Origin of the sequence: Kribbella sp. NPDC050124, from assembly GCF_044460355.1 — a bacterium.
Lineage (GTDB): Bacteria > Actinomycetota > Actinomycetes > Propionibacteriales > Kribbellaceae > Kribbella.
On sequence record NZ_JBITJU010000004.1, the window covers coordinates 115,178 to 170,413 of the forward strand.

The window sequence follows — 55,236 nt, forward strand, 5'->3', positions numbered from 1 at the left end:
TTCGCCTGCCGGGTGCGGATCATCAGGTCGTGGTTGGCCGGGTCGTAGGAGATGTTGCCGGTCTTGTCCTCCTTCTCCAGACCGCCGATCCGGTGGTCCAGGCCCGCCGTCCCCGGAATCGCCCAGGCGCGGGCCAGGGTCTCCGGGTCACGCAGGTAGGGGAGGTACGACGGCTGGCCCATGTCGTCGGTCGCGTTCGGCTCGAGCGTGAAGTTCGGGTCGATCGTCGGCAGGTCCTCGATCACCGGGATCTGCCACGGCTCGGAACCGTTGGCCAGGTACCCGTCGGACAGCACGATCACCGGCGTCCGGTAGGTGACCGCGATCCGGGTGGCCTCGATCGCGATCGCGAAGCAGTCCGCGGGGGACTGGGCCGCCAGCACCGGCAGCGGCGCCTCGCCGTTGCGGCCGAACATGGTCTGCAGCAGGTCGGCCTGCTCGGTCTTGGTCGGCATGCCGGTCGAAGGGCCGGCGCGCTGAATGTCGCAGACCACCAGGGGCAGCTCGAGCATCACGCCGAGGCCGATCGTCTCCGACTTGAGGCTGATACCGGGACCGGACGACGTGGTGACGCCGAGCGCACCGCCGAAGGAGGCGCCGAGCGCGGCACCGACACCGGCGATCTCGTCCTCGGCCTGGATCGTGGTGACGTTGAACCGCTTGAGCTTCGACAGCTCGTGCAGCACGTCGGAGGCCGGGGTGATCGGGTACGCGCCGAGGACCAGCGGCAGGCCGGCCCGCTGGGCGCCCGCCACCAGGCCGTACGCCAGCGCCAGGTTGCCGGAGATGTTCCGGTAGGTGCCGGTCGCCATGCTGGCCGGCTTCACCTCGTACCGGACCGAGAACTCCTCGGCGGTCTCGCCGAAGTTGTAGCCGGCCCGGAACGCCGCGATGTTCGCGTCGCGGATGGCCGGCTTGGAGGCGAACTTGGTCTCCAGGAACGTGATCGTCGACTCGACCGGCCGCTGGAACAGCCAGGACACCAGGCCGAGGGCGTACATGTTCTTCGCCCGGGACGCGTCCTTGCGGGTCAGCCCGAACTCCTTGACCGACTCGACCGTCATGCCGGTCAGGTTCAGCGGGACCACGTGGTACGCCTCGAGCTCGCCGGTCTCCAGCGGGTTCTCGTCGTACCCGATCCGCTTCAGGTTGCGGGCGGTGAAGTCGGCGGTGTCGATGATCAGGGTGGCGCCGCGCGGCACGTCGCGCAGGTTCGCCTTGAGCGCGGCGGGGTTCATCGCGATCAGCACATCGGGCGCATCACCCGGCGTCAGGATGTCGTGGTCGGCGAAGTGCAGCTGGAACGACGACACCCCAGGCAGGGTTCCGGCTGGTGCCCGGATCTCTGCTGGGAAGTTGGGCAATGTCGACAGGTCATTGCCGAACGATGCCGTTTCCGCTGTGAACCTGTCCCCCGTGAGCTGCATCCCGTCGCCGGAGTCGCCGGCGAAGCGGATCACCACGCGGTCGAGCTGCTTGACCTCGATGGTCACTGTTCTGTTCATCTCCAAGTCGAAGCTTGGGTCGGCCGGCCGTTTCGTGGACGACAGGTCGATCCCCCCAGTCAGGGCGATAACCCCAATATTAGTTCGCCCTTAGAACAGAACCATGCGGAAGCCCCGGTGGTCCACAGCCTGGGACGTGGTGTTACCGGCCCGGTCTCGTCCGGTACGGCGAAACCCTCCAGTGTCACACTCCGCAGCGACTCGCTTGCGATCCGAAGTGAGAACCGGCAGGGTGTCGTCATCAAGTTGTGATCCAGCCGAGTTGGAGTTCCCCATGGGCCGTCGCCCTGTGCGAGTCGTTGTCGGACTGTTGGCCCTCGCGCTCACCGGATGCGCCGCTCCGGTGGCGCCGGCCGACAGTGCGCTGAGTCTGGGCAGTACGGCGACAGCGGCAGCAGCACCGGCTTCGGTCAAGGCCTCGACCCGGACGGTGAAGATCTACAGCATCCGGACCACCGACGCGACCAAGGGCGTGATCACGGTGATCGGCACGCTCTCGCCGGCGCCGAAGGCGGGGACCCGGGTGCCGCTGCACCAGTGGATCCCGTCCGAGCGCCGCTGGCAGGAGATCGCGCACGGGTACTCGACCGGGACCAGCGTGACGATCAAGACCGTGCAGCCGGGATCGGTGCGGACCTACCGGATCGCGGTCGGGCCGCAGGCGCCGTACGCGACCGCGATCTCGCCGATGATCAGCTTCAAGCACTACGTCTGGCGCGGGATCTTCAAGAAGGGCCTGCTCGCGGCGGGCGGTGCCCGGAGCCCGCAGTTCAACGTCGTCCCGCCGAACGAGGGGCCTCGCCGGGCCGAGGCGGACCTGATGGCCGACAAGGGCGGGTACGTCTGGGGCGACGTCAACTCGACCGGCTGCAGTTACGTGCGCAACTGGCTCGGCAACCTGACCGACGGGACCGTGCGGACGTCGCTGCACAACTGGACCACGGCGATGACCTCGGTGCTGCAGAAGCAGGAGACCGAGACGTGGCTCAACTACAAGATCCTCGGCGTCACCCGGCTGCGGCTGCAGGTCGCGGACGTGGCGTCCGGCTACGGCCCGTACGTCGCAATCGACTCGATCATGCTGTGTACGAACTAGGGCACGAACTAAGCTGAGGTCCGTGTCGGAGAGCTATGGCGTCATCGCGGCGGTCGTCGTCCTCGGCCTCGCCGGGCTGATCGGCGCGTTCGCGCTGAACAAGGCGCTCACCGTCACCTACCCGACCGAGGGCAAGCTCAAGACGTACGAGTCCGGTGTCGACCCGGTCGGCGAGGGCTGGGCGCAGGTCCACATCCGGTACTACCTGTTCGCGTACCTCTACGTGATCTTCGCCGTCGACGCGATCTACCTGTTCCCCTGGGCGACCGTGTTCGCCACCCTCGGCTTCGCGACCCTCGTCGAGATGTTCATCTTCCTCGCCTTCGTCGCCGTCGGCCTCCTCTACGCCTACCGCAAGGGCGTCCTCCGCTGGACTTAGTGCCTCGGGATTAGGCCCGGGCGAGGGCGGCGGCGATGGCCCAGTCCTGGGGGCCGATGCCGACGGACTTGAAGACTGTGCGGCCGGTGGGGTTCAGCGTTTGTGAGAGGGCGGGGCCCAGTTCTACGAGGTCGGTGATGGTGCCTGAGGTGATGGCGTCGATGATTTCGCCGGACTCTTCCAGGGCGGCCTCGCGTTGGTCGACCATGACGATCGAAGCGTCGGCGAGCAGGTCGCGGGGGAGTTCGCGCATGGTGGGGCGGAAGGCGCCGATCGCGTTCACGTGGACGCGGTCCGGCAGCGCGTCGGCGGCGAACAGCGGGGTCGACGACGAGGTGGCGCAGCAGACGATGTCCGCGTCGGCGAGCGCGTCGTCGATCGACGTGCTGGGCGTGAACTTCACGTCCGGGAACTCGTCGGCCAGCGCCGTACTCAGCGCCGCGGCCCGATCCGCCGAGCGTCCGGTGACGGTCACTGCGGCAATCCGCCGTACGGCGAGAACCGCGCGGACCTGATCCGGAGCCTGAGCGCCCGTCCCGATCAGCGTGAGCCGGGACGCGTCAGCCGGCGCGAGCAGATCGGTGGCGACCCCGACGACGGCGCCCGTCCGCAAGGTCGTGATCGACGTGCCGTCGGCCACGAGCTGGTCGCCACCGCCGGTCCAGATCAAGGTCGCGCGGATCGCCGGCACCTGGTCGAGCGCGATGCCGATCTTCTTCACTACCGCGGTCCCGGTCGGCGAGTGGTACGCCGACATCACGAGCACCGCCCCGTCCCCGAAGATCTGCCGGGCCGGCAACACGAAGTTCCCCGCCGCCAGCTCCCTGAACGCATCCCGTACGGCGTCGATCGCCACCCTCATCGGGACGAGCCGACGGACATCCTCACCGGTCAGAACTCTCACCGCCCCGAGGCTACTCTGGGTCCGCCGAGCGAAGGGGGATCGATGACCGACCTGCACCGGGATGCGGTGGTGGCGGATGCGCACAACGACCTGCTGATGCTGGTGGCGCGGAGGCCGAAGGCAGTGTGGGCGGAGTACTTCCGGGAGCGGTGGATCCCGCAGTTGCGCGAGGGCGGGATCGACGTCCAGGTGCTGCCGGTGTTCATCGACGACGAGTTCCGGCCAGAAGGCGCGCTGCGCGAGACGCTGCGGATGATCGAGGCCGCGCACCGCGTCGCCGAGGCGAACGCTGACGAGGTCGTCCTGTGTACGGCGCCCGGCGACCTCGCCAACCGGGGCAACCGGATCGCGCTGGTGCTCGCGCTCGAAGGCTGCCCGCAGATCGACAACGACCTCGAGCTGCTGCAGACCCTGCACCGGCTCGGCGTGCGGATGGTCTCGTTCACCCACTTCGGCCGCAGCGCGCTCGGCGACGGATCGGGTGAGGACGCCACCGGCAGCCGGCTCACCCACGCCGGGGTCGAGGCGGTCGGTCTGCTCGAGGAGCTCGGCGTACTGATCGACGTCTCGCACGTCGGCCGTGGCGGGGTGGAGCACATCCTCGAGCTGGCGACCAAGCCGGTCGTCGCCTCGCACTCCAGCGCGTTCGCCCTCCGCGAGCACCACCGCAACCTGACCGACGAGCAGCTCCGCGGGGTCGCCGCGACCGGCGGCGTCGTCTGCGTGAACTTCTTCGCCGGCTTCCTCACCGACGCCGAGAAGCCGACCGTCGAGCACCTGGCCGACCACCTCGAGTACGTCGTCGACGTCGCCGGCGAGGACCACGTCGGACTGGGCAGCGACTTCGTCGCCGAGGTGTTCGCGGAGAAGATCCCGGCCTGCGACCGGCCGGTGGTCATCCAGGGCCTGGACGCCGAGGTGTACGTGCCCGGCCTGGAAGGACCGGCCGGGATGCCGCTGGTCACCGAGGCCCTGCTCCGCCGCGGGATGCCGGAGACGACTATCCGCAAGGTCCTCGGCGCCAACCTGATCCGCGTCCTGTCGAAGGAGTGAGTCCGTGCAGACCTGGCTCGACGAGAATCTCGCCCGCCTGATCGGCAAGTACGACGTCCCGGCCGCATCGATCGCGGTCCTCGCCGACGGGGTGGTGAGCGAGGCGGCGGCCGGCGTGCTCAACCAGAACACCGGCGTCGAGGCGACCACCGACGCGATCTTCCAGGTCGGCTCGATCACCAAGCTGTGGACGACCACGCTGATCATGCAGCTGGTTGCCGAGGGCAAAGTCGAACTCGACCGGCCGGTGCGCGACTACCTGCCGGAGTTCAAGCTGGCCGACGAGGTCGCGTCCGCCGCCGTCACGCCGCGGCACCTGCTGACCCACACCGGCGGGTTCTCCGGTGACGCGTTCACGCCGACGTCGCGCGGCGACGACGGCGTCGAGCTGTACGTGCGCGACGTCGTACCCGGGCTCGTTCAGGAGGTCCCGCTCGGGGCCGGGTTCTCGTACAACAACGCCGGGTTCGTCATCCTCGGCCGGATCGCGGAGGTGCTGCGCGGAAAGCCGTACCACGAGCTGCTGCGGGAGCAGATCGCCGCACCGCTGGAGCTCACGCACGTGGCGACGATCCCGGACGAGGCGCTGCTGCACCGGGTCGCGCTCGGGCACATCTCGCCGACGCCTGGGGCGCCGCTGCAGGCGGCTCCGCAGTGGAGCCTCGTGCACGCGATGGCGCCGGCGGGGTCGTTGCTCGCGATGTCCGCCCGCGACCTGATCGCGTTCGGCCGGGGCTACCTGGATGCGACGCTGCTCGACCGGGCCGCCGTCGACAGCCTGTGGGAGCCGCAGGTCGACGTACCGCGGATCGGTGGGATGGCCGAGCAGTGGGGACTCGGCTGGGTGATTTTCGACGGCTCGCTCTACGGCCACGACGGCGGCACGATCGGTCAGTCCGCGTACTTCCGGCTGGTCCCGGACAAGGGCGTCGCGGTCGCGCTGCTCACCAACGGCGGCGACACCCCGGCCCTGTACGACGAGCTCGTCGGGCACGTGCTCCGTGAGACGACCGGCGTGGAGCTCCCGAAGCGGCCTGTCCCGCCGTCGGAGCCGGTCGAGATCTCGCCGGACCTCGTCACCGGCCGGTACGACGGAGTCCTGCTGCGCGTCACGGTCTCGGTCGAGGACGGCGAGCTCTGGGTGCTGGACGAGGCCGCGAGCGACGAGGCGAAGGTGCTGCTGCCCGAGCCGCGACGGACCCGGTTCGTGGCGCTCGACGAGTCCCGGCTGATCGCGGCCGAGCCGGAGCACGGAGTCCATGACGTGATCGCGTTCCGGGAACCGGTCGACGGCCGGGCGACGTACCTGTTCCGAGGCGGACGACTCACGCCCGTGGTGACTGACCGTAGTTACCGTCAGCTCGCCAAGGTCGTTGCCTAATCACCCTTTGTGATTGCGCTGCGCAACGAAAGTCACGGGTCGGAGTGGCCGCTATAACAGAATGCGTACGCGCGGTCGCCAATCGCTGAGACCGCAGCTATGGTGATTACGCGGGGGAACGGGGTAAGTACAGGGCGGTGAGGCTATGTCGTGGCAACTCTGGGTGGTGATCGCGCTGATCGCGGCCGGAGTCGTAATACTGGCCGTGACCAGGATGCGGCACGCGCAGCACGTGTTCGACGACATCACGCGGCCGGACAGCCCGACGGAGCGTAGCCGATCAGGTCCTTCCGGTGACGAGATCGCCCGCGCCCGGATCCGCTCGATGGACCGCCGGACCGAGCCGGAAGCGAGTCCCAGCCGCGGCCACGGCTGACCCCAGGCGACCCGCAGGCAGCCGATCAGTCCAGCAGGCCGTCGCGGCGGGCGACCGCCGCGGCCTCCGTCCGGGAGCGGACGCCGAGCTTGGCCAGGATGTTGGAGACGTGCACGCTGACCGTCTTCTCGCTGATGTACAACTCCCGCGCCAACTGGCGGTTGGTCCGCCCCTCGGCCAACAGCGCCAGCACCTCGGTCTCCCGCGACGTCAGGCTGCCCGCGCCGCCGCCGGACTCCACCCCGCCGATCTCGTCGAGCAGCGGCTTCGACCCCAGTTCCCGCCCGACCTCGGCGGCCAGCGCTGCCTGCTCGTTCGCCTCGGCCACCCGACCGGCCGCCCGCAGCGCGGCGGACAACCGCACCCGCGACCACGCCTGCTCGAAGGTGTAGCCGTACCCGAACGCGTCCACCGTCCGCTCCCAGACCGACACGTGTTCCTCCGGCGTCGGCGGGTCGATGCCGGCCAGCCACCGCAGCCGCTCCCACTCCGCCTCCAGCCGTGCCAGCCACGCCAGGCCTTCGGTGCCCATCAACCGCCCGGGCGGCAGCCCCTTCTCGGCCGTCGCATGCCCCGCCTCGAGCAGCGCCGCGCCCTTGGCCACCAACTCCTTCGCCGCGGACGGTTCACCGACGGCCCGATCGCACAACACCTGCAACCCGAGCGTCGAGAACCGGATCCGCGCCATGAACCACTCGGTCTGGAACACGTCAGCCAACAGCGCGGACACGTCGGCGATCAGCTTCTCCGCCTCGGCGTACTGGGCCAGCTGCCGGTAGGCGTCCACGGCCGGCTGCATGCCGATGATCGGCAGCATCACGTCGAGCCCCCACCACTTGCGCAGCCCCTCCATCTCCTCCGCGACCGAGGTGTCACCGCGTCCGCTCCGGACGGAGAACTCCAGCGACCGCATCGCCGCCGCCGATGCCTTCGGCGTCATCGAGTCGGTCCGGGCGGTCGCGGCCGCCTCGTCCCACTCGCCGAGGATGAACTGGGTCAGCCCGAGCAACCGCCGCGCGTCGAACCCGTACGCGGCCCACTGCCGGCCGAGCTCGGCAGCCCGCTTCATCGCGAAGGCCAGCGCCGACTTCGCGCTCTGCAGGTCGCCCTGCTCGTAGTGCGTCGACCCGAGCAGGAACCGGCTCCGGATCTCCGCCGCGGCGTCGCCCGCCAACTGCGCCCGTACGGCGGCCTCCTCCAGTTGACGTACGGCGCCGATCGGGTCACCGGCCCGCCGACGCAGCACGGCCAGGGTGATCCCGGCGTCGCCCATCGCGGACTCCTGACCGGCCTCACGGGCGATCTCCAGCGCCCGCAGCGCCCAGCGCTCGGCCTCCATCGGCCGCCCCAACGCGTCGGAGACCCGGGCGTAGAGCGAGGCGACGTGCGCCTTGAACACGCTGGCCGGCTCGTCGTTGACCAGCTTCAGCGCCTGCGAGATCGCCTCGTTGGCTTCCTGGTCCTGGTCGATGATCAATGCGATGTCGGCCAGCGGCAGAAGCAGCTGGGCGCGCTGCAGCTTCGGCGCGTCCGGGGGCAGCTCGGCGAGCGCCTTGCGGAGGAGCTTCACGGCCCGCAGGTGCTGCGAGGACAGGGTCGCGGCGGTCGCGGTCTGCACGATCAGCCAGATCTTGTCGACGGTGCTCTCGGGCGCCCGGTTCGGGAACAGCTCCAGGGCGAGCTCGTAGTGCTTCAGCGCTTCCTGCGGCGCGGCGACCGAGATGGCCTCCTCGCCGGCCCGGACCCGCGCGTCGAACGCCTCGGGCAGGTTGTGCGACCGCGTGGCGTGCCCGGCGAGCTCCGCCGCCGTCCCGGACACGGTCTGGTCCTTCAGCGCCTGCACGTACGCCGCGTGCTGCCGGACTCGCTCGCCTGGCAGCAGGTCGTCGTACACGGCCTCGGCCAGCAGGGCGTGGCGGAAGTAGTAGCGGTCGTTGGCCGGTACGTCGATGATGTGCGCGTCGATGAGCTCACGCAGCGCGAGGTCGAGCTCGCGCTCGGGCAGCCCGGCGACCGCGGTGAGCAGATCGTGGGGGACACGCCGACCGGCCACGGCGATCACCCGGGCCACTTGGCGGGCGTCGTCCGACAGTGGGTCGAGCCGGACCAGGAGGAGGTCGGCCAGGTCGGGTGGTACGGCCTCGCCGTCACCCATCGAGGCGGCGGCGACCAGCTCTTCGGTGAAGAACGCGTTCCCGCCGGCGCGGTCGAGGATGCGCCGTACTTCGGACTCCGGCAGCGGCTGAGTGAGCAGCGAGTTCAGCAGGGTGCGGGACTCGTCGGCGTCCAAGGGGAGCAGGTTGACCCGGCGAACGCGGGGGTTGCGGGACCACTCGGCGATCGGGCGGCGCAACGGGTGCCGCCGGTGCAGATCGTCGCTGCGGTACGAGACGACCAGGGTCAGCCGTTGCGCGGTCAGCCGGGTGATCAGGAAACCGATCAGGTCCCGGGTCGAGTCGTCGGCCCAGTGCGCGTCCTCGATGATCACCAGCAGCGGCTCGCTGGTCGACAGCGCCGTGAACGCACCCAGTACGGCGTCGAACAGGGCGGCCCGGTCCAACTGGCCCTCCTGCGGCACCGGCTGGGCGCCGAGCAGGCGGTGCGTGGGCAGCAGCCGGCCGATCGCCGGGAAGTTGGTGAGCACGCTCTCGACCAGGTCGGGCCGGTCGCCGGCCAGCCGGCCGAAGATCTCCGTGAAGGGCAGGTACGGCAGGCCGGCGTCGCCGAAGTCGGTGCAGTGCCCGACCAGGACGCCGAAACCGCGCTCGTGGGCGCCGGTGGCCACCTCGTCGAGCAGCCGGGTCTTGCCGACGCCGGCGTCACCGGACAGCAGGACGGCGCCGGCGCGACGCGTCCTGGCGTCGTCGACGGCGCTGAGCAGGGCGGCCATCTCGGCAGAGCGGCCGACGAGAGGTGTCGAAGTCCAGGGCACGTCGTCCATCTTCGCCCCTGGAGCCGACACAAATCGACGGCATCCCTGCCGATGCTCGCCACCGGCAACGAAAACGCCGTCCCTGACCGGTGATTTCAAGTCAGGAACGGCGGTCTCGGCGGTCATGCCGCGGTGGTGGGTCGGAGGGCCCGGCGAGCCTGCCGCGACTCAGAGCGCTGCGGCTGCTCGGTGCGCTCCCGGCGGGTGCTCTGCCGGAACTCGCGGGTGATCCGCTCCTGCCGGTAGGCGGTCTCCGCCTGAGCTGATTCCGGTGTCATGAACATGGACATGGTGTGCCTCCTCTCAAGCCTTCTTGCCGAACAGGTGCCGGCGGGTGCGGGTGGTCCGGGTCTTGCTGAAGTCGCGGCTCAGGCGCTCCCTGCGGTAGTCGACCTCTGCCTTGACCGAGTCGTTCGTGAACATTGGTTCCTCCTGGTTGTCACCGGCTCTCTGCCGATGCCCTAAATCTGCTCGTCTGAGGTGGTCCGGCACATCGGAACTCCTCCCTATCCGGGAGACCTGAGTGGCCTTAGGAGGTCCTAGGGGTGCCTAGTAGGTGCCTAGGGACTGGATTCCGGCTACATCGCGGGGCGGGCGCGGAGCTCGGGAGCGCAGGGCTCGGGAGCCTGCTGCTTCGGCTTGCGGCGGAACCAGAGCGGGCGCTGGAAGTCGCGCTTGACGCGGTCCTGGCGGTACTTGATCTCGGCCTGGATCGAGTCGGCGGAATACAGATACATGGTGTCCTCCGGGAGCTTGTCGATGGCATGACAGTGCTCCTGTGAGGTAGGCCGCCACATCGGCACAACTCCCTAGTGCGGCAGGCCCGAACGCCCTAGATGCCGAAGCTCAGGCTTAGCTCGAAGTGTGCGGGGTCCAGCAGGCTGTCGGCGTACTCGGCGAACCGGTCGTCGGCGGTCCAACTGGTCCGCTCGGAGTGCAGGAACCAGGTCCCCTCCGGGCGACTCAGGAGGCCGGCTTCGACGGGGTCCAGCGGGCGGCCGCGGAGTCGTTGCTCACAGTGGTCGAGGTGCAACCCGGCGCTGTGCAGCGTGGCCGCGATCGAGTCGTTCTCGAGCCCGCGTTCGGGCAGGTCGCGCAGCGTGTCCAGCGCGGGCAGGCGGCTGCGTTCGATCGAGATCGCCGCGCCGTCCACGAGCTGCCGTAGCCGCTCGATCACAATCACGTACGGCGACGGCAGTGCGAGCCGGCCGGCGAGTTCTGGGTCCTGCTCGAGCGCGATCTTCAGCGTTCGCATCCGGGTCTCGACGCCCTGCTCGGCGAGCGCGTGCGTCCACCCGAGCCGGCCGTCCAGCGGCCGCCCGTCGAACAGCACGAACGACCCCTTGCCGATCCGGGTCGTGATCAGCCCGTCCTCGGCCAGTACGGCGAGCGCCGAGCGGACCGTGTTCCGGCTGACCGCGAAGCGCCTGGCCAGCTCGACCTCACCGGGCAGTTGCGCGCCCCGCCGTACCAGGCCCGACCGGATCTCCCGGGCCAGCACGGCGGCGATGCGCTCGTGCTTCAGCGAGATCCCGGCCATCGGCGGCTCATCGGTTCAGGGCGCGGACTTGGTCGACGGTGACGATCTCCAGCATCGGCGAGTACAGCCGCATGATGTCGATCGCGTTCCGGTGGCTCACCTCGCCGGCGCCGGCACACGCGTCCTCGACCACCTGGACGTACACCCCGGCGTCGACCGCGGCCAGCGCCGTGGTCAGCACGCAGCAGTCGGTGGTCACCCCGGCCAGGACCAGGTGCCCACCTGGGCCGACCCGTTCGGCCAGCTCGGGTCCCCACGCGCCGAAGGTGGCCTTGTCCAGCGTCGGCGCACCCTTGAACTCGTCGACCAGTTGGTAGTCGTCCGCGTCGGGCGGCTGCAGCGCGAACGGGTAGAGCTCGTAGTACGTCACCCAGGAACCGACTGGTTTCTCGGGCGCGACGAACCGGGTGAAGACCACATTCGGCGACAGGGCCTCGACCAGCCGCTTGGTGGGCTTCAGCACCCGCTGGAAGTCCGGCGCGGCCCACGCCGACGCCGGGTCGGCGAAGATCTTCTGCAGGTCGATCAGCGCGAGCGCCGGCGCCATCAGACCGTGCTCTCCTGCTTACGTACGGCGGACATCCCGCCGGCCAGCTGGACCACGAAGCCGGCCACCAGGGCGAACAGCACACCCAGGTTCGCGAACGCCCAATCGCCTTCCTTGCCACCCAGGCCGAACGGCTCGAGCAGGTATCCCTGCCAGGTCAGCCAGGACGCCAGCGTGTTCGTGACCAGGCCCCAGCCGATGCCGGTGGCAACGACCATGGTGATCACGGGCAGCCAGCGCACGTCGCCGTACCGGCCGCGGCGGTCGAACAGGTCGGCCTCGGCGTAGTCGCGGCGGCGGGACGCGATGTCGGCGAGCATGATCCCGCACCAGGCCGCGACCGGGACGCCGAGCGTGATCAGGAAGCCCTGGAACTCGCCGAGGAACTCGTCGCCGTAGAAGACCACGTAGATGGTGCCGGCGATCATCACCACGCCGTCGATGAACGCGGCGACGTACCTGGGTGCGGGCAGGCCGATCGACAGCAGGGCCAGGCCGGACGAGTAGATGTCGAGGACAGCGCCGCCGACCAGCCCGAGGACGGCGACGATCACGAACGGCACCAGGAACCAGGTCGGCAACGCCTCGGCGAGCGCACCGATCGGGTCGGCGGCGATCGCCTCGCTCAGGTCCGCCGACGAGCCGGCCAGCAGCAGACCGAAGCCGAACAGGATCAGCGGCGCGACCGAGGCTCCGAACGTGGTCCAGCCGACCACGCCGGCGCCGGACGAGTCGCGCGGCAGGTAGCGGGAGTAGTCCGCGGCCAGGTTCACCCAGCCGAGGCCGAAGCCGGTCATCAGGAACACCAGCGCGCCGATCAGTTGCTGGCTCGAGCCGCTCGGCAGGTCGGACACCGTGGTCCAGCTGATCTGGTCGGCGACCAGGATGATGTAGACGATCGTGAGAACGCCGGTGACGACGGTGATCAGAGTCTGGGCCCGCATGATCAGGTCGAACCCGAGCACCCCGCAGGCGACGATCAGGACGCCGACCACGATCAGCGCGACCACCTTCGTCACGGTGCCGCCGCCCCAGCCGAGGCGCTCGAACACCGTCGCGGTGGCGAGTGTCGCGAGGATGGTCAGCACGGTCTCCCAGCCGACGGTCAGCAGCCACGACACCAGCGACGGCAGTTTGTTGCCCCGGACCCCGAATGCGGCCCGGCTGAGCACCATCGTCGGGGCCGAACCGCGCTTGCCGGCCAGCGAGACCAGCCCGCAGAGCAGGAACGAGAACACGATGCCGACAACGCCGGCCACCAGCGCCTGCCAGAACGAGATGCCGAAGCCGAGCGCGAACGCGCCGTAGCTCAGCCCGAGCACCGAGACGTTCGCCCCGAACCAGGGCCAGAACAGCTGGCTGGGCCGGCCCTTGCGCTCCTCGTCCGCGATCACGTTCAGCCCGTTGCTCTCCACCGCGAGCGCCCGCGACTCCGGTCCCCGCACCTCAAGCTGGTCGGCCATGCCGTCTCCCACTCGAAACGAACCTGTTCAGTCCTGTTCAATCACGGTAGGACCGCGCTTGCCGACCGGTCAACGGGGTTTGCGGGCGATCCGCGCCCGGGCGCACTAGGCTGTCGGCATGGCCCAGACCGACCTGCCGTTGCCGACCGTGCGGCCGGACGTGGGTGCGCTGGCCAAGCTCGCGCCCGAGCCGGTCCGGTACCTGCTGAACTGGGGCCGCAAGTACTCCCTCTGGGTGTTCAACTTCGGCCTCGCCTGCTGCGCGATCGAGTTCATCGCCGCGTCGATGGGCCGGCACGACTTCATCCGGCTCGGCGTGATCCCGTTCGCGCCCGGGCCGCGGCAGGCGGACCTGATGGTGGTCTCCGGCACCGTCACGGACAAGATGGCGCCGGCCATCAAGCGGCTCTACGACCAGATGCCGGAGCCGAAGTACGTGATCTCGTTCGGTTCCTGCTCGAACTCCGGCGGCCCGTACTGGGACTCGTACTGCGTGACCAAGGGCGTCGACCAGATCATCCCGGTCGACGTGTACGTGCCCGGCTGCCCGCCGCGGCCGGAGGCATTGCTGCAGGGCATCCTCAAGCTGCAGGAGAAGATCGCCGGCGAGAGCATGCCGAGCCGGTACGACGAGCCGTCCGCGGCGGCGCTGACCCGCGGCCTGGTGACGCCTTGAGTGCCGATGCCTTGGACTCGCTGACCGGCGCCGGGATCGCCGCGACCCAGGCGGACAGCTTCGGCCCGACGGCGATCGACGTACCGGCGGAGTCGTGGGTGGCGGCGCACGAGGTGTTGCGGGACGCGGTCGGGCTGACGTTCTTCGACTTCCTGACCGCGAGCGACGAGCTCACCGACGGCTTCCGGGTCGTGTCGCACCTGGCCGACTTCTGGGGCGGGGCGCACGTCGACCACGTGCTGGTGCGGACCCTGGTCCCGCGGGACAACCCGACCCTCGCCTCCTTGTCCGACCTGTACGCCGGGGCCAACTGGCACGAGCGTGAGACGCACGAGATGTTCGGCATCACGTTCACCGACCACCCGAACCTGGTCCCGCTCCTGCTGCCTGACGGCTTCGAGGGCAACCCGCTCCGCAAGGAGTTCGTCCTCGCCTCCCGCGTCGCCAAGCCGTGGCCCGGCGCGAAGGAACCCGGCGAGTCCGACCACGCCCCAGCCCACGGCGCCCCGAGCCGCCGTCGCACCTTGCCCCCCGGCGTCCCCGACCCCGACACCTGGGGCCCCCGCCCACCCGGCTCCCCCGACCCCGATCCACTGGCCCCGGCCCAAGCAGCGTCCACCCCAGCGCGCCCACGCCGAGCCGGCGGCGAGCGCCGTACTCGCAAACAGGCTGAAGCACCGCCGCCGGCCGATCAACCGGCCACCGACCCCGAGGCGTGATCGCAGGTCAGCAGAGGACGTCAGGCCTGAGCGAGTCGCTCAGTTGGCTGTCCGGTGAGGTTGGCGATGAGTTCGAAATCCTTGTCCACGTGAAGTAGGACCAAGCCGGTATGCTCCGCCGTGGCGGCGATCAGCAGGTCCGCCAGTGACGGTGCTCGATGCTGGCCGGCGGACGCGAGTTGCGACTGTACGACGACAGCGCGCCGCTCGATCGCGGGCGTCGCGTTCTCGACCCGCATCGCGGCGATGGACGGCTGATGCAGGAGCGATCGGTGCTCGTCCGCGGATCGCGCAGAGAAGCCGAGCTCAAGCAAGGTCACGGTGGTGATATGGACCAGGCCCCGGTTGATTCGATTGGCCCAGTCGTCTCGGTCCGGGGCCGTGTTGAGGCGCACCACGGCCGACTTGTCGATCAGCCAGCGGCGGGAGTCAGCGGTCGGTGTCACGACCAGGCCTGAGCCATGACGTCCGGGTCCTCCACATCGCGGGCCAGTTCCGCCAAGCGGTCCAGATCGGCGACGGTCACGACAACCGCTGAGCGAGCGGCCTCTTGGCTGAGCTGCCGGCGCAGATACTCGCTCCTGGACAAACCCTGACTGGCCGCTCGATGGTCGATCACCGCGAGCACGTCGTCAGGTACGTCGCGAATCAGTACGTCGCTCATACGCAACTCCTCTCGCTCGATATCCGATGATATCACCGCCGAAACTCGGCTGCGTGCTCCTCGGTCCACTGCGCGAAGGTGAGGGCGGGGCGGCCGGTGAGCTGGGCGACTGTGGTTGTCGCGGGCTCGGGGTTGTCGACGAGGGACGCCCAGTAGCTGATGGCGGAGTCGGCTAGGGCTGGGTCGGCGCCTTGGTCGAGCATGGCTTGGCGGGCGGCTGCGGCGGAGAGCTCCTCGACTCGCATGTCCTTGCCGATGGCTCGTGCGATGGTTTGGACCTGTTCGGCTTGGGTGAGGACCTCGGGGCCGGTGATTTCGTAGGTCTGCCCGATGTGGTGGTCGCTGAGCAGGCTGAGTACGGCGACCGCGGCGATGTCCCGCTCGTGGATCAGGGAACGACCGGCAAGCGGCGACGGCAGTCGTACGACGTCGCCGTTCCGGAACTCGTCCGCCCACGTCTGCGCGTTCACCGCGAACCCGCCCGGCCGGACGAACGTCCAGTCCTTGCCCGCCTTGCGCAGCAGCCCCTCGACGTCGCCCCACATGCCACCGAACGCCGCGTTCAACGACGACAGGAACGCCACGCGCTGCGGGAGTTCGGCGACGATCGGCTCGGCTCCGTCGGCGCTGTACGACGGCCACAGCAGGAAGGCAGCGTCCGCGCCGGCCGCGGCACGCCGTACTGCTTCTGGCTCGTAGATGTCGCCTTGGATGAGTTCGACGTCCGGCGGGAGGTTTGCGGCTTCCGGCGTACGGACGAGGGCTCGGACGGTCGCGCCGGCAGCGAGCAGGCCGGCGACGACATGGCGGCCGACGCGGCCGGTGGCTCCTGTGACGAGAGTGTTGGTCATGTGCACAGCCTTTGACCTGAACGTTGGTTGAGGTCAAGCCGGACTCGGTAGGGTGCCGTCATGGTCGAGTTCGTGGTGCGGGTGGTCGGCGTCGTCGTCGCCTTCCTGGTGGCGCCCTTGCTGGTCGGTCAGGCCGAGCACAAGGTGATGGCGCACATGCAGTCGCGGCTCGGCCCGATGTACGCGGGCGCCTTCCACGGCTGGGCGCAGCTGGTCGCGGACGGCGTGAAGTTCGTGCAGAAGGAGAGCGTGGTCCCGGCCGCCGCGGACCGGCGGGTGTTCGAGTGGGCCCCGATCGTCGCGATCCTGCCGTACCTGGCCGCGATCGCCGCCATCCCGCTGGCGCCCGGCATCGTCGGCGCGGACCTCGACTCCGGGCTGTTCTTCGTGCTCGCCGTGATGAGCATCGGCGTCCTCGGCTCGCTGATGGCGGGCTGGGGCAGCGGCAACAAGTACAGCCTGCTCGGCGGGCTGCGGGTCGCCGCCCAGCTGATGAGCTACGAGCTGCCGTTCGTCCTCTCCGCGGCGAGTGTCGCGGTCGCGGCCGGCTCGCTCAGCCTGACCGGCATCGCGGAGGCGTGGAACCCGTGGTGGCTGCTCTGGCAGCTGCCCGGCCTGATCGTGTTCTTCATCGCCGGTCTGGCCGAGCTCCAGCGGCCGCCGTTCGACATGCCGGTCGCCGACTCCGAGGTGATCTTCGGCCCGTACACCGAGTACACCGGCCTGCGGTTCGCGATGTTCCTGCTCGCCGAGTACGCCGGCATCGTCATCCTGGCCGGCCTGACCACGGTGCTGTTCCTCGGCGGCTGGAGCGGGCCGGGCCCGGACTCGATCGGCTGGATCTGGTCGATCCTGAAGATCGCGTTCGTGTCGGTGGTGGTGATCTGGGTGCGCGTCTCGTTCCCGCGGCTGCGCGCCGACCAGCTCCAGAAGCTCGCCTGGCAGGGCCTCGTGCCGGTGGCGCTCCTCCAACTCGCGCTCACCGGCATCGGGGTCACCATCTTCTAAGGAGTGGCCAGCGCTTCGGTTGGCGACAACCGGGAAGCGCGGATTGCTGGGTAGAGGCCGGCCAGGCCGCCGATCACCAGGGTGGCGGCGATTCCGCCGGCCAGGGCCCAGAGGGGGATCACCGTGAGCCAGTTCTGGTACGACGCATAGCCCGCGCTGACCGCGGATCCGAGCAAGGCCCCGCCAACTCCGCCGAGTGCTGACAACAGCAGCGACTCGGTCAGGAACTGGGTCCGGATCTGGCCCCGGGTCGCGCCGAGCGATCGCCGCAGCCCGATCTCCGCCCGGCGCTCGAGGACCGAGATCACCATGATGTTCGCGACCCCGACCCCGCCGACGAGCAGCGCGACCGCGCCGAGCCCGAGCAGCAGCCCGGTGAACGCCTCACCCGCGGCCTGCTTCGCGGCGAGTGCGTCCGACGGACGCGAGACGTCGACCTCGTTCGGCGCCTCCGGGTTGGCCGTTGCCCCGAGCACCGACCGTACCGACTCCACCTGCGCGTCGTCCGACCTGGTGTAGATGGTCGTCGGGTGCCCGTCGAAGTCCAGCGCGGTGTCCGCGGCCGGCCAGCCCATCAGCGCGGCGCTGTCCAGCTCGGGAGCCAGCGCGGCCGGCTCGAGGATCCCGAGCACCGTGAACCACTTGTTGCCGATCAGCACCTGGGTGTCCGGGGTCGCCTTCGTGATGCCCAGCCGCTCGGCGGCGCTCGCCCCGAGCACGGTCGCCGGGTAGCGGCCGGTCGCCGCGTCGAGCCACTTGCCACTCCGGACCGTGGCACCGATCGTGTCGAGCAGGTTGGTCCGGGCGGCGTACGCGATGATGCCGTTGGTCTCGACGTCCGGGATCTTGTCGCTGCGGTAAACCGGTACGTCGTCGACTCGTCCGACCGCCGACTGCGCCTGGATCGGGCGGATCCGGCCGACCATCGCCTCCGCGGTCAGCGGGAGCTGGGCCTGCTCACCGGTCAGCCGGGTGCCTGGCGCGACCGTCAGCAGGTTGGTGCCCAGGGCATCGAGCTGGTTGTCGAGCTCGGCCCGGGACGACGACGAGATGCCGACCACCGCGACCATCGCTGCAATCCCGATCGCGATCCCCAGCGCGGACAGGAAGGCCCGCATCGGCCGGGTCCGCAACCCGACCGCCCCGACCCGGACGACGTCCCGCGGCCACAGCTTCGCCGGTTTCAGCTCCGAACTCATGTGTGCACCTCCTCGATGATCCGGCCGTCCCGCATCCGGACCTGGCGGGGCAGCGACGCAGCGATGTCCCGGTCGTGCGTGATGATGACGACCGTCGTACCGCTTGTGTGCAGATCGCGGAGCAGTTGCATCACCCCGGCGCCGGAGGCCGAGTCCAGCGCTCCGGTCGGCTCGTCGGCCAGCAGTACGGCGGGTTCGCCGGCTACCGCCCGCGCCACGGCGACCCGTTGCCGCTCACCGCCGGAGAGCTCATGCGGTTCGTGGTCCATCCGGTGGCCGAGGCCGACCCGCTCCAACGCTGCCGCCGCGCGCTTCCGCCGTACCGACGGGCGGAGTCCGGAGTAGAGGAGCCCGTCGGCCACGTTGTCCAGGGCGCGTACGCCGGACGCGAGGTGGAACTGCTGGAAGACGAAGCCGATCCGGGTCGCCCGCAGCGCGGACAGACCCGAGTCGGACAACCGCGCCACGTCGTACCGGTCGATCCGGACCGTGCCGGAGGACGGCCGGTCCAGCGTGCCGAGGACGTTGAGCATCGTCGACTTGCCCGAGCCGGACGGCCCGACGATTGCGACCAGCTCGCCGCGGTCGATCCGCAGACTGACCCCGCCGAGCGCCGCGACCCCGCCCGGGTACACCTTGGTGACGTCGGTCAGCTCGATCAATTCGGGATCCCCACCACGGTGCCGGCCTTGATCCCGGCGCCGCTGATCTCGACCTGGCCGTTCGCGAACAGCCCGGTCTTGACCGGCACGTACTTCGACGCCGTGCCGTCGGTGACCTCGACGCCGAAGCCGCCTTCGCGCAGCGCGACCAGGGCGGCCACCGGGACGGTCAGCACGTTCTTGCGCTCGGACGCGGTGAACGTGACGTCGACCGAGGCCAGCGCCCAGGCCGCCACCGCCTTCTGGTTGTCGACGGCAACGATCACTTCGACCTTGGTCTCCGGGTCCTTGTCCTGGCTCTCGGCCGGGATGATCACCGTCGACACCTTCTCCACCCGGCCCGGCACGACCTTGCCGTCGGGCAGGGTGATGTCGACCTTCGACTTCGGTTTCGCCAGGCGTTGGTCCGCGGCGTCGAGCTGGACCGTGACGGCCTTCGTGGTGCCGGTGTAGGTGAGGACGTTCTGGTTCGGGCCGAGCGGCGCGCCCTCCTGGGCCGCCACGCTGTCCACCCGGATGTGCCCTGGTGCGAACAGCACACTGCCGAGCTCGACGACGCCGGTCTCGTCCAGCCCGAGGTCCTCCTGCCACTCCTCGACGGCCTCGGCCGTGGCGTCGGTGTACTCGTCGTCGACCGTGAAACCGGTGTAGCCCATCGCACTGAGGTTCTGCTCGAGCTGCAGCACGTCCTGCCCTTCGCTGCCGTCGAGCAGGCGCCGGTAGGCCGGCAGAGCGCCGTACAGGAGTGTCGTGGGCTTGTTGTCCACGCTGTAGACGGTCTCGCCGCGTTTCAGCTCCTGCCCACTGTCCGGTACGGCGGTGATCGTTCCGGCGGTCCGGTTGACCGCGGCGGACGTCGTACCGAAGCCCAGCTCACCGTCGGACGTCTCGGTGTCCTTCAGGGTCTGCTGGGTCACCTTGGTGGTGTTGACGGGGAGTGCGACGGCAGCCTGGTCCACTGCCTGGCTGGTGTCGCCCCGGTTCACCAGAAAGGCACTCGCTGCCCCTCCGGCGGCCAGGACGACCACAGCGGTCAGTGCTCGGCGCATCACTTACCCGCCAGGATGCTCTGGCAGGCGTCCTGCGCCTTCTGGAAGTCGGGGTCGTCGGCGACGCCCGGGCCGATCATGATGCCGCGCTGGCCGGGCTTCGGGTCCGGGAACTTCTCCACGCCGTTCTCCCGCATGCAGACGGCGTACTTGCGGCCGTTCTCCTCCTGCTGCGCGTTCGGTCCGGCCTGGCCCTGCGGGTTGAACTCCTTGCACGCCTCCATCGCCTGCTGGACCTTCTCCTGCGTGACACCGGAGTTCCGGTCGAACTTCAGCATCGGGCCCTTGCCCGGCTCGGGGTCCGGCACGTTCAGGCCCTGCTCGCGCAGGCACTGGGTGAACTTGATCGCCATCTCGTCCCGGCTCAGGCTCGGCGTGCTGCTCGGCGCGGTCGCCTGAGCCTGGGCCCCGGTGCCGGACGCCACCTGGTTGTCGGGCTCCTCCGAGCCGCAGCCGGTCAGCAGTACGACGGCCGCCAGCGCGGCAGCGGCCAGAGTGGTCTTGCGCATCACACATCTCCTCGGTGTCGGTTCTGGCCGCCCAGCCTTCGCCGTGAGGCGTTTCCCCGCCGTTTCCGAGGGCGATAACACCGAGGAAACACGCGCATCGGGGATCATGGGAGGCGTGCGTGTGCTGGTGGTCGAGGACGAACCGTTGCTGGCGGCAGCGATCGCGGAGTGGTTGCGCGACGACTCACATGCCGTCGACCTCGCCGGCGACGGCGGTGCCGCGCTGGAACGGCTGACGGTGAACGAGTACGACGTACTCGTCCTGGACCGCGACATCCCGGTCGTCCACGGCGACGAGGTGTGCCGCCGGCTGGTGGAGTCCGGGTCGGCCACGCGGGTGCTGATGCTGACCGCGGCGGCTGCGGTCACGGACCGGGTCTTCGGGCTTGGGCTGGGTGCGGACGACTACCTGACGAAGCCGTTCGCGTTCGCCGAGCTGGCGGCTCGGGTGCTCGCGTTGGGGCGGCGCAGTCGGCCGGCTGATCCGCCCGTACTGCGTCGTGCCGGAGTGACTCTGGATCCGGCGCGGCACGAGGTGTTCCGGGACGGTCGGTACGTACCGCTGTCGAAGAAGGAGTTCGCCGTACTGGCGGAACTGCTGCGAGCCGACGGCGCGACCGTCTCGGCCGAACAACTGCTGGAGAAGGCATGGGACGAGCACGTGGATCCGTTCACCGGGGCGGTTCGGCTGACCATCCTGAAGCTACGACGGAAGCTGGGGGAGCCGGGACTGGTGGAGACCGTCACCGGCGTTGGCTACCGCATCCCGTGAAGCGGCTGACGCTGCGGGGCCGGCTGACGCTGATCTACGGCGGTCTGTTCCTGGTCGCTGGGGTGCTGCTGCTTGGGGTGACCTACCTGCTGTTCAGCAACAACCTCACCGGGGGCTATCGGGTGCTGGTGCAGGGGACGTATCACGGCTCGCCCTCACCGGGAGCGACGCCTAAACCGCCCAACCAGCTCTTCGTGCTGAACAAGGACGGTGACACGCTGACCGGACCGGCGGCGGAGAAGGTCATCCAGGAGCAGCGGGAACAGGTACGGCGGGCCGCGACCAAGTCCCTGTTCACCCAGGGGAGCATCGCGCTCGTCGTGGTCGGCGGACTGGCCGCCGGCTTCGGTTGGCTGGTCGCCGGACGCGTGCTGGCGCCGCTGCACCGGGTCACCGACACCGCACGACGCATCGCCGCGTCACCAGCCGCCCTGCACGAGCGGATCGCGCTCCGCGGGCCCGACGACGAGGTGAAGAACCTGGCCGACGCCTTCGACACCATGGTCGAGCGGCTGGACCACTCCTTCGACGGCCAACGCCGGTTCGTCGCCAACGCCTCCCACGAGCTGCGTACGCCGCTCACCCTCGGGCGTGCCCTGGTCGAGGTGGCGATGCACCGCCGTACGGCGTCCGCGGACGTGAAGGAACTGGGCGAGAGCCTGCTCACGATCAACGCCCGGCACGAGCAACTCATCGACGGGCTGCTGATCCTGGCAGACTCCGAGAAGCAACTCACCACCGTCTACCCGGTCAACCTCGGCGACATCGTCACCCACGTCGCCGGCCAACTGTCCGCCGAGGCGTCAGCTTGTGGCGTCGACCTGATCCGCGGCCCCGGCGACGCCCCGACCCGCGGCGACGCCCTGCTGCTCGAACGGTTGGTCCACAACCTCGTGGAGAACGGCATCCGCCACAACACGGACCGCCAGGCCATCACAACCGAGTCTCCGCCGGACGACCGCTGGGTCCGCGTCGTCAGCAAGACGGTCGGCGACCACGCCCAGGTCACCGTCACCAACACCGGCCCCGACATCCCGCCGTACGAGGTCGAATCCCTCTTCAAACCCTTCTATCGCCTGGGCACCGAACGCCTGGTCGGCGGCAAAGGCGCCGGCCTAGGCCTCTCAATCGTCCGCTCCGTCGCCGAAGCCCACCACGGAACCGTAACCGCCACCCCCCGCCAAGGCGGCGGCCTGGAAATCACCGTCTCCCTGCCCGCCGACCCGACCTGAGCCTGGAGCGGTAATGGCTTCCCGTCGGTTCCTGCGCGGGGTCAGGATCTGGCGGATCTGCGGGGGCGGGTGGATGGTGAAGTCAGCAAGTGTTGCGAACGCGGCGCTCGCCGGGCGGCGCGGGCTCATTCGGGGAGGGAATGGGTATGGACGCAATGTCGAACGACTTCGGGCAGGTTCTGCTGTGGAGCTTCTGGTTCTTCATCTGGATCGCCGCGATCATGGTGTGGTTCCGGTGCCTGTGGGACCTGTTCAGCGACCGCTCGCTGAGCGGCTGGGCGAAGGCGGGCTGGGCGATCCTGCTCATCTTCGTTCCGTGGCTGGGGGCACTGATCTACCTCATCGTCCGGGGCCGGAGCATGAACGAGCGGCAGATGTCGGCGGCGGCCCAGCAACAGGCCTATCAGGAGAAGTACATCAAGCAGGTCGCCGGCAGTTCCAAGGGCCCGGCCGAGCAGATCGCCGACGCCAAACAACTGCTCGATTCCGGAACCATCACGCAGGAGGAGTACGACGCCCTGAAGGCGAAGGCGCTTGCCTGATTCGACCCGGATTCACGACCCCGAAGGCCGGGACCTGATGGTCCGGGCCTTTGTTCGGCGCGGTGGCAGGATGGTGGCTGTCGAGATGGCGGCCCCGCGTTCGTGTAGGTGGTGACAGCACTCTCATCGGGAGGTTCGGATGAATCAGTACCTGCTCAGCATCTACCAGCCCGACGGCGCGCCGCCCTCGGACGACTTTCTCGAGCCGATCATGCGTGAGCTGAACGCGTTGAACGAGGAGATGCAGGCGGCCGGCGTCTGGGTGTTCGCGGCCGGGTTGCATCCGCCGGAGACCGCGACCGTGTTGAAGGCGTCAGGCGACGAGGTGCTGGTGACCGACGGGCCGTTCACCGAGGGGAAGGAGCATCTGGGCGGTTTCACCGTGATCGAGGTCGAGGACCTGGACGCGGCGCTCAGCTGGGGACGGCGGCTGGCTCAGGTGCTGACGAATCTGTCCGTCGAGGTCCGGCCGTTCGTGACGTGACCGTCGACATCGCGGGGGTGTTCCGGGCCGAGCACGGGCGGGCGGTCGCCGTACTGACGCGCGTGTTCGGCGACCTGGAGATCGCGGAGGACGCGGTCCAGGACGCGTTCGCGACGGCGGTGGAGAAGTGGCCGGCCGACGGCGTACCGCCGAGTCCGGCCGGATGGATCATCACAACCGCCCGCAACCGTGCGATCGACCGGCTGCGGCGCGAGTCGGTGCGGGAGGACAAGCACGCCCAGGCGGCGCTGCTGCACGCCGAGAACGAGCTCGTGGAGGAGGGCGCCGTGCACGACGACCGCCTCCGGCTGATCTTCACCTGCTGCCACCCGGCGCTCGCTCTCAACGTCCGGGTCGCCCTCACGCTGCGGATGCTCGGCGGCCTGACCACGGCTGAGATCGCCCATGCGTTCCTGGTGCCGGAGCCGACGATGGCGCAGCGCCTGGTCCGCGCCAAGGCGAAGATCCGCGCGGCCGGCATCCCGTACCGCGTCCCGTACGAGGCCGACCTCCCCGAACGCGTCCGCGGCGTCCTCGCCGTCGTCTACCTGATCTTCAACGAGGGGTACGCCGCCTCGGCCGGCGAAACCCTCGTCCGCGACGACCTCTGCACCGAGGCGATCCGCCTCGGCCGCCTCCTGGTCGAGCTCATGCCCGACGAACCGGAGGCCGTCGGCCTACTGGCCCTGATGCTCCTCCAAGCCTCCCGCCGCCCCGCCCGGGTCGCTGTTGACGGCTCCCTCATCCGCCTGTCCGACCAGGACCGCCGGCTCTGGGACCGTCTGTTGATAGCTGAAGGCCACGAGCTGGTACGGCGCTGCCTCCGCCGAAACCAGCCCGGCCCGTACCAGCTCCAGGCCGCGATCAACGCCGTACACACTGACGCCCCAACCGCCGCGGCCACCGACTGGGCCCAGATCCTCCAGCTCTACGACCACCTGCTCATCCTCGAGCCCACCCCCGTCGTAGCCCTCAACCGAGCCGTCGCAGTAGCCGAAGTCCACGGCCCCGCCGAAGCCCTCACCCTGATCGACGACCTGGACCTAGGCGCCTACTACCTCTTCCACGCCATCCGAGCCGACCTCCTGCTCCGCCTGAACCGCCCAGCCGAAGCCCGCACCGCCTACGAGGCAGCCCTAGCCCTCACCACAAACCAAGCCGAACAGACCTTCCTCCGCACCCGCCTGGGGAACATCTAACCCACGCGTGCTGCGCCGGCCGACGTGGCAGCGCGCAGGGCGCGCGTGGGTGAGACGCCACAGGTGGTGGGGTGGGGGTTGAGTAGGGTCGGGTGGTGTTTGAGTTGGTTTGTGAGGTGGAGCCGCCGACGCGGCCGGATTTGAAGAAGGTGCGGCATCAGATCGGGGTGATGAGTCCGATCGCGGATGCGTTTCTGATCCCGGACAACCACATCGGGCGGGCGACCGTGTCGAGTGTGGCGGTGGCCAACGAGGTGCAGGCGATGGGGTCGCGGGGGATTGCCTGCCTGAACTCGCGAGACCGGAATCTGCTCGGGTTCCGGCGGGATCTGCTGACGGCGGCGGCGTACGGCGTGGAGCAGTTCCTGTTCGTGCACGGGGACGACCCGGCCGAGGGGGCGCGGACGAGCCAGTTGACCGTGCGGACGATGATCGAGCAGGCGCGGGACACGTCGTACCCGGGCTGCAACCCGTTCCAGGTCGGGGCCGCGACCCGGCTGCGGGCGGTGCCGCGGTGGAAGGCGGAGGCGGACTTCCTGTACGTGCAGGTCAGCTACGACCTGGACGAGCTGCTGCGGTGGCGGGACAGCGTCGAGCTGAACATCCCCGTGTACGCCGGGGTGATGGTGCTCGCGAGCGCCAAGATGGCCCACAACCTGGCGGCCCTGCCGCAGCTCAGCATCCCGGAGCGGCTGGTCGAGGCGGTGGACCGGGATCGGGACGCCGGCGTGGACCACGCCTGTGAGCTGATCCTGAAGATCCGTGACTCAGGGGCCTTCGACGGCGTTCACCTGATACCGGTCAGCCGCTACCGCCAGGTCGCCGCCCGTCTCGAGCGCGAACTCTGACCCTGCGGGTCGCACCGGATCGGGCCGGAACCGACTAGTGTCCTGCTAACAGGGTCCTACTGACGGGAGGAGGAGGCGTGGGTGTACCTGGCAAGGGGTTGATCGAGGGGCTGAAGGTCACGGCCAAGACACTGGCCCGCCGCTCCGTCACCGAGCAGTACCCCGATGTGCAACCCGAGCTGCCGCCGCGGACCCGGGGCGTGATCGCGCTGCTGGAGGAGAACTGCACCTCCTGCATGCTGTGCGCCCGGGAGTGCCCGAGCTGGTGCATCTACATCGACTCGCACACCGAGACCGCGCCGTCGGTCGGTGAGCAGGCGCGGGAGCGCAGCCGGAACGTGCTGGACCGGTTCGCGATCGACTTCAGCCTGTGCATGTACTGCGGGATCTGCATCGAGGCCTGCCCGTTCGACGCGCTGTTCTGGTCGCCCGAGTTCGAGTACGCCGAGACCGACATCCGGAACCTGACGCACGAGAAGGACCGGCTCCGCGACTGGATGTGGACCGTCCCGGCGCCGCAGCCGATCGACCCCGGCCCGACCGTCACGCCCGCCCCGGAGGGTGAGGCGTGACGACCGTACTCTTCTGTGTTGCCGGTGTAGTCGCCCTCGTCGCCTCCGTCATCGTCGTCACCTCCCGCCGGATCGTGCACGCCGCGCTGTGGCTGGTCGTTGCCCTCGGCGCGGTCGCGGGCTGCTTCGGCGCGCTGCAGGCCGAGTTCGTCGCGCTGGTGCAGATCCTGGTGTACGTCGGGGCGATCGTCGTACTCGTCCTGTTCGCGCTGATGCTCACCAAGGCGCCGACGAACCCGCTGCCCGGCCTGACCACCGGCCGGAGTCCGTTCGCCGCGGTCGTGGCCGGCGTGCTGGCGCTGATCCTCGGCGCCGGCGTGGTGCTTGCCTTTGGCAACGAGAAGATCGACCCGGTGCCGGACGGATCCGCGGAGGCGATCGGTACGGCGGTGTTCAAGACCTGGGTGCTTCCGTTCGAAGTGTTGTCCGTCCTGCTGCTGGCCGCGCTGATCGGTGCGATCGCCCTGTCCCAGCGCAAGAAGGAGGACTGACGTGCCGCTGGTCCTCCCGCTGCTGCTGGCTGTCCTGCTGTTCTGCATCGGCGTGTACGGCGTCCTCGCGCGACGCAACGCGATCACCCTGCTGATGTCGTTCGAGCTGATGCTGAACGCGGTCAACCTCAACCTGGTCGCCTTCGACGCGTGGCGGCTCGACGGTCTCGCGACCGGTCAGACGCTGGCGGTCTTCGTGATCACGCTGGCCGCGGCCGAGATCGGGCTCGGCCTGGCGATCGTGCTGCTGCTGTTCCGCGGCCACGGCCACGTCGACGCCGACGCAGCCCGCGACCTGGTAGAGCGGGCGGATGTCGAGCGAGTCGAGCAGGAGAAAGGCGCGGCCTCGTGATCGCGACCGTGTGGCGCGTGGTCGGCGTCGGATTCTCGTTGCTCGTCGTCCTGATGGCCGGCCTGCTGTCCGGCGCCGCCCCCGAGCAGGCCAGTTTCCTGAACTCGTCGATCGGCGACCTCACCATCGGTTTCGCCGTACGCACCGACGACCTCACGGTCCTGATGCTCGCGGTCGTCGGTGTGATCGCGACCTGCGTCCAGGTGTACTCGCTCGGCTACCTGCACCAGCGTCCGGCGTCGTACCACGCCCTCGTCACCCTGTTCACGGCCGCGATGGTGACGGTCGTGGTCGCCGACAGCCTGTTCCTGCTGCTGATCGGGTGGGAGGTGATGGGCGCCTGCTCGTACCTGCTGATCGGCCACTACTGGGAGCGCCGGGACGCCCGCTCCGGCGCGGTCAAGGCGTTCCTGATGACTCGCCTCGGCGATGTCGGTTTCCTGTTCGGCATCTTCGTGCTCGGCGTCGGCGCCGGTACCTTCCGGATCTCCGAGCTCGACCCCGGGCAGATGTCGTCCAGCGTGCTGACGACCGGGACGCTGCTGCTCCTGGTCGGCGTGGTCGGCAAGTCGGCGCAGGTCCCGTTGCAGACCTGGCTTCCGGACGCGATGCCCGGCCCGAGCCCGGTCAGCGCGCTGATCCACGCCGCGACGATGGTTGCCGCCGGCGTCTTCCTGATCGCCCGCCTGTTCAACGTCTTCGTGGCATCCGAGACCACGATGACGGTGCTGGCGATCGTCGCCTCGGTGACGATGCTGTTCGCCGCGTTGTGTGCGATGGCCGCGGTCGAGGTGAAGCGCGTCCTCGCCTGGTCGACCGTGAGCCAGCTGGCGATCATGTTCTCCGGGCTCTCACTGGGTACGGCGGACGGCCGCCACGCGGCCCTGTTCCACCTCGTCACCCACGCCGCGTTCAAGGGCCTGCTGTTCCTCTGCGCCGGCGTCCTGCTCCACCAGGTCGGCAGCGCGGCTTTCGTCGTACTGCGTCGCTACACGAGGAAGGGCCGGCTGCGGAAGGCTCTGCCGGTCACGTTCGCCACGATGTCGGTCGGACTCGCGGCGCTGGCCGCCGTACCCGGGTTCGCGGGGTTCTTCTCGAAGGACGCGGTGGTCGAGGCGGCCTGGGAGCATGCGCGAGACGGTTCGACGGTTGGATGGGTCGTGCTGGTCTCGGTGTGCCTGACCTCGGCGCTGACCGCGTTCTACTGCATGCGGTTGTGGCTGTGGGTGTTCTTCCGGACGCCCGCGCTCGCCGGGGCGCTCGGCGCCTTCGAGGACGACGACCCGATGGCCGACCTCGAGGAGCCCGACACCTCCAAGCTCCGCGATGCGCCGTGGATCATGCTTGGCCCGCTGGTCCTGCTCGCCATTGCCTCGGTCGTCCTTGGGTACGTCGACGGCGTCCACCTCAACTGGGTCGTCGGGCTGGTGACGACTGCGCTGGTCGTGATCGGCGCGCTTCCGGCGTACTCGTTGTGGTCCCGCGGTGCGGATCCGCGGCCCGTGGTGCTGGAGCGTGAGTTCGGCGTCGATCCGTTGTACGACCGGCTGTTCGCCGTACCGGTGCGGTGGCTGGCGCGGCTGACAGTGGCGGGGGATCAGGACGTGATCGGGGCCTATGTACGAGCGACCGGACGCACCGGGATCCTGGTGTCGCAGGGCTTCCGGCGGCTGCAGACCGGGAACGTGCAGACCTACCTGACGGCCGCGGTCGTCGGTGTCGTCGCACTGGCGGTGCTCGCTGGGGTGATCGGCTCGTGAACGCGATCTTGCTGGGGATCCTTGCGCTGCCGCTCCTCGCGGCCCTCGCGTTGTGGGCGCTTCCGGCCGCGGTCGGGGATCGGCTGGCCGCGCTCTACGGCTCGGTCATCTCGGGGCTCGTGCTGATCGGGTCGCTACTGCTCTGGCCGCGGAACGACGGCTGGTTCGCCTACACACCGGATGAGCGGGTGCTGCAGGCGGTCACCGACGTACCGTGGATCCCCTCGCTCGGGGTGCGGTTCCACGTCGGCGTCGACTCGATTTCGATGCCGCTGATCGTGCTGACCGCGCTCCTGACCTTCTTGTGCTGCCTCTACTCCCTGCGGATCACGCCGCGGATCGGCCGGACCCGGTCGCTGATCGCGCTCCTGCTGGTGATCGAGGCCGGGGTGATCGGCACCTTCTCGGCGCTGGACCTGGTGCTGTTCTTCGTCTGCTTCGAGATCGTGCTGATCCCGATGTGGCTGGTCATCGACATCTGGGGTGACGAGCACGACCGGGCCGGGCGCAAGCGGGCCGCGACCACGTTCGTGCTGATGACCGTGCTCGGCTCGGCGCTGATGCTGATCGGGTTCCTGCTCGTCTACCGGCAGGCCGGGACGTTCGACATCGTCCGGCTGACCAACTCGCCGGTGCTCGGCGGGTACGGCGTCCCGCTGGCCGCGGCGGTCCTGATCGCGGTCGGCTTGGCGGTCAAGGTGCCGCTGTGGCCGCTGCACATCTGGTTGCCGGACGCCCACGCGAAGGCACCGACGGTCGGGTCGGTTCTGCTGGCCGGGGTGCTGCTGAAGCTCGGCACGTACGGCTTGATCCGGATCCTGGTCCCGGTGCTGCCGGACGCGACCGTCACGATCGCGCCGTACCTGGCCGGGTTCTCCACCGTCGCGATCGTCGCGGGGTCGCTGGCGTGTCTGGCGCAGACCGACGTGAAGCGGCTGATCGCGTACTCGAGCGTCGGTCACATGGGCTTCATCGGGCTGGGGATCGCCACGCTGTCGCCGGCCGGTCTGCGCGGGGCGCTGTTCGCGAACATCGCGCACGGCATCATCACCGGCCTGCTGTTCTTCCTGGCCGGCGCGATCAAGGACCGGCACGACACCAGCGACCTGCGGGCGATCGGGCGGGCGCTGTACGCGCGGCTGCCGCGGATCGGCGCATTGCTGACGTTCGCCTGCCTGGCGTCGCTCGGGCTGCCCGGGCTCGCCGGGTTCTGGGGCGAGATGCTCGTCCTGCTCGGTGCCTACGATCCGGCCGACGTGTTGCCTCGGACAACGTACTTGGTGTTCATGGTGATCGCCGGACTCGGGACCGTGCTGACCGCGGCGTACTTCCTCCGCCTGGTCCGCAACCTCTGCCAGGGCGACCCCGCCGAGCACCCGTCCACGGCGTTCGCGGTCGACCTGAGCCGGATCGAGCTGCTCACCTGGTTGCCGCTGATCGTGCTGACCGTCCTGCTCGGCGTCTGGCCCGGCCTCCTTCTGCACCAGTGGGTGAGCCTGTGACTGTATTGAATGCCGCGCCTCCGGCGCGGGGGTCATGGGGCTTAAACTCCCGTCCTTCCCTCGTCACTCCAGTCGCTTCGCTCCCTCCGCTCCTCAGTCCAGGACGGGAGGCCCCATGACCCTGACCTGGACGGACTGGCAGGCGATCGCCGTACCGCTGGCGCTGGCGATTGGCGCGGTCGCGGTGCTGCTGATCGACGGTTTCTGGCGTAGTGCGTCGGCGCAGTTGCGGCATACGCTCGTCACGTTGCTGACCGGCGCGGTCATTCTGTTCGGGCTGGTCTTCGCCTGGGCGCAGCGCGACGACTTCAAGCCCGCATTCTGCCGGCCCGCGGTCGAGGGTCCGGCCGAGTGCAGCCTGATTTTCGAACCGATGACCGCGGGCCTGTGGGCGGTGCTGCTGATCGGCGGCCTCGGCGTCGTCGGACTGTCGACATACCGGCTGCTGGCTGCGGACATCCCGATCGGCGAGTACCACTTCCTGCTGCTCAGCGCGCTCTCCGGCGCCACCGTCCTCGCCGGCGCACGTGATCTTGCCACCGTCGTGATCGGTCTGGAGGTCGTGTCGCTGCCGAGCTTCGCGATGGTCGCGCTGCGCCGGGACCGCCGCGGCTCCGAGGGGGCGCTGAAGGCGTTCCTGGTCTCGGTGCTGTCGACCGCGGTGATGCTGTTCGGCGTCTCCTACCTGTACGGCGTGACCGGCTCGCTCTACCTGACCACGATCGCGAATCGGCTGAGCGGGCTCGACCCGGACCTGCAGCGGGTCGCGTTCGCCGCCGGGCTGTTCGTGATCGTCGGGTTCGCGTTCAAGATCGCGGCGGTGCCGTTCCACGCCTGGCTTCCGGACACGTACGTCGGTGCGCCGGTCGAGGTGACCGCCTTCCTCGCGGTGGTGTCGAAGTCGGCCGGTGTCGCCGGTCTGCTCGTGCTGGTCACGTCCGGGATCGCGCCGGACGGATCGGAGCTGCGGACGGTGGTCGCCGTACTGGCTGCCGTGACGATGACGGTCGGCAACCTGGCCGCGCTGCGCCAAGTCGAGGCGGTGCGGCTGCTCGCCTGGTCGTCGATCGGTCAGGTTGGGTTCCTGCTCGCGCCGCTGGCGGTCGGCGACGCGCAGGCGGTCGTCGGGTACTTGGCGGCGTACGTCGTGGTGACGCTCGGCGCGTTTGGATCGGTTGCTGTGGTTCAGCGGCACCGGCCGGCCGGGCTGCTGTCGGACTATCGCGGCATGGTGCGGTCCGAGCCGGGGCTGGCGGTCGCGCTGATCTTCTTCCTTGTCGTGCTGGCCGGTCTGCCGCCGGGGCTGGCCGGGTTGTTCACCAAGTTCGCCGCGTTCCAGGCCGTCATCGACGCTCACCTCGGCTGGCTCGCGATCGTGATGGCGATCAACGTGATGATCGGCCTGGCCGTCTACCTGCGCTGGGTCGCCGAACTCTTCCGGCTGCCCGCCGAGGACCCGTTCTCGGTCGACATCGAGTCGCCGGCCGTCGCGATGATTTCCCTGTGCGCCGCGACCGCCGCCGTCCTCTCAGTCCTCCCCAGCACCCTCTTCGCCCTGGCCACCTGACTGCTGCGCGGCAAGGAAGTCCTCGTACTGCGCCCACACCCGACGCCAGAGCTGATCGCGGCGACCCGCGTCGTACTGCGGAAGCGGTAGGTAGAACACGTCAGCCAGTACGGCGAAGTAGTCGTCGGGGCTCTCGATGATCGTCGAGTCCACCCGGTCGGCGAACGTCTCGGTCAGGCCGACCGACCGCATCACGACGGCACTGGTCGGTTTCCGGCGGAACACGGAAGCCAGCCGGACGAACGGGGACTCGGGATCGGCCGACAACTTGGCGTGTTGGGCGGCGAAGGCATCCAGCCCGACCGTGGCCGACTCGAAGTCCATCCCGATCAGGCCGCTGCGCGGGTCGTGGTCCAGCCGCCAGCCGTCGACCTTCTCGGAAGCGCGCAACCGCAGCGGGAACGGCTCCTGGTAGGCGCTGCTGCCCGCCTCGAGCGGCATCGGCGTGACCAGCCCGGCGCCGAGTCCGACGTCGGCCAGCCACGTGCGCTCCGGGTCCTCGGCCAAGCCGGTGACGGTGAGCACCATGTGGCTCGCGTCGACGTCAGCGGGCCGGTTCGGGGTCTCCGCGCCGCCGCGGTGCATCTCCACCCGGTAGCCGAGCTCGGTCAGCAGCAGCGCGAACGTGCCGTTGAGCTGAAAGCAGTAGCCGCCCGTCTCACGCGCGATGATCCGCTTCGCGGCCTCCTCCGGCTCCAGCGGTCCGCCCTCGCCGAACTGGTACTGCACCGACTCGTACGGCACGGTGTCCACGAAGGCCTGGTGCAGCCGCGACAACCCATGCAGCGTGGGCGGCCCGTCGTACTCGCCGATGCCGATCCGCCGCAGGAACCCCTGAGTGTCCACCGCCATAGGCTAGGCGAGGGTTCACGGCTGCGTTGAGGTTTGGACGGGGCGGTGCCGCCGCTGCCGGGACCTGGCAGGGTAGGGGCCATGACGTCTGAGCGGATCTATGTCGGGAGCTACACGAGTCAGCCGGGTGGCGGCGAGGGCATCGGGTTCGGCCCGCTGGACGGGATCGGGCTGGTGGCGACGACCGCCGATCCGTCGTTCCTGGTCAGGTCCGCGGACGGGCGGTTCCTCTACGTCACGAACGAGACCGAGAACGGCCGGGTCAGCGCGTTCGCGATCCAGCCGGACGGCGCGCTGGAGCTGCTGAACGACCAGCCGACCGGCGGCGACCACCCGTGCCACCTCGACATCGACCCGTCCGGCCGGTACCTGCTGTCCGCGAACTACACCTCCGGCTCGGTCGCGATCCACCCGATCGCGGCGGACGGCTCGCTCGGCGAGGCCACCCAGGTGCTGCAGCGCGAGGGCACCGGGCCGAACAAGGAGCGCCAGGAGGGGCCGCACGCGCATCAGATCGCGTTCGACCCGTCTGGGACCTACACGTTCGACGTCGACCTGGGGTCGGACACGGTGTACACCTCCACGCTGACCGAGGACGGGCGGCTGGAGGAGGTCGACCGGCTGCACATCCACCCGGGCGCGGGACCGCGGCACCTGGTGTTCCACCCGACCGCGGGCGCGGCGTACGTGATCAACGAGCTCGACTCGACGCTGACCGTCTGCAGCTACACCGACGGCAAGCTGCAGATCGTCCAGACCGCGTCGACCCGTCCGGCTGACTCACCGGGGGAGAACTTCCCGGCCGAGCTCCTGATCTCCGCCGACGGCCGCACCCTGTACGGCTCCAACCGCGGCGACAACACCGTCGCGGTCTTCGCCATCGCCGCCGACGGCCTGTCCGTCGAGCTCGTCCAAACCATCAGCTCCGGCGGAAGCTGGCCCCGCCACCTTGCCTTCAGCAACGACGGGACCAGCCTCTACGCCGCCAACGAACGCTCCGATGCCATCGCCACCTTCGTAGTCGACGCGAACGACGGCACCTTGATCGAAGACGGCGCCCCAGTCACCTGGCCGAAGCCGGTGTGCATACTTCCGGTCTGATCCGCCACGACGGCGCTGATCCGGTGTCAGGGCCGTTCAGATCTCGGCGGCGCATACTGCAGATGTGCGGTGCTCGATCAACATTCCCAACTTCGGAGACTTTGCCGATCCGCGGAAGGTCGCCGAGGCCGCACACCTGGCCGAGGAGGCCGGCTGGGACGGGGTGTTTGTCTGGGACGAGCTGATCGGCTACAACCGCGACCTCGTCGGCGAGTTCGCCGCCACCAACATCCTGCTCACCGCCGCGGCCCTCGCGACCAGTCGCATCCGGCTCGGCACCGCGGTCACCCCGGTGCCGCGCCGCCGCCCCCGGCAGCTTGCCCGCGAGATCGCCACCCTCGACCGGCTGTCCGGCGGGCGAATCATCCTCGGCGTCGGACTGGGCGACCCGATCGGCAACGAGTACGGCCGATTCGGTGAACCGACCGACCCCAGGCAGTTGGCAGTCATGCTCGACGAGGGATTGGAGGCGATCACCCGGCTGTGGACCGGGGAGCCGGTCACCTTCCACGGCCGCTATGTCACCGTCGAGGACGTCGTGATGGTGCCGAAGCCGGTGCAGCAGCCGCGGGTCCCGATCTGGATCGGCGGCCACTGGCCGAACAAGCCGCCGGCCAGGCGTGCTGCTCGCTGGGACGGAGCCATTCTCACCGCCGGCGCGTGGGAAGAGCCGCCACAGCCGGCCGTCGTGGCCGACATGCTCGCCTACATCCGTTCGAACCGTGACCGTGATGAGCCGTTCGACCTGGTTGTTGGAGGATCGAGTTCCACCGATCCGGACAGGGCGCACGACCTGCTCGCCCCACTCGCCGCGGCTGGCGCGACGTGGTGGGACGAGCGGTTCCCGTTCGACAAACTCGGCCGGTACGACGCGCTCCGCGAGCGCATCGAATACGGACCACCAGCGGCCTGACCGGCTGCCGGTCTAGGACTTCGCGGCCAGGTACAGGCGGAGGATGGTGTCGTAGTCGATGATCTCGGCCGCCGCGTCCGCGAGCTCCGCGGCGGTCACGGGCTGGTGGGTGCCGGTGATCAGGAGTTTGCGGGGTTCGCTGACCTCGACGCCGTACTTCGTCTGGACGAAGGTGCGGTTCTCGGGGGTCTTGAAGTAGTCGGCGTACTTCGCGAGTTGGGCCGCGCCCTCGCTGACCGTGGCCGATCGGCGGTGCTTCTTGCCGGGCTCGCGCAGCGGGAGGCCGAGGTCGCCGACGATGTGGGTTCCGTCGGACCGCTCCAGGATGAAGTCGGGGGTGACGACACCGTACGGCCCCTCGAGGGACGGGCGGGGGATCAGGCGGGTCGCGTCGAAGGCGGCGAGCAGGATGTTCTCGTGCTCGGCCAGGAACTCCTCCGTGGTCGCGTTCGGCAGGCCGTGGGCGAGGTAGGTGCTGGTGAAGGCCTCGCTCTTCAGGCCCTCGTCGCCCTTCGGTGCGCTGACCGTGCCGACCGGGTCGAGATGCGCGGCGGCCCCGGCGAAGTTGCGCAGGAAGTCCAGGTACTTGGCGGCCGGCTCGGAGCGGTGGATCGCCAGCGCGAAGAACGTCCAGTGCGCGCGGGTCGCCGTACCGGCCGAGTGCACGAACAGCACCCGGTCGAAGGTGGAGTAGTTGCCCGGCGCGAACTTCAGCAGCTGGTCGCCGGGGCCGACGTACTCGGTGCCGAGGATCTTCTCCACGCCCGGGAACCAGTCGACCAGCTCGCGGCGGGCGGTCTCGGTGGCGACGGTCGCGTCCTTGACGATGTTCTCGCCGGGGAGCGTGAGGACCGGGGTGCCGTCGGCGAGGCCGAAGTACTCCTCGACGCTGTCCGCCTTCTGCCGCCGTACCTCCAGGGAGCGGTACTCGCGGCTCACCCCTACGAGCTCGAGGATGTTCCAGTCCGGGGTCTCGGTGAGCAGCATGATGCGCGGGTAGAGCAGCTGGCCCGGCAGTTCGGCGCCGTGGCTGGTCGGCAGGTGGTCACTCACACTCTTGAGGTGATCTCCCCAGAACTGAGTGTTCACCTTCACGAACTCGGTCGGTTTCACGCACCTGCTCCTCTCGGCCATCTAGGTCATCAGAGCAAACCACAGCCCGGCCCGCCGGTATTCCGGCAGGCCGGGCTGTAGGGGTCAGCTTCCGACCAGGGCGTCCATCATGCCGGCCTGGTACGAGCCGCCCGGGTTCTTCACGATCACCTGCATCCGGTTGGCCGCGTTGATCAGGCCGACCAGGATGACGAGCGCGGCGAGCTGGTCGTCGTCGTAGTGCTTGCGGGCCTCGTCCCAGGTCTCGTCGGAGACGCCGGGGGCGGCGTCCGCCATCCGGGTGCCCTCCTCGGCCAGAGCCAGCGCCGCCCGCTCGGCGTCGGTGAACACGGTGGACTCGCGCCACGTGGCGACCAGGTTCAGCCGTACGGCGGTCTCGCCGGCGGCCGACGCCTCCTTCGTGTGCATGTCGGCGCAGAACCCGCAGCCGTTGATCTGGCTGGCCCGCAGGCTGACCAGTTCCTGCGTGGACTTCGGCAGCGTCGACTGCTCGAGCATCAGGCTGACGCCCGCCATCCGCTTGCCGAGCTTCATCGCGAACGCGTTCTCCATCAGGTTGAATCTCATGTCGTCGTCCTCGTGGTTGTTGGTTTTGACCACGAGATGCCGGCGGCGCGGGCGTCGTGACTGTGACATGAGCCACCGAAGCGGGATGTCACAGACCGGCCCGACCCGGTGTCTGGTGGGGGACAGAGAGGATGGACTTATGAGCGAGCGGATGGACTCCGCCACGGAGGCCTTCGTCACCCACCGCAACCTGCTGTTCACCGTCGCCTACGAACTGCTCGGCTCGGCCGCCGACGCAGAGGACGTGCTGCAGGAGACCTGGCTGCGCTGGGTGGGCGTCGACCTGGACACCGTGCGGAACCAACGCGCGTACCTGGTCCGGATCACCACTCGCCAGGCGCTGACCCGGCTCCGCACGCTGGGCCGCCGCAAGGAGTCGTACGTCGGCCCGTGGCTGCCCGAACCGCTCCTTACCGCCCCTGACGTGGCCGAAGACGTCGAGCTGGCCGACAGCGTCTCGATGGCGATGCTCCTCGTCCTGGAGACGCTCACCCCGACCGAGCGCGCCGTCTTCGTCCTGCGGGAGGTCTTCGCCCTCGAGTACGACGAGATCGCTGAGGCGGTCGACAAGTCGCAGGACGCCGTACGGCAGATCGCTCACCGGGCCCGCTCCCACGTCGCCGCCCGCCGTCCGCGCGGCTCCGTCACCCAGGCCCAGTCCCGCGATGCGCTGCAAGCGTTCCAGCGGGCGGTCGAGACCGGCGATCTCCAGAGCCTGCTCGACCTGCTGGCGCCGGACGTCGTACTCCTGGGCGACGGCGGAGGCGTGAAGCAGGCCGTCCCACGCCCGATCGTCGGCGCCGACAAGGTCGCCCGCCTCCTCTCCGCCGGCCTCCCCAAGCTCCCCGCCAATGTCACCGTCGAGCCGGTCCAGATCAACGGCTACCCCGGCCTCATCATCCGCATCAACGGCGAAATCGACGACGTAGTAGCCCTCCGCATCGACGAAGGCCAAATCACCGGCCTCTACGTCATCCGCAACCCCGAAAAACTCTCCCGAGTAGAACAGGAAACCGCAGTCACCCGCTGAACGAGTAGCCCCTGGCCTCCGCAGGTCAGGGGCTACTCGTTCAGGGGCTGCTCGGTCAGGCGGTGAAGGACTCGGGACCGAACCGGCCCCAGGCTACGAAGCCGGCGAGGGCCAGGTAGACGAAGTCGGCCGCGACGTACTTGAACTCGCGGCGGCGGATCCGGGTGATCGCCGCCCCCGTCATGAGCACGACCAACCCGGCAGCCGCGATCGGCACCAGGACCGGGGCGATGTCCAGTACGGCGGGCAGGATCAGCCCGATCGCCGCGAGTACCTCCAAGCTCCCGATCGTCTTCACTCCACCGGCACTGAAGTCCTCGACCCAATGCGCGCTCGGCCCGAACGCGAAGATCTTCTCCTTCGGCACAACCACCTTGCCGCCACCTCCGAGCAGGTAGGCGACCGCAAGCACACCAGCAACTATCCACAACGCGACATCCATCAATCTTCTCCGTGCATCCACAGGTTCTTGTCGCCCACGAGACGCCGGAACCGCGCTCCCTGTGACATCGGTCGAAGTAGCTGCCCTAACACGATGCTGGAGGTGCTCCTTGGAGCGGCTGGTGGAGGACGAGGTCGCGCCGACCCTCGCCAGAGGCCTGGCCGAGTCCACGGTCGTCATCCGTGGGGCCAGTCGTGCGGACGATGATGACCGGGTCTTGGGCCTGGCGGGACGCCTGACGTCGACGCCGTACAGCCTCGTGGGGATGCCGGGCTCCGCGCCGAGTTGCGGCAACGCGGCCGGCTGGAAAGCAGCTCGCGGTCGAACGGCGGCGTACGCCGAAGCCGCACGCCAGGGCGCCGTACGCAAGGAGATCCGGAAGCTCGCGCTCACCATGGGCGTGGCCGAACGCCAAGCTGCTCCGAGCCCTGCTCACCGAGGACAAGCGTGCGATCCTCGACCGCGCCAAGGATGGAACGCGGCCCTTGGAGGAGCGCGTCGATCAGTCGGGGCATCTCGCGAAGGCTCTCGGCGGCTCGGGTGTTTCCTCGGTGGCGATCGGCGCGGCCGCGGCGGCGTTCACCGGCAACCCGCTCGTCGGCATCGGCATCGCGATCCCGACGATCGTCAACGCAGCCGTCGGATCGGTCGCCGAGCGGTACCTGGATCGGTCCCCTTCATCGGCCCGGTCGGGAGTATCGTGTCGGCATGCCGTCACTGCCGTGCTGGCGAGGGCCCGACTCATCCATGCCGGCCACGGATCCGCCACGGATCGACCCCGGATCCTGACCGGTGCCATGACCCAGCCCGGGTTCCTCAGTAACGCTGGCGTCTCCGAGCGTGAAGCCGAGGTGCTCGCCCTGGTAAGTCAGCATCTCACCAACGCCGAGATCGCCAGCCGCCTGGTCATCTCGACCCGGACCGTGGAGAGCCACGTCTCGTCGCTGCTGAGAAAGCTTGGCATGTCCGACCGCCGAGCCCTCGCCGGCGTGGCCGCCACGCTCGCGGAAGCGGACAGTCATCTTGCCACCCGGGCGGCGAGCCCGTCGCTGCCGTCGCCGTTGACGTCGTTCGTTGGAAGGACCGACGAACGGACTGCCGTTGCAGACGCCCTGGCCCGGCACCGGATGGTGACGGCGGTCGGCCCTGCTGGGGTGGGAAAGACGCGGCTCGCGCTGGCAGTGGCGGGCGATATCAGCGGCCGCTACCCGGACGGGGCGTGGTACGTCGACCTTGTCCCGATCACCGACACCGCAATGGTCGGCGCCGCGGTGGCGAGCGCCTTCGGGTTCGGGGAGCAGCCCGGGCGGACACCGACCGACACCGTGGTGGCCAAGCTGGCCGGTGCCGAGACGCTTGTGGTGCTGGACAACTGCGAGCACCTCGTGGACGGGGTGACGACCTTCGTCGAGCGGCTGCTGTCGGCCTGCCTGAACGTGACGGTGCTGGCGACGAGCCGGATCCGGTTGCAGGTGCCGTTCGAATCAGTCTTCCCGGTGCCGGGGCTGTCCCTCGACGAAGCCGGTGGGCGGGGCGACGCGGTGGCATTGTTCGTCGAGCGGGCCGCGATGGCCGGCTGGACCTCACCGTACGCCGACGACCGCCGCCGGCTCGCGGCAATCTGCGCCGAGCTCGACGGGATCGCCCTGGCGATCGAGCTGGCGGCCGCGCGGCTGACCACGTTCGGGCTCGACGGCCTGGAGGCGGGTCTGGCCGACCGGCTGGGCCTGCTGGCGGGCGGACCTCGGCTGGACGACCGGCACCGGTCGGTGCGCTCCGCCCTGGACTGGAGTTTCGGCCTGCTCGACGAGAGGGACCAGGTGGTGCTGCGCCGAGTGTCGGTGTTTGCGGCAGCGTTCACCTCCACGGCGGCTGCCACGGTGGCCGGGCACGCTCCGCTGATGCCAGGAGAGGTGGCGGGGGCGCTGGCGCGCCTCGCCGACCACAACCTGCTGGTGGTGGTGCCGGCCCCCGGCGGAACCCGCTACCGGATGTTGGAGACGATCCGGCAGTACGGCGCGGAGAGGATGGCCGAGGTCGGTGAGCGGACCAGGGTCGGGGGCCGTCATCTCCGCTGGTGCCTGGCGACCGCCGCCCGGCTGGAAGCAGCCGAGGGCGACATCAGTGCCGACTTCGACGAGGTCGCCGACGACCTGCGGGCCGGGCTCGGCTGGGCGATCGGCCAACCGCTGCGGCGGGCCGACGCCCATGAGCTGGCCGGGCGGCTGGCCAAGCTCACGTTCGCCCGGGGGATGCCGAGCGAGGCGCAGCGGCGCTTCGAGGAGGCGGCGGCACTCGCGGCCGATCCCGCCGAAGCGGCCCGGGATCTGCACTTCGGCGCGGCCGTGGCCTGGGGCCGGGCAGCGGGCAACGAGGCGGTGCGGCTGTACCGAGCCGCCGCCGACGAGGCCCGCCGGGCCGGTGACCGGCGGCGTGCTGCCGTCGAGCTCGCCACGGCCGCCGAACTCGTCCTCTACGCACCGGGTGTCATGTCCGAGTTGGCCTCGCCCGGCGAACGACAGGCCCTGTTGGACGAGGCTTTGACGCTGGCGTTCGGTGATCCCTACGTCGAGGCGGCCATCCTCAACGTCGTCGGTTATCAAGACGAGCGCGACCCGCAGTCGAGCGAGCTCATCGAACGCGCCGTCGAGCTGGCCCGGCGAGTGGGCGACGCCCGTCTGGAGAGCTCCACCCTCGACTCGCTGACCGCCTTGCAGCTCGCGCGCGGCGAGTACGAGGGCGCCGCCGCCACCGTCCGACGTCGCCTCGAGCTGCTCACACCCCGCGCCCACGAGGTCGAGATGGCGTGGGAATACACCGACGCGCTGCACATGGCGTGCGTGGTGTACGTGGCCGCGGGGAACCTCGAGGCCGCTCGCCACTACGCCCAGCAGCGGCGCGAGCTGCCCTTCTTCCGCGAGACGGATCACCTGGCCGTCGCCTGGCTGCTCACGACGGCAGCCGACGCCGGCGAGTTCGACGAGGTGGTCGACCTCGCCCACCGATTCCGGCGCGGATGGATCGAGGCCGGCCGTCCACCGATGTCCGGTTTCGCCTTCGCCGCCGCGGCGGCGGCCATGGTGTACGGCATCCGCGGCGACGACGAGGCGCGCTGTGAATGGCTCGCCATCCTCACCGAGATGCTGCGGGCGGCGGTGACGGCGGTGTCCGGAACGCCGGCGTACATGCACGTCTTCGACGGCCTGGTGGCGCTGCACCGGGGTGAGCTCGGCGACGCGCTGGCCCTGCTGACGGACGCACCCGAGTCGTTCAACCACTGGCAGTGGCACGACGGCGTCTGGCGGCAGTGGTACACCGCCCTCTGGGTCGAGGTCGCGGTGCTGGCCGAACGGGCGGACCGACACGAGCGGATCGAACGGGCCAGGTTCATCGTCGCCCACAATCCGATCGCGTCGGCGATCGTCGACCGGGCCGAGGCCATCGACGCGCACAACGGTGAAGGGCTCCTGGCAGCCGCCGCCGCTCTCGACGCCGCCGGGTGCCGCTATCAGTGCGCCCGCACCCTCGTCCTCGCCGGCGGCGAATCGCGGGCCGAAGGCGAGGCGATCATGACTGCGATCGGCGCGACGCCCATGACCACCTGAGCGCGCGTCGTTCAGACGAATCGGGCACCCCTCCCTCACCCACGTGCGCCGGCACCTCGGCCTCGCGCTCAGAGACACGTGCGTCGCTGAGTGCTCGGGGCATCACCATCGGTCCGCCCCTGATCCGTGCAATCAGTGGCCGATCCGTAGCCAGCACGGATGCGCCTGGCCCGCCGTACGACGACGGTGGCCTTACGAGCCGGCCCGCTTCCATCCACGTCACCGTCGAACACCTCGCACAGAAGGAGATCCGCGACATGAGCACAACCGCCACAGAGTCGCCTATGCACAACGGGGTCGACACGGCCACCCTATTCGCCACCCTGGACGCCGTCGCAGCCAACCCGGACCTCGCAAAGTTCCAGTTCCGCGCGACCAACCGCTGGGTCAGCGGGACTCACAACCGCTCGACCATCCACGGGTTCTACGGCGCCGGACAGGAGCTCAACCACCGGGAAACCGCGACCATCGACGCCGACCACCCAGAGGTTCTCGTGGGGGCGGACCACGCACCCACCCCGGTCGAGTACCTGCTCCACGCCCTGGCCGCCTGCCTCACCTCTGGGCTGGCCAACATCGCAGCTGTGCGCGGCGTCAATCTGACCTCGGTCGAGTCCACCGTCGAAGGCGACATCGACCTGCTCGGCATCCTGGGCCTGTCGGACGGCGTCCGCAACGGCTACCAGGAGATCCGGGTCAGCTTCCGTCTCGAGGGTGACGATCCTGACAAGCTCCGTCAGGTTGTCGAGCAGTCACGGCTGCGCTCGGCTGTCTACGACATCATCACCAACAGCGTGCCGGTGAGCATCGAGGTACGCACGTGACCCGGCGCCCGTACGACGTCGTCGTCGTCGGGGCGCGTCCCGCGGGCGCCGCTACGGCCTTGATCCTGGCCCGTGCCGGCCTCGACGTGCTGGTGGTCGACCGCAGCCGCTACGGAGCCGACACCCTCTCCACCCATGCCCTGTTGCGCGGGGGCGTCCTGCAACTGGCCCGGTTGGGGCTGTTGGACAAGATCGCCGCCGGCACGCCACCCGTGCGGGGCTGCGTGTTCCAGTACGGCGAGGAACGAATCCAGGTGCCGATCAAGCCCCATGCCGGTGTCGAAGCCCTGTACGCCCCGCGCCGGACCGTCCTCGATCCCATCCTGGTCGACGCGGCCCGGGACGCGGGCGCCGAGATCCGCTTCGGCGTCACCATCACCGAGCTACGTCTGAACCGCGCCGGACGGGTGACGGGGGTTGTCGGTCGAGACAGCACGGGTGCCGCGTTCACCGCCGGTGCCGGGATCACCGTCGGTGCGGACGGTGTGGGCTCCAGGATCGCTCGCCTGACGGGCGCAACGGTCGAACGGGCCGCCGCCGGTGCTGCCGCGTTCATCTACGGCTACTGGGACGGGATGCGTGTCGACGACTATGAGCTGTTCTACCGATCGGGAACCGCCGCGGGCTACTTCCCCACCAACCGTGGCCAGGTGTGCGTCTTCGCCGCGACCTCGCGGCGACGATTCAGGTCCGAGTCCAGGACGGGCAAAGCTCGCGTCTACGACCGGCTCCTCGGCGAGGCGGCTCCGGGCGGGGCTCACCGCGCTGCCGGTGCACGACCACCCCGGCAGCTGCACGTGTTCGCAGCCAGACCCGGTTTCATCCGGCGCGCCCACGGACACGGGTGGGCGCTGGTAGGCGATGCCGGCTACTTCAAGGACCCGATCACGTCCCACGGCATCACTGACGCACTCCGCGACGCCGAGCTCCTCGCCCGAGCGATCGTCACAGCGTCAAGTGGAGAAGCGACCGAAGAGGCCGCCCTCGCGACGTACCAGGCCACCAGAGATCGCCTCTCGGAGCGCCTGTTCGACGTCACCGACCAGATCGCATCGTTTGCCTGGAACCTCGACCAGATTCCGACCTTGCTCCTCCAATTGAGCAACGCCATGAACGACGAGGTGAGCTGGCTGCACCAGCTGCACGCTCTCGGCGGCGTGCCGACATCCTGACTCAGCTGAGACAGAGGCGCGCCGCGAATGGTCATCGACACCGGCGACGACCGCCTCCACAACTGCATCGAACCCGGCCGCTCGAAGCGAAGACCCGTGACAGCCGACCCCAGCCGCAGCGGCCGAGCGGAGCGATGGCGCACTCGTACGGCGCGCGCCAGCCACAGCAGCCGAGCGAAGCGAAGGCCTAGCCCAACAGCCCACCCCAGCCACAGCAGCCGAGCGAAGCGATGGCCCAGGGGGTGCGGGTGGCGGAGCCCCCGCTCGCGGCAAGCGAAGCGCAGCCGCACAAAATGACGAAGGCGACCCGGTCCGCGCTTTCCGCGGACACGAGTCGCCCATCGCCTTCGTGGCGGGTGCAGGGTTCGAACCTGCGTAGGCATACGCCGACAGATTTACAGTCTGCTCCCTTTGGCCGCTCGGGCAACCCGCCAGGGTGCTGCCGGTTCGTGAACCGGCGTGGGAGACGATACAACAGACAGTGCCCCTGACAGCAAATCGGAAAGGAAGTGCCCATGGCATCGGAGTCCTCCTTCGACATCGTGAACAAGGTCGACCGTCAGGAGGTGGACAACGCCGTGAACCAGGCGGCGAAGGAGATCAGCCAGCGGTTCGACTTCAAGAACGTGGACGCCGGGATCAAGTGGTCCGGGGAGGCGATCGACCTGCAGGCGAACACGGAGGAGCGGGTGAACGCCGTTCTGGACGTGTTCAAGGACAAGCTGGTCAAGCGGCAGATCTCGCTGAAGGGCCTGGAGACGGACGACCCGAAGTTGTCCGGCAAGATCTACAAGATCAACGCCTCGATCAGCGCCGGCATCACCCAGGAGAACGCGAAGAAGCTGTCCAAGCTGATCCGCGACGAGGGCCCGAAGGGCGTCAAGGCCCAGATCCAGGGCGAGGAGCTCCGCGTCTCGAGCAAGAGCCGCGACGACCTCCAGGCCGTCCAGGCCCTGATCAAGTCCCAGGACCTCGACTTCGCCGTCCAGTTCGTCAACTACCGCTGACCCGGGTACGGCGGCCCGGCGCCACCCGACGCCGGGCCCCGGGGGAACCTCTCGCCTGACCCGGCGCGAGCGGGCATGCTGGCGGGCGTGCGGGAGACGTTGATGCGGCGGTGGTTGGTTGAGGATTTTGGGCTGGGTGTGGTGGAGATCGCACCGGTGGGCCACGGGGCTGATGTGGCGGCGCAGGTGTGGCAAGCCAAGACGGTCGCCAACGCGTATGCGGTGAAGTGGAGTGGGGCTGGGAGCAATACCGGGCATCAGGTGGCGGCGTTCTTGGCGGACAGTGGGATCGAGGGCGTGCCTGAGGCGGTCCGGACGGTGGACAGCGGGCTCTGGAGTGTGCACGCGAAGAAGCGGTTGACTGTCACGCCGTGGATCGACGGAGCGCGGGCTGCTGAGACCGGGCTCACCGACGAGCAGTGGACGCAGTACGGCGTACTCCTCAGGCGGGTCCACGACGCAGAGCCGCCCGAACGGCTCCGGAACGCGCTGCCGAAGCGCAGCCCGGTTGACTCCCGCATCCCGGAGCTGGCCGAGCAGATCGATGCCCGGCTCACCACAGAGCCGCCGGAGGACGAGCTGGAAGAGCGGCTCGCGGCGGTCTGGAAGGAGCACGCGGACACGATCACCAGACTGCTCACCGAGCGCCCGCCGGAGCCCAGCGGTCCACGAGTCGTGTGCCACGCCGACCCACACCTGGGCAACGTCCTCGTCAACGCCAGCGTCCACCTGATCGACTGGGACGACGTCGTACTCGCGCCCCGTGAGCAAGACCTCATGTTCATGCTCGGCGGCATGGGCTCCCTCGGCCCGACCACTCCCGAGCAGCGGTCAGCCTTCTTCACCGGGTACGGCGATGTCGAGCCCGACCCGGACGCCGTCGCCTATTACCGCCACGTCAGAGCCGTGGAAGACGTGGTGCTGTGGGCCGAGCAAGCAATCACCGGACCCGACCGCGAGGACTCCCTGAGCATCCTCAGCGGAGTCCTCGAGCCTGGTGGCCTCGCCCACCTAGCGGCCAACGGACGCGGCTAACGAATGCGGTGGCTGACCCACCGGGCGACGTCGGTGCCCAGTGCGTCCCCGTCCTCCATGGCGTGCCGGAAGTGCAGACCGGACAGGATCCGGGCCTCCCGCACCTCGGCGCGGACCGCAGAGAGCCGGCTGAAGGTCCGGGTCGTCCCCGTGACCTGGCTGTCGACCGTCAGCGAGAGCTTGTCGGTGTGGAAGTAGGCCTGTAGCGCCCGCGTGGCCGCTGCGGTGAAGCAGGCGTGGCCGGACGGGTAGTCAGGGTGGTTGGCGCCGAGCAGCGGCTGCCAGCTCGGGTCGGCCGTCGTACGCGGGTTGCCGTCGGTGTCCGCGCGCTGGATGGCGTGGACCGGCCGCCAGAAGCTGTAGTGGTACTTCGCCTCCCAGCAGGCAGTCAGCGCGTCGCCACTGCTCACGTGGACCAGCACCAGCATCCGGGCTGCCTCGGCCAGCGACAGCGGCCGATCACTAGCCAGCCGCAGGAGCGTACGACTCCACTGCTGAGCAGCATGCTCCGACCAGAACATCGCAGTCTCGGTCCCCCAAGCGCTCCGCGTCGTACTGTCCTTGCGACCGACCGAAGCGACCTCAGCCACGTCATGCGCGTACCGCTTGCTGGTCACCGCATCCGGACCGTCGGGCCGGAACTGCGACCGAGACCGCAGCGTCAGCGGCCTGACCTGAGTCAGCACCAGGTCGACCGGCGGAGTCGCCGCAGTGGGCTCCCACACCCCGCGCCCCGGCTTGCGCTGCACGTACGGCACCTGGTTGTCCAGACCGTCCCCCGCCCGCCAAGCGAGTACGGCGTCCGCCACCGCACGCCCCAGCGCGATCCCACGCGTCTTGGCCGTACCATCCGGCACACCGGCCAGGTAGTCCGCGTACGTCGTCTCCAACGAGGCAGCCGGCACCCGAGCCTTCAGTACGTCGTACGTCGCAGTGGCAACCGCGGACGCGGCCGACGCCTGCCGATCAGGCCGTACGGCGGCCACGTAAGGCCGGCCGTATCCCAGCCCGGCGACCGTGTCGGCGATCGCGATGTGCACGATCCCCATCAGCAGCTCGGAGCTGGCCGGCGGCCGCCCGGAGACGATCGCCTGCGTTGCCACCCGGCTCCAGTCGAGCACCGGGGCGGCAGACGGCGCCTTGGCGGTAGCGGTGGGCGACAGCCCGACTGCGCTGAGCGCGAAGGTGGCCAGCACTGCTGGCCACCTCCACCGGTGTCGTGCCCTCACCGGGAGCCCAGAGCGGCCGAGATGCGTGGCACCCGGCGGCCTGCGATCGCCGTGACGACGGTCGCCGCGATGGCTGCCAGCAGCATCAGGCCGACGACCTGCAGCACCGACAGGCCGGTCTCGACCACGACGGCCGGCTGCGCGGCGGCCCCACCGTCGAACGACGGCGGGATCGCGGTGTCCGGCTCCGGTGGCAGCTTCGCGTACGCCGTAGTGGACAGGGCAACGATCGTGACGAGCAGCGCGGCCGCCAGTGCGGCCAGGCGGGACAGCGGTTTCATGAGTTTCCTCCCGAATCGTGGAACTTCCACGACCCAATTCGTGGAAACTTCCTGTCATCAACCGTCGCCGCCGCGGGCCGGTCGCAGCCATACGCAGTTCGACGTATTCGCCCACTGCCGATCCGGGCTTAGCCTGGCTGCAGGGAGGGGTACGTCATGGTGGAGCAGTTGACCGTCACCGAACGCGACCTGCGCAGGATGTTCGACGTGATCGACCGGGGGCGCGACGCCGGACCCGACGAGGTGTACCCGCGGGAGTTGATGCGGGCGCTCGCCGAGCTGATCCCGGCCGACGACGTCACGTTCCAGGTGAGCCGTCCGCTGGAGCGTGAGTTCGTCGCGGTGGAGGAGGTCACCGAGGAGGAGGTCGTCATCGAAGACGGCTGGGAGGACCTGTTCTGGCAGTCCTACTGGTTCGACGACGTGTGCAGCCGGCCGCAGCGCACCGGCGACTACGAGAGCGTCTGGAAGGTCTCCGACTACCTGTCCGCGGCCCAGCTGGGAAGGTCGCCGGTCGGGGAGTGGTTCCGGCTGAACGGCGTCCACAGCGAGATCACGGTGCCGTTCCCGGCGACCGGCTCCGAGGACCGCCGGCTGCTGCTGTTCCGCGGCACCGGCGGCGACTTCACCGAGCGCGAACGGCTGCTGCTCCGGATGCTCCGGCCGCACTTCATCGAGGTCTACCGCGAGCTGGAACGCCGCCGGGCCGGCATCCCGGACCTGACCAACCGCCAGCTGGAACTGCTCCGGCTGGTCGCGGCCGGCCACAGCAACACCCAGATCGCCCGTCGCCTGTTCGTTGCCGAAGGCACCGTTCGCAAGCACCTGGAGAACATCTACGAACGCCTCGGCGTCACCAGCCGCACCGCCGCCGTGGCCACCGCCTTCCCGCTGTCGGCCTGATCAGGACACGCGGGCGATCAGGTGTGCCGCATCCAGATGTTCGGCTCGCGGTAGACGCCGGTGTCGGCCGCCCGGTCGATCTCGAGCAGCGTGAGGCCGTCCGGGATGACGTAGGAGCCGGAGGCCGGGAGGGCCAGGCCGGTCCACTTCTCCCAGTCGGCGACGGTGCCGGTCATGTTCTGTGAGTACGGCGCCGCCGCGAGGATCGTCGCCCCGAGGCGGACATGCGTGCGCACCCACGGGTCGAGCGGCAGACCATCCGCGCGGGTCCATGTCATGAAGGTCTCGATCGGCGTCAACGGATAGCTGGACTTGAGCGTCGGCCGGACCGGCGCGATCACCTTCGGCAGCCCACCGGCCGCCGCCCGCTCCCGCACCGCGCTGATCACCCGGCTCGCATGGCCGCGCCCCTGCTCGTCGGACCGTACGGCGGCCGCCATCAGCACGAACGTGTCCGGTACGACGCCCTCCTCGTACGACGTCACCGCCCGCACCATCGCGTCCGTGAACCCGCCCGGCAGGTCGTCGACCGTCCCGTCCCAGGCGATCGGGACCCCCCAGCAGCCCGCGATCAGCCGGCCTGAGGTGACCAGGTAGAACTCCCAGTCCCGGAAGTACTCCTGCCGCCGGTCGGCGTACTTCCGCACCTCCAGGTCGTGGAAGATGAACTCCGGCCAGTCCTCGGCGAACCGCTCGCCCGCCTCGGCATCCAGCTCGGGCGCGTCCGCGACCGGAATCAGCTCGTACATGCGCCGAACGCTAGACGCCCGCAACCGTCCCGGCCACTGCGTTTCGCACCGCACGCGGGGAGCCGCCCAGTTCGCGGCGGCAGGTCTTGTTGAAGGCCTGCAGGTCCGGGATGCCGACCGAGGCGGCGACCGCGGGGATCGAGAGCGTCGACGAGACCAGCAGGTGCCGGGCGCGGGCCATCCGGCGCCGGCGGATGTAGGCGATCACGGTCAGGCCGGTTTCGGCGTGGAAGAGCCGGGTCAGGTGGTTGTGCGAGACGCCGGCCATCCGGGCCAGCGCCGGGATCGTGAGCGGCTGGGCGAGGTTCGCCTCGATGTGGGCAATCGCTGCCGACACCGCCGGGTGCGTCGCGTCCTCGGCGCCGGCCGACGATCCGAGCTCCGCGATCCGCCACAACGCCGTCCAGACCTCGGCCGTCACCCGCGCGGACCCCGACGGCGACGCCTCCAGCGCCGAGCGCAGCAGCTCGGCCAGCACCGGCGCCGCCGAGCCCGCGTCCTGGACGACGGGCAGGTACGACGGCTCGCCGGCCAACGTCGGCCGGAAGTGTGCGTAGAGGTGCTCCGACCGGCCGCGGTAATCGAACTGCACCAGTGTCCCGGCCGGCGTGAGGCTCACGTAGCCGGGCGCCACCGCGTACGCCGTACCGTCGACCGTCAGCTCGGCCGAGTAGCTGTAGAGGTGCAGCTGCCACAGGTCCGGCAGCCGGAACACGTCGCGCAGGCTGCGGACGCCGTGGATCCCGGCGCCGACACTCACCACCTCCGGGGGTGCGGCCAGGTGCAACGCGATCATGGTGAGAAATTACCACCAGTGGTGATCATGTCCCACGCGCGACAACGATGTCTCGCCATAACCTGGTGGAGTAGTTACCACTTCCCCCCGAGAGGGAGACTCATGCCCCATCCGCATCGCAAGAACCTGCTCACCTCGGTTCAGATGGCGCATTTCGTGGCCACCGGGTCGCTCCGGATGGACGCCGTCGTTCCGGACGACATGAACCAGCAGGCGATCGAGGTCCTGAAGGCCGGCATTCCCGGCGTCCCGTACGGCACCCCGCTGTCCGAGGCGTTCACGGACAGCGAGTTCGTGCAGCGGCTGGTGCAGCTGCCCGAGGTCGCCGGCGCCATCCACAGCCTGGTCGGGCCGGAGCCGACCGTCGACCACCACGCCGTGCACATCCGCAAGGCGAACGAGGGTGAGGCGCAGAACCTGCACGGTGACGCGATCATCGACGTCCGCCCGGACGCGTTCGACGTCCAGCTCATGTACTACCCGCAGGACGTGACGCTCGAGATGGGCGGCACCCTGAGCGTGCCCGGCAGCCATCTGCGCCGGACCAACGAGTCCGACACCGGCCGGTACCAGAACCTGCTCGGCCAGACCCGGCTGACCTGCCCGGCCGGCACCGTGCAGTTCCTGCACCACGGCATCTGGCACGGCGGCCGCAAGAACGACAGCGCCATCGACCGCTACATGTTCAAGATCCGGTTCAACCCCACCGTCCGCCAGGTCCGGCTGTGGAACACCGAGGACCTGTTCGACGAGGAGGTCGCGCGCGAGCTCAAGCAGACCTTCCCGTGGTACGAGAACGCCACCGGCCGGCTGGAGATCTACAACCGGGTCAAGCTGTGGCAGGCCATCACCGGTGACGACACCATCGACCCGGACTACTGGGTCACCCGGGTCTCGAACCGCCCGCAGCGAGTCGTCGCCCAGCGCAGTCTCAACCCGCACGCCAAGAGGGAGATGGTATGACCGTACTGATGCCACGCCTCCGGCGCGGCGGGTCATGGGGCTGGAACTCCCAGCCTTCCCTCGTCACTCCAGTCGCTCCGCTCCCTCCACTCCTCAGTCCAGGCCGGGAGGCCCCATGACCAGCACCGCCAGCGAAACCGCCCAGCAGACCACAGTCCGCCAGCAGGTGCTGGTGCTGTACCTGGCCTCCTCGGCGCTGGATGCCCGCGTCGTCGGGTGGTCGACGTACGACGGCACCGGCGCGACGTCGCCGACGACAGGGGACAGCGACGTCCCGCCGTACGCGACCGGTCTGGACGCGCTGAAGGACGGCTGGCGGCTGTTCCAGGCCGCGCAGCTGCTGCCACCGTTCCCGGGGCACGAGTACGACGTGTCGTTCCTGAAGCACGAGTTCTTCTTCGAGAAGCTCGTCACTGTGTGAACAGCCCGTGCTGCATCGCGTACAGCGCGGCGGCGGCTCTGGTCGACACACCGATCTTGCCGTAGATGTGCTGGACGTGATGTTCCGCAGTACGGCGTGACACCACCAGCTCGCGAGCTATGTCTGCGTTGGACGTCCCACGAGCGAGCAACCGCAGTACGTCGATCTCCCGCTCGGTGAGATCGGCGGGACGGCTCATCTGGCGGCCGGGCACCTGTTGCCCGGCCGCTGCGAGCACAGCCTTCACGCAGTGGCCGTCGAGCCGACCGGCCTTGACCTGCGCCAGGAGGATCTCCGCAGCACCGTCAGCTGAGTGCGCGGCTCGGTGCGGACGGTCTTGCCGCAGTGCCTGGTAGCAGTCCGCCGCAGCGAGGATCCGTGCGGCCGTCGAGAGCTCACCACCCTTCGCATGCCGCGGGTAGCCACTCCCGTCGAGCCTCTCGTGGTGCAGAGCCGCCAGTACGGCGACGGGTTCGAGCACCCGGGATCGGGCCAGGATCCGCTCGGACTGGTACGGGTGCAGGCGCACCTTCTCCCAATCCGCCCGCCGCAGCATTCCGGGCCGTTCCCACACAGCTGTCGGCACTGTGACCCGTCCGAGGTCGTGCAGCAGAGCCGCACGCCGCAGCGTCGCCCGCTCGGCGTCCTCGAGGTGCAGGAGCCGGGCAGCCTCGTCTGCAAGCTTCGCGACGCCCGTGGAGTGGCCGAGGAGGTACGGCGACTTCAGGTCGACGAAGTACGCGAAGGTCCGGGCCAGCTCGTCCAGATCGTGTGTAGTGGCCCACGGACGCGGCTCCGCGTCCAGAACCGCTTGCCACACGTCGATCTCGTCCAGGTCGGCGATCAGGCTGTCGTCGTACTCGGCGACGACGAATGGGTCGAGCCAGGTGCCGCGTCGCTTGAGCAGCGGCTTCTGGCCGGCGATGACCGCTTGGGTGGCGACCTCGGCGATGCGGGTGGCGACGTTGATCTCCTTGCCGCTCAGGCCTTTCGGTGTTCCCCTGCCGTCCCAGCGCTCCAGGTTCTGGTAGAGCGCTTCGGCGGTGGCGTGGCCCAGCCCGAGGTGCTCGGCCAGCATGCTGCCGACCTCGCAGACGGCCAGCAGGATGTTGTCCTCACTTGCCGCCATGGTGCGCGCGACGTACTGCAGCCGCCGGAGACCGGCGCCTCTGCCGACGTGCATCAGGTAGTTGAGCGACTCCCGGTGGCTGTTGATGTCGGTGCGCTCGGCCAATGGGCGCAACTCGGCCGCACGGGGTCCGGCGAGGTGGACCTCCTCATGGGTGGTCGCCGTACAGCCGAGATGGCGCAGCAGGGTGGCGTAGTAGACCGTGCGCTTGTCGACGATGCCCAGACGGTCGGCGAGGCGCATCGCCACCAGGCAGCTCCGGATCGACTTCTCCGGCTCCTGCGCCATGGCGAGGTCGAGCGTGACCGACAGCGCGCAGAGCAGCTCGGCCAGCCGCACTTCCTGCTGTGCCATCCGCACCTCCCCGCAGATGGGCAGATCTACCGATGCCCCTACCTCCCCTTACGGCCCATTGTGAGCCTCATGAGCACAACGGCAACGTCCAAGCCCCGTCTGGTGACCCCGCAGTTCGTGCTGCTGGGTGCGGCCGCACTGGCCTACTTCCTGGCCGACGGGATGCTTGTGCCCGCGGTGCCTCGGTACGTGGCGGGCGAACTTACCGGCGGTAACATCGCGGTCGGGCTGGCGGTGGCCGTGTTCAGCCTGTCCGCGCTGGTCCTGCGCCCCTGGGCCGGGCGGCTGGCCGATCGGCGTGGGCGCTCGGTCGCGATGGTTGGCGGCGGCATCATCTTCGCCGCCTCGGTCGCCTGCTACGGCATGGCCGACTCGGTCGGTGCGCTCGCGGCGCTGCGGCTGCTGACCGGCGTGGGCGATGCGTTCTTCTTCGTCGGAGTCGTCACCGCGATGAGCGACCTGGCGCCGGCTGAACGCCGTGGTGAGGCGATCAGCCTGTTCTCGCTGTCGCTGTACGGCGGTCTCGCGGTCGGACCGCCGATCGGGGAGGCGCTGGTCGGAGTCGGCTTCACAGCGGTCTGGCTGGCCGCGGCCGGCTTGGCGCTGGTCGCCGTACTCCTTGCGCTGCGGGTGGGGGACACGCGCGAGCCGGTGGTGGACGCGGCGGAGGCTCGTGGTGGACGGCTGATTCCGCGGGCGGCCGTCGTACCGGCGTTGTTGCTGCTTGCGCTGATTTGGGGGATGGCGGGGTTCCTGGCCTTCGTGCCGTTGTACGCGCTCGACCTCGGTCTGCCGGGAGCGGGGTTCCTGCTGTTCGGGTTCGCGGGGATCGTCGTGGTCATCCGGAGTGCCGGGGCCCGGCTTCCGGACCGGTTGGGCGCGGCCCGGAGCGTCCGGATCTCGTTGCTCTGCACCACGATCGCGCTGGCGACGATCGGCTGCTGGCGATCAGTGCCCGGTCTCGTGCTGGGCACCGTCGTACTCGGCATCGGCGTTGCCCTCGGCACGCCCGCGATCATGACCCTCGCCCTGGACCGCGCCCCGGCCGCCGAACGCGGCGCGGTCATGGGCGTCGTCAGCATGAGCATCGACCTGGCCCAAGGCCTCGGCCCGACCACCTTCGGCCTGGCCGCGGCCGCCACCACCCGCAACGGTGGCTTCCTGGCCGCGGCCCTGATCGCCGCTGCCGGCCTGGCGCTGGCCTCCCGCTCCGTAGCCCGGCGCTGATCACGCCGCCTGCGGGCGCTGGGGACGGTCGCGGCGGGCCGCCACGGCGAAGGCGGTGCCGAAGGCTGCGCCGGCGAGGGCGAAGCCGGCGATCGCGCCGAGGACGGCCGAGGTGGCATCGCCGCTGCCCGAGGTGGAAATCGGGGCGAGCTCGTACTGCGGGTCGTACGCCGGGTAGTTGGGCGGACCCTGCTCGACGATCGCCGGGGCGGTCGAGCGCTCGGGGACGTCGATGGCAGCGGCCGGGGCGGCGGTTGCCGTCAGGGTGAGAAGAGCGGCCGCGCCGGTCATCATCAATCGCTTGGACATGGTTCCTGCTCCTTGGCTCCGAGACCGCCCCTGGTGGCGGTTCGTCGTACCTGTTGTCGTCCGGGCCGGTATCGGCTGAGCTGGAGCCGGTATCGGATCGGTATCGCAGGCGTTGACGGACAGCCGCGGGCGGCCGAAAGTCGAGGAGTGGGTATCGCCGTTCTCGGCCCGCTCACGATCGAGGGGGACCAGGGGAGACCGAAGCTGCTCGGGCGACGCGATCGCGTCGTCCTCGCGGCTCTGGCCGTGCGCCCTGGTCAGGCGGTCAGCGCCGAAGAGCTGGCCGACGTGGTGTGGGGCGAATACTTACCGCCGTCCTGGCAGAAGGTGATCCAGGGCTGCGTCGTCCGGCTGCGCAAGGTGCTCGGCGCCGGCGCGATCGAGACCGTGCAACTCGGCTACCGGCTGACGCTGTCCGCCGAGGAGATCGACGCCCAGCGGTTCGAGCATGCGGTCAGCCGCGCCCACCGTCTGCTCGCCGCCGACGAGGCGGAGCGGGCTGCAGTGGTGCTCGCGGATGCGTTGACCCTGTGGCGAGGCAGACCACACAGCGAGTTGGACGGATGGGACGTCGCACGCATCGAGGTCGAGCGCTTGAGCGAACTCCGCCAAGCCGCCGAGGAGCTGTACGTCGAAGCAGCCTTGCGATCGGGTCAGCACGAGCGGGTGCTGGCGAAGGCGCGGGCCCTGGTCAGTGAAGCGCCGCTACGTGAACGACGATGGGCTCTGCTCGCGACGTCGCAGTACCAGACTGGTCAACAGGGCGAGGCACTGCGGACGATCCGGCGACTGCGCGGCGTACTGGACCGCGAGCTCGGCCTCGATCCCAGTCCCGAGATCGACGCGCTCGAGCAGGCCATCCTGCGCCAGGACCCCGGTCTCGTCGCCGAGAGCGCGCTACGGGAGCCGGACGCGGTCTGTCCGTACCGGGGCCTCGAGTCGTACGACGTGGAGGACGCGGACGGCTTCTTCGGTCGCGGTGCCGACATCGCTGCGTGTCTGCACAAGCTGGCCGATACCGGCGTACTCGCTGTGGTCGGCCCGTCGGGCTGCGGGAAGTCGTCGCTGGTGCGCGCTGGTGTGGCCGCGTCGTACCGGGCTGATGGCAAGCGGGTCGTCATCCTGACGCCGGGCGCCCATCCGGTCGCCGCCTTGGCCGCCGCGATGCCGGGAATCGGGGCGCCGCCCGTGCTCGTTGTGGATCAGTGCGAGGAGGTCTTCTCGCTGTGCCGGGATGCCGCGGAGCGCGAGACGTTCCTGTCGGCGCTGAGCGCGTACGAAGGCATCCTCATCGTGTCGCTGCGCGCCGACCGGATTGCCGACATCTCCGCGCATCCGGCCTTCGCCCGCACGGTCGAGCGCGGTCTCTACCTGCTCTCC

At 69.6% G+C, this 55,236-nt stretch carries 57 protein-coding genes, 1 tRNA gene and 1 pseudogene (2 of these 59 only partly in view); 33 read left to right on the plus strand and 26 right to left on the minus strand.

Features of this window, described 5'->3' with window-relative positions; translation table 11 throughout:
* Positions 1 to 1,505 carry the 5' portion of a 2-oxoacid:acceptor oxidoreductase subunit alpha gene (locus ACIBL3_RS12815; RefSeq protein WP_396353464.1) on the minus strand. It extends 490 nt beyond the left edge of the window, so 1,505 of the gene's 1,995 nt are visible here — the first part of the coding sequence; it begins with the start codon at positions 1,503 to 1,505; the stop codon falls past the left edge of the window.
* 274 nt (positions 1,506 to 1,779) lie between these two features.
* Here ACIBL3_RS12815 and ACIBL3_RS12820 point away from each other — a divergent pair, with 274 nt between their 5' ends.
* Entirely contained in the window at positions 1,780 to 2,601 is an 822-nt protein-coding gene (locus tag ACIBL3_RS12820; RefSeq protein ID WP_396353465.1) for a hypothetical protein, read from the plus strand.
* Positions 2,602 to 2,623: 22 nt separating this feature from the next.
* Positions 2,624 to 2,980, plus strand: a complete 357-nt coding sequence (locus tag ACIBL3_RS12825; RefSeq protein ID WP_396353466.1) for an NADH-quinone oxidoreductase subunit A — start codon at positions 2,624 to 2,626, stop codon at positions 2,978 to 2,980.
* A 10-nt stretch (positions 2,981 to 2,990) separates the two neighbouring features.
* On the opposite strand, the gene ACIBL3_RS12830 is transcribed toward ACIBL3_RS12825, so the two are convergent.
* A complete protein-coding gene (locus tag ACIBL3_RS12830) occupies positions 2,991 to 3,884 on the minus strand; it encodes an ornithine cyclodeaminase family protein (RefSeq protein WP_396353467.1) in 894 nt (297 codons plus the stop codon).
* 42 nt (positions 3,885 to 3,926) lie between these two features.
* Here ACIBL3_RS12830 and ACIBL3_RS12835 point away from each other — a divergent pair, with 42 nt between their 5' ends.
* From ACIBL3_RS12835 to ACIBL3_RS12845, 3 genes are all read left to right on the plus strand, one after another.
* On the plus strand, positions 3,927 to 4,937 hold the full coding sequence (locus tag ACIBL3_RS12835) for a dipeptidase (protein ID WP_396353468.1): 1,011 nt from the start codon (positions 3,927 to 3,929) through the stop codon (positions 4,935 to 4,937).
* A gap of 4 nt (positions 4,938 to 4,941) precedes the next feature.
* Positions 4,942 to 6,318, plus strand: coding sequence for a serine hydrolase domain-containing protein (locus ACIBL3_RS12840; protein ID WP_396353469.1), 1,377 nt, complete (start codon positions 4,942 to 4,944; stop codon positions 6,316 to 6,318).
* A gap of 145 nt (positions 6,319 to 6,463) precedes the next feature.
* Positions 6,464 to 6,694, plus strand: a complete 231-nt coding sequence (locus tag ACIBL3_RS12845; RefSeq protein ID WP_396353470.1) for a hypothetical protein — start codon at positions 6,464 to 6,466, stop codon at positions 6,692 to 6,694.
* A 25-nt stretch (positions 6,695 to 6,719) separates the two neighbouring features.
* Here the strand turns inward: ACIBL3_RS12845 and ACIBL3_RS12850 are convergent, their stop codons facing one another.
* The 6 genes from ACIBL3_RS12850 to ACIBL3_RS12875 form a co-directional block, all read right to left on the minus strand.
* Positions 6,720 to 9,635 carry an AAA family ATPase gene (locus ACIBL3_RS12850; protein ID WP_396353471.1) on the minus strand — a complete coding sequence of 972 codons (2,916 nt, stop codon included), beginning with the start codon at positions 9,633 to 9,635 and terminating at the stop codon, positions 6,720 to 6,722.
* Positions 9,636 to 9,748: 113 nt separating this feature from the next.
* Positions 9,749 to 9,916, minus strand: coding sequence for a hypothetical protein (locus tag ACIBL3_RS12855; protein WP_396353472.1), 168 nt, complete (start codon positions 9,914 to 9,916; stop codon positions 9,749 to 9,751).
* Positions 9,917 to 10,204: 288 nt separating this feature from the next.
* Complete coding sequence (locus ACIBL3_RS12860; protein ID WP_396353473.1) at positions 10,205 to 10,363, minus strand: hypothetical protein; 159 nt, start codon at positions 10,361 to 10,363, stop codon at positions 10,205 to 10,207.
* 95 nt (positions 10,364 to 10,458) lie between these two features.
* Entirely contained in the window at positions 10,459 to 11,166 is a 708-nt protein-coding gene (locus ACIBL3_RS12865; RefSeq protein ID WP_396353474.1) for a GntR family transcriptional regulator, read from the minus strand.
* 7 nt (positions 11,167 to 11,173) lie between these two features.
* Positions 11,174 to 11,713 carry a cysteine hydrolase family protein gene (locus tag ACIBL3_RS12870; RefSeq protein WP_396353475.1) on the minus strand — a complete coding sequence of 180 codons (540 nt, stop codon included), beginning with the start codon at positions 11,711 to 11,713 and terminating at the stop codon, positions 11,174 to 11,176.
* Complete coding sequence (locus tag ACIBL3_RS12875; RefSeq protein WP_396353476.1) at positions 11,713 to 13,176, minus strand: purine-cytosine permease family protein; 1,464 nt, start codon at positions 13,174 to 13,176, stop codon at positions 11,713 to 11,715. Before ACIBL3_RS12875 ends, ACIBL3_RS12870 begins: the two co-directional genes overlap by 1 nt.
* 118 nt (positions 13,177 to 13,294) lie before the next feature.
* Between ACIBL3_RS12875 and ACIBL3_RS12880 the strand changes: the two genes are divergently transcribed.
* Together ACIBL3_RS12880 and ACIBL3_RS12885 are read left to right on the plus strand one after the other, a co-directional pair.
* Positions 13,295 to 13,852, plus strand: a complete 558-nt coding sequence (locus tag ACIBL3_RS12880; protein ID WP_396353477.1) for an NADH-quinone oxidoreductase subunit B — start codon at positions 13,295 to 13,297, stop codon at positions 13,850 to 13,852.
* A complete protein-coding gene (locus ACIBL3_RS12885; protein ID WP_396353478.1) occupies positions 13,849 to 14,571 on the plus strand; it encodes an NADH-quinone oxidoreductase subunit C in 723 nt (240 codons plus the stop codon). Before ACIBL3_RS12880 ends, ACIBL3_RS12885 begins: the two co-directional genes overlap by 4 nt.
* Before the next feature lie 20 nt (positions 14,572 to 14,591).
* Here the strand turns inward: ACIBL3_RS12885 and ACIBL3_RS12890 are convergent, their stop codons facing one another.
* From ACIBL3_RS12890 to ACIBL3_RS12900, 3 genes are read right to left on the minus strand one after another with little or no spacing between them, the layout of a single operon-like run.
* Positions 14,592 to 15,017 carry a PIN domain nuclease gene (locus tag ACIBL3_RS12890; protein WP_396353479.1) on the minus strand — a complete coding sequence of 142 codons (426 nt, stop codon included), beginning with the start codon at positions 15,015 to 15,017 and terminating at the stop codon, positions 14,592 to 14,594.
* Complete coding sequence (locus ACIBL3_RS12895; RefSeq protein ID WP_396353480.1) at positions 15,014 to 15,235, minus strand: ribbon-helix-helix protein, CopG family; 222 nt, start codon at positions 15,233 to 15,235, stop codon at positions 15,014 to 15,016. The genes ACIBL3_RS12890 and ACIBL3_RS12895 overlap by 4 nt, the downstream gene beginning before the upstream one ends.
* Positions 15,236 to 15,267: 32 nt before the next feature.
* Positions 15,268 to 16,086: an SDR family oxidoreductase gene (locus ACIBL3_RS12900; protein WP_396353481.1), complete on the minus strand. Its 819-nt coding sequence runs from the start codon at positions 16,084 to 16,086 to the stop codon at positions 15,268 to 15,270.
* Positions 16,087 to 16,146: 60 nt separating this feature from the next.
* Here ACIBL3_RS12900 and ACIBL3_RS12905 point away from each other — a divergent pair, with 60 nt between their 5' ends.
* Entirely contained in the window at positions 16,147 to 17,094 is a 948-nt protein-coding gene (locus ACIBL3_RS12905) for an NADH-quinone oxidoreductase subunit H (RefSeq protein WP_396353482.1), read from the plus strand.
* On the opposite strand, the gene ACIBL3_RS12910 is transcribed toward ACIBL3_RS12905, so the two are convergent.
* From ACIBL3_RS12910 to ACIBL3_RS12925, 4 genes are read right to left on the minus strand one after another with little or no spacing between them, the layout of a single operon-like run.
* On the minus strand, positions 17,091 to 18,293 hold the full coding sequence (locus ACIBL3_RS12910; protein ID WP_396353483.1) for an ABC transporter permease: 1,203 nt from the start codon (positions 18,291 to 18,293) through the stop codon (positions 17,091 to 17,093). The two genes, ACIBL3_RS12905 and ACIBL3_RS12910, sit on opposite strands and share 4 nt — an antisense overlap.
* Positions 18,290 to 18,955 (minus strand): ABC transporter ATP-binding protein, encoded by a 666-nt coding sequence (locus tag ACIBL3_RS12915; protein ID WP_396353484.1) that lies wholly within the window; start codon positions 18,953 to 18,955, stop codon positions 18,290 to 18,292. Before ACIBL3_RS12915 ends, ACIBL3_RS12910 begins: the two co-directional genes overlap by 4 nt.
* Positions 18,952 to 20,004 carry a peptidoglycan-binding protein gene (locus ACIBL3_RS12920; RefSeq protein ID WP_396353485.1) on the minus strand — a complete coding sequence of 351 codons (1,053 nt, stop codon included), beginning with the start codon at positions 20,002 to 20,004 and terminating at the stop codon, positions 18,952 to 18,954. Before ACIBL3_RS12920 ends, ACIBL3_RS12915 begins: the two co-directional genes overlap by 4 nt.
* A complete protein-coding gene (locus ACIBL3_RS12925) occupies positions 20,004 to 20,513 on the minus strand; it encodes a hypothetical protein (protein ID WP_396353486.1) in 510 nt (169 codons plus the stop codon). Before ACIBL3_RS12925 ends, ACIBL3_RS12920 begins: the two co-directional genes overlap by 1 nt.
* Positions 20,514 to 20,628: 115 nt before the next feature.
* On the opposite strand from ACIBL3_RS12925, the gene ACIBL3_RS12930 reads away from it, so the two are divergent.
* From ACIBL3_RS12930 to ACIBL3_RS12985, 12 genes and pseudogenes are all read left to right on the plus strand, one after another.
* Positions 20,629 to 21,285 (plus strand): response regulator transcription factor, encoded by a 657-nt coding sequence (locus tag ACIBL3_RS12930; protein ID WP_396353487.1) that lies wholly within the window; start codon positions 20,629 to 20,631, stop codon positions 21,283 to 21,285.
* Positions 21,282 to 22,517 (plus strand): sensor histidine kinase, encoded by a 1,236-nt coding sequence (locus ACIBL3_RS12935; protein WP_396353488.1) that lies wholly within the window; start codon positions 21,282 to 21,284, stop codon positions 22,515 to 22,517. Before ACIBL3_RS12930 ends, ACIBL3_RS12935 begins: the two co-directional genes overlap by 4 nt.
* Positions 22,518 to 22,663: 146 nt before the next feature.
* On the plus strand, positions 22,664 to 23,059 hold the full coding sequence (locus tag ACIBL3_RS12940; protein ID WP_396353489.1) for an SHOCT domain-containing protein: 396 nt from the start codon (positions 22,664 to 22,666) through the stop codon (positions 23,057 to 23,059).
* 139 nt (positions 23,060 to 23,198) lie between these two features.
* The gene (locus ACIBL3_RS12945) at positions 23,199 to 23,543 is read left to right on the plus strand and encodes a YciI family protein (RefSeq protein WP_396353490.1); all 345 of its coding nucleotides are present in this window, start codon (positions 23,199 to 23,201) and stop codon (positions 23,541 to 23,543) included.
* On the plus strand, positions 23,540 to 24,742 hold the full coding sequence (locus ACIBL3_RS12950) for an RNA polymerase sigma factor (protein ID WP_396353491.1): 1,203 nt from the start codon (positions 23,540 to 23,542) through the stop codon (positions 24,740 to 24,742). Before ACIBL3_RS12945 ends, ACIBL3_RS12950 begins: the two co-directional genes overlap by 4 nt.
* Positions 24,743 to 24,837: 95 nt before the next feature.
* The gene (locus ACIBL3_RS12955; RefSeq protein WP_396353492.1) at positions 24,838 to 25,590 is read left to right on the plus strand and encodes a methylenetetrahydrofolate reductase; all 753 of its coding nucleotides are present in this window, start codon (positions 24,838 to 24,840) and stop codon (positions 25,588 to 25,590) included.
* Positions 25,591 to 25,790: 200 nt separating this feature from the next.
* A pseudogene (locus tag ACIBL3_RS12960) lies at positions 25,791 to 26,018 on the plus strand (4Fe-4S binding protein); the annotation flags it as partial.
* A gap of 140 nt (positions 26,019 to 26,158) precedes the next feature.
* Positions 26,159 to 26,653, plus strand: a complete 495-nt coding sequence (locus ACIBL3_RS12965; protein ID WP_396353493.1) for an NADH-quinone oxidoreductase subunit J — start codon at positions 26,159 to 26,161, stop codon at positions 26,651 to 26,653.
* 1 nt (position 26,654) lies between these two features.
* Positions 26,655 to 27,005, plus strand: coding sequence for an NADH-quinone oxidoreductase subunit NuoK (gene nuoK / locus ACIBL3_RS12970; RefSeq protein ID WP_396353494.1), 351 nt, complete (start codon positions 26,655 to 26,657; stop codon positions 27,003 to 27,005).
* The gene (locus ACIBL3_RS12975; RefSeq protein WP_396353495.1) at positions 27,002 to 28,765 is read left to right on the plus strand and encodes an NADH-quinone oxidoreductase subunit L; all 1,764 of its coding nucleotides are present in this window, start codon (positions 27,002 to 27,004) and stop codon (positions 28,763 to 28,765) included. Before nuoK ends, ACIBL3_RS12975 begins: the two co-directional genes overlap by 4 nt.
* Positions 28,762 to 30,267 (plus strand): NuoM family protein, encoded by a 1,506-nt coding sequence (locus ACIBL3_RS12980; protein ID WP_396353496.1) that lies wholly within the window; start codon positions 28,762 to 28,764, stop codon positions 30,265 to 30,267. The genes ACIBL3_RS12975 and ACIBL3_RS12980 overlap by 4 nt, the downstream gene beginning before the upstream one ends.
* A gap of 115 nt (positions 30,268 to 30,382) precedes the next feature.
* Entirely contained in the window at positions 30,383 to 31,834 is a 1,452-nt protein-coding gene (locus ACIBL3_RS12985) for an NADH-quinone oxidoreductase subunit N (RefSeq protein WP_396353497.1), read from the plus strand.
* Here the strand turns inward: ACIBL3_RS12985 and ACIBL3_RS12990 are convergent.
* Positions 31,796 to 32,680, minus strand: a complete 885-nt coding sequence (locus ACIBL3_RS12990; protein WP_396353498.1) for an arylamine N-acetyltransferase — start codon at positions 32,678 to 32,680, stop codon at positions 31,796 to 31,798. The genes ACIBL3_RS12985 and ACIBL3_RS12990 overlap by 39 nt on opposite strands.
* An 87-nt stretch (positions 32,681 to 32,767) precedes the next feature.
* Between ACIBL3_RS12990 and ACIBL3_RS12995 the strand changes: the two genes are divergently transcribed.
* Positions 32,768 to 33,787 carry a lactonase family protein gene (locus ACIBL3_RS12995; RefSeq protein ID WP_396353499.1) on the plus strand — a complete coding sequence of 340 codons (1,020 nt, stop codon included), beginning with the start codon at positions 32,768 to 32,770 and terminating at the stop codon, positions 33,785 to 33,787.
* Positions 33,788 to 33,851: 64 nt separating this feature from the next.
* Complete coding sequence (locus ACIBL3_RS13000; RefSeq protein WP_396353500.1) at positions 33,852 to 34,700, plus strand: LLM class flavin-dependent oxidoreductase; 849 nt, start codon at positions 33,852 to 33,854, stop codon at positions 34,698 to 34,700.
* A 12-nt stretch (positions 34,701 to 34,712) separates the two neighbouring features.
* On the opposite strand, the gene ACIBL3_RS13005 is transcribed toward ACIBL3_RS13000, so the two are convergent.
* Positions 34,713 to 35,813, minus strand: coding sequence for a hypothetical protein (locus tag ACIBL3_RS13005; RefSeq protein WP_396353501.1), 1,101 nt, complete (start codon positions 35,811 to 35,813; stop codon positions 34,713 to 34,715).
* An 84-nt stretch (positions 35,814 to 35,897) separates the two neighbouring features.
* Positions 35,898 to 36,380: a carboxymuconolactone decarboxylase family protein gene (locus tag ACIBL3_RS13010; RefSeq protein ID WP_396353502.1), complete on the minus strand. Its 483-nt coding sequence runs from the start codon at positions 36,378 to 36,380 to the stop codon at positions 35,898 to 35,900.
* Positions 36,381 to 36,519: 139 nt separating this feature from the next.
* On the opposite strand from ACIBL3_RS13010, the gene ACIBL3_RS13015 reads away from it, so the two are divergent.
* Positions 36,520 to 37,410 (plus strand): RNA polymerase sigma-70 factor, encoded by an 891-nt coding sequence (locus ACIBL3_RS13015; RefSeq protein ID WP_396353503.1) that lies wholly within the window; start codon positions 36,520 to 36,522, stop codon positions 37,408 to 37,410.
* A gap of 55 nt (positions 37,411 to 37,465) precedes the next feature.
* On the opposite strand, the gene ACIBL3_RS13020 is transcribed toward ACIBL3_RS13015, so the two are convergent.
* Positions 37,466 to 37,852, minus strand: a complete 387-nt coding sequence (locus tag ACIBL3_RS13020; RefSeq protein ID WP_396353504.1) for a DoxX family protein — start codon at positions 37,850 to 37,852, stop codon at positions 37,466 to 37,468.
* A gap of 485 nt (positions 37,853 to 38,337) precedes the next feature.
* Between ACIBL3_RS13020 and ACIBL3_RS13025 the strand changes: the two genes are divergently transcribed.
* The 3 genes from ACIBL3_RS13025 to ACIBL3_RS13035 all read left to right on the plus strand — a co-directional run bounded on the left by ACIBL3_RS13025 (position 38,338) and on the right by ACIBL3_RS13035 (position 43,453).
* Complete coding sequence (locus ACIBL3_RS13025) at positions 38,338 to 41,457, plus strand: ATP-binding protein (RefSeq protein WP_396353505.1); 3,120 nt, start codon at positions 38,338 to 38,340, stop codon at positions 41,455 to 41,457.
* Positions 41,458 to 41,714: 257 nt separating this feature from the next.
* Entirely contained in the window at positions 41,715 to 42,281 is a 567-nt protein-coding gene (locus ACIBL3_RS13030; RefSeq protein WP_396353506.1) for an OsmC family protein, read from the plus strand.
* The gene (locus ACIBL3_RS13035) at positions 42,278 to 43,453 is read left to right on the plus strand and encodes an NAD(P)/FAD-dependent oxidoreductase (protein ID WP_396353507.1); all 1,176 of its coding nucleotides are present in this window, start codon (positions 42,278 to 42,280) and stop codon (positions 43,451 to 43,453) included. The genes ACIBL3_RS13030 and ACIBL3_RS13035 overlap by 4 nt, the downstream gene beginning before the upstream one ends.
* A 350-nt stretch (positions 43,454 to 43,803) precedes the next feature.
* On the opposite strand, the gene ACIBL3_RS13040 is transcribed toward ACIBL3_RS13035, so the two are convergent.
* Positions 43,804 to 43,886, minus strand: a tRNA-Tyr gene (locus ACIBL3_RS13040).
* Between the two features lie 82 nt (positions 43,887 to 43,968).
* On the opposite strand from ACIBL3_RS13040, the gene ACIBL3_RS13045 reads away from it, so the two are divergent.
* Entirely contained in the window at positions 43,969 to 44,460 is a 492-nt protein-coding gene (locus tag ACIBL3_RS13045) for a YajQ family cyclic di-GMP-binding protein (protein WP_396353508.1), read from the plus strand.
* Positions 44,461 to 44,547: 87 nt separating this feature from the next.
* A complete protein-coding gene (locus ACIBL3_RS13050; protein ID WP_396353509.1) occupies positions 44,548 to 45,495 on the plus strand; it encodes a phosphotransferase enzyme family protein in 948 nt (315 codons plus the stop codon).
* On the opposite strand, the gene ACIBL3_RS13055 is transcribed toward ACIBL3_RS13050, so the two are convergent.
* On the minus strand, positions 45,492 to 46,691 hold the full coding sequence (locus ACIBL3_RS13055; RefSeq protein ID WP_396353510.1) for a vanadium-dependent haloperoxidase: 1,200 nt from the start codon (positions 46,689 to 46,691) through the stop codon (positions 45,492 to 45,494). The genes ACIBL3_RS13050 and ACIBL3_RS13055 overlap by 4 nt on opposite strands.
* A 29-nt stretch (positions 46,692 to 46,720) precedes the next feature.
* The gene (locus ACIBL3_RS13060) at positions 46,721 to 47,005 is read right to left on the minus strand and encodes a hypothetical protein (RefSeq protein ID WP_396353511.1); all 285 of its coding nucleotides are present in this window, start codon (positions 47,003 to 47,005) and stop codon (positions 46,721 to 46,723) included.
* Positions 47,006 to 47,161: 156 nt separating this feature from the next.
* Between ACIBL3_RS13060 and ACIBL3_RS13065 the strand changes: the two genes are divergently transcribed.
* On the plus strand, positions 47,162 to 47,908 hold the full coding sequence (locus tag ACIBL3_RS13065; protein WP_396353512.1) for a response regulator transcription factor: 747 nt from the start codon (positions 47,162 to 47,164) through the stop codon (positions 47,906 to 47,908).
* 17 nt (positions 47,909 to 47,925) lie between these two features.
* Here ACIBL3_RS13065 and ACIBL3_RS13070 read toward each other — a convergent pair whose 3' ends face one another.
* Positions 47,926 to 48,657, minus strand: a complete 732-nt coding sequence (locus tag ACIBL3_RS13070) for a hypothetical protein (protein WP_396353513.1) — start codon at positions 48,655 to 48,657, stop codon at positions 47,926 to 47,928.
* 10 nt (positions 48,658 to 48,667) lie between these two features.
* A complete protein-coding gene (locus ACIBL3_RS13075) occupies positions 48,668 to 49,453 on the minus strand; it encodes a helix-turn-helix domain-containing protein (protein ID WP_396353514.1) in 786 nt (261 codons plus the stop codon).
* 102 nt (positions 49,454 to 49,555) lie between these two features.
* Between ACIBL3_RS13075 and ACIBL3_RS13080 the strand changes: the two genes are divergently transcribed.
* Complete coding sequence (locus ACIBL3_RS13080; protein WP_396353515.1) at positions 49,556 to 50,416, plus strand: phytanoyl-CoA dioxygenase family protein; 861 nt, start codon at positions 49,556 to 49,558, stop codon at positions 50,414 to 50,416.
* A gap of 115 nt (positions 50,417 to 50,531) precedes the next feature.
* Positions 50,532 to 50,837: a hypothetical protein gene (locus tag ACIBL3_RS13085; RefSeq protein ID WP_396353516.1), complete on the plus strand. Its 306-nt coding sequence runs from the start codon at positions 50,532 to 50,534 to the stop codon at positions 50,835 to 50,837.
* Here ACIBL3_RS13085 and ACIBL3_RS13090 read toward each other — a convergent pair.
* Positions 50,827 to 52,320, minus strand: a complete 1,494-nt coding sequence (locus tag ACIBL3_RS13090; protein WP_396353517.1) for an HD domain-containing phosphohydrolase — start codon at positions 52,318 to 52,320, stop codon at positions 50,827 to 50,829. The genes ACIBL3_RS13085 and ACIBL3_RS13090 overlap by 11 nt on opposite strands.
* A gap of 69 nt (positions 52,321 to 52,389) precedes the next feature.
* Here ACIBL3_RS13090 and ACIBL3_RS13095 point away from each other — a divergent pair, with 69 nt between their 5' ends.
* Positions 52,390 to 53,547, plus strand: a complete 1,158-nt coding sequence (locus ACIBL3_RS13095) for an MFS transporter (RefSeq protein WP_396353518.1) — start codon at positions 52,390 to 52,392, stop codon at positions 53,545 to 53,547.
* On the opposite strand, the gene ACIBL3_RS13100 is transcribed toward ACIBL3_RS13095, so the two are convergent.
* Entirely contained in the window at positions 53,548 to 53,856 is a 309-nt protein-coding gene (locus ACIBL3_RS13100; RefSeq protein ID WP_396353519.1) for a hypothetical protein, read from the minus strand.
* 147 nt (positions 53,857 to 54,003) lie between these two features.
* On the opposite strand from ACIBL3_RS13100, the gene ACIBL3_RS13105 reads away from it, so the two are divergent.
* Positions 54,004 to 55,236, plus strand: the start of a protein-coding gene (locus ACIBL3_RS13105; RefSeq protein WP_396353520.1) for a BTAD domain-containing putative transcriptional regulator. 2,970 nt of this gene lie beyond the right edge of the window; 1,233 of the gene's 4,203 nt are visible here — the first part of the coding sequence; the start codon lies at positions 54,004 to 54,006; its stop codon lies off the right edge, out of view.

Excerpts from the sequence above, each read along its gene's own strand:
- ACIBL3_RS12820 (WP_396353465.1), top strand. The coding sequence starts at position 1,780 with ATGGGCCGTCGCCCTGTGCGAGTCGTTGTCGGACTGTTGGCCCTCGCG.
- ACIBL3_RS12835 (WP_396353468.1), top strand. The coding sequence starts at position 3,927 with ATGACCGACCTGCACCGGGATGCGGTGGTGGCGGATGCGCACAACGAC.
- ACIBL3_RS12845 (WP_396353470.1), top strand. The coding sequence starts at position 6,464 with ATGTCGTGGCAACTCTGGGTGGTGATCGCGCTGATCGCGGCCGGAGTC.
- ACIBL3_RS12850 (WP_396353471.1), bottom strand. The coding sequence starts at position 9,635 with ATGGACGACGTGCCCTGGACTTCGACACCTCTCGTCGGCCGCTCTGCC.
- ACIBL3_RS12855 (WP_396353472.1), bottom strand. The coding sequence starts at position 9,916 with ATGTCCATGTTCATGACACCGGAATCAGCTCAGGCGGAGACCGCCTAC.
- ACIBL3_RS12860 (WP_396353473.1), bottom strand. The coding sequence starts at position 10,363 with ATGTATCTGTATTCCGCCGACTCGATCCAGGCCGAGATCAAGTACCGC.
- ACIBL3_RS12865 (WP_396353474.1), bottom strand. The coding sequence starts at position 11,166 with ATGGCCGGGATCTCGCTGAAGCACGAGCGCATCGCCGCCGTGCTGGCC.
- ACIBL3_RS12870 (WP_396353475.1), bottom strand. The coding sequence starts at position 11,713 with ATGGCGCCGGCGCTCGCGCTGATCGACCTGCAGAAGATCTTCGCCGAC.
- ACIBL3_RS12875 (WP_396353476.1), bottom strand. The coding sequence starts at position 13,176 with ATGGCCGACCAGCTTGAGGTGCGGGGACCGGAGTCGCGGGCGCTCGCG.
- ACIBL3_RS12880 (WP_396353477.1), top strand. The coding sequence starts at position 13,295 with ATGGCCCAGACCGACCTGCCGTTGCCGACCGTGCGGCCGGACGTGGGT.
- ACIBL3_RS12895 (WP_396353480.1), bottom strand. The coding sequence starts at position 15,235 with ATGAGCGACGTACTGATTCGCGACGTACCTGACGACGTGCTCGCGGTG.
- ACIBL3_RS12900 (WP_396353481.1), bottom strand. The coding sequence starts at position 16,086 with ATGACCAACACTCTCGTCACAGGAGCCACCGGCCGCGTCGGCCGCCAT.
- ACIBL3_RS12905 (WP_396353482.1), top strand. The coding sequence starts at position 16,147 with ATGGTCGAGTTCGTGGTGCGGGTGGTCGGCGTCGTCGTCGCCTTCCTG.
- ACIBL3_RS12910 (WP_396353483.1), bottom strand. The coding sequence starts at position 18,293 with ATGAGTTCGGAGCTGAAACCGGCGAAGCTGTGGCCGCGGGACGTCGTC.
- ACIBL3_RS12920 (WP_396353485.1), bottom strand. The coding sequence starts at position 20,004 with ATGCGCCGAGCACTGACCGCTGTGGTCGTCCTGGCCGCCGGAGGGGCA.
- ACIBL3_RS12925 (WP_396353486.1), bottom strand. The coding sequence starts at position 20,513 with ATGCGCAAGACCACTCTGGCCGCTGCCGCGCTGGCGGCCGTCGTACTG.
- ACIBL3_RS12940 (WP_396353489.1), top strand. The coding sequence starts at position 22,664 with ATGGACGCAATGTCGAACGACTTCGGGCAGGTTCTGCTGTGGAGCTTC.
- ACIBL3_RS12945 (WP_396353490.1), top strand. The coding sequence starts at position 23,199 with ATGAATCAGTACCTGCTCAGCATCTACCAGCCCGACGGCGCGCCGCCC.
- ACIBL3_RS12985 (WP_396353497.1), top strand. The coding sequence starts at position 30,383 with ATGACCCTGACCTGGACGGACTGGCAGGCGATCGCCGTACCGCTGGCG.
- ACIBL3_RS12995 (WP_396353499.1), top strand. The coding sequence starts at position 32,768 with ATGACGTCTGAGCGGATCTATGTCGGGAGCTACACGAGTCAGCCGGGT.
- ACIBL3_RS13010 (WP_396353502.1), bottom strand. The coding sequence starts at position 36,380 with ATGAGATTCAACCTGATGGAGAACGCGTTCGCGATGAAGCTCGGCAAG.
- ACIBL3_RS13015 (WP_396353503.1), top strand. The coding sequence starts at position 36,520 with ATGAGCGAGCGGATGGACTCCGCCACGGAGGCCTTCGTCACCCACCGC.
- ACIBL3_RS13020 (WP_396353504.1), bottom strand. The coding sequence starts at position 37,852 with ATGGATGTCGCGTTGTGGATAGTTGCTGGTGTGCTTGCGGTCGCCTAC.
- ACIBL3_RS13030 (WP_396353506.1), top strand. The coding sequence starts at position 41,715 with ATGAGCACAACCGCCACAGAGTCGCCTATGCACAACGGGGTCGACACG.
- ACIBL3_RS13045 (WP_396353508.1), top strand. The coding sequence starts at position 43,969 with ATGGCATCGGAGTCCTCCTTCGACATCGTGAACAAGGTCGACCGTCAG.
- ACIBL3_RS13060 (WP_396353511.1), bottom strand. The coding sequence starts at position 47,005 with ATGAAACCGCTGTCCCGCCTGGCCGCACTGGCGGCCGCGCTGCTCGTC.
- ACIBL3_RS13065 (WP_396353512.1), top strand. The coding sequence starts at position 47,162 with ATGGTGGAGCAGTTGACCGTCACCGAACGCGACCTGCGCAGGATGTTC.
- ACIBL3_RS13070 (WP_396353513.1), bottom strand. The coding sequence starts at position 48,657 with ATGTACGAGCTGATTCCGGTCGCGGACGCGCCCGAGCTGGATGCCGAG.
- ACIBL3_RS13075 (WP_396353514.1), bottom strand. The coding sequence starts at position 49,453 with ATGATCGCGTTGCACCTGGCCGCACCCCCGGAGGTGGTGAGTGTCGGC.
- ACIBL3_RS13080 (WP_396353515.1), top strand. The coding sequence starts at position 49,556 with ATGCCCCATCCGCATCGCAAGAACCTGCTCACCTCGGTTCAGATGGCG.
- ACIBL3_RS13085 (WP_396353516.1), top strand. The coding sequence starts at position 50,532 with ATGACCAGCACCGCCAGCGAAACCGCCCAGCAGACCACAGTCCGCCAG.
- ACIBL3_RS13090 (WP_396353517.1), bottom strand. The coding sequence starts at position 52,320 with ATGGCACAGCAGGAAGTGCGGCTGGCCGAGCTGCTCTGCGCGCTGTCG.
- ACIBL3_RS13095 (WP_396353518.1), top strand. The coding sequence starts at position 52,390 with ATGAGCACAACGGCAACGTCCAAGCCCCGTCTGGTGACCCCGCAGTTC.
- ACIBL3_RS13100 (WP_396353519.1), bottom strand. The coding sequence starts at position 53,856 with ATGTCCAAGCGATTGATGATGACCGGCGCGGCCGCTCTTCTCACCCTG.